The organism is Haloplanus ruber (genome assembly GCF_024494725.1).
In the GTDB taxonomy this organism is placed as follows: domain Archaea; phylum Halobacteriota; class Halobacteria; order Halobacteriales; family Haloferacaceae; genus Haloplanus; species Haloplanus ruber.
Genome location: NZ_JANHDK010000004.1, coordinates 228,514 through 286,184, shown reverse-complemented (window position 1 = coordinate 286,184; position 57,671 = coordinate 228,514). Strand labels below are relative to the sequence as shown.

Here is a 57,671-nt window from a genome sequence, read left to right as displayed (position 1 = left end):
CGTCGACATCGGGCCGGGGGCCGACACCGTGATGGCCCAGATCGCGGCCGAGGTGCTCGGCGTGCCCCCAGCGGACGTGCTCGTGCAACCGTCGGACACCGATATCTCGCCGTTCGACCACGGCGCGTACGCCTCCTCAACGACGTACATCACCGGGCAGGCGGTCAAGAAGGCCGCCGAAGACGCCCGCGGGATGCTCTTCGAGTTCGCCTCGCGGATGCTCGACGAACCGGAATCGGCGTTCACCGTCGAGGAGGAGGCGGTCGTCTCGGAGGTCACCGGCGAGTCGGTCTCGCTCGAAGAGATCGGCTACGAGTCGATGTACGGCGACGAGGTTCGCGCCCACGTCATGGGCGACGCGAGCCACTGTACGGAGGAGTCGCCGCCGCCGTTCGGCGCGCAGTTCGTCGACGTGACCGTCAACGAGGAGACCGGCGAGTTCGAGATTCACAACATGGTGTACGCCGTCGACTGTGGCGTCGCCCTCAACCCCGACCTTGTGGAGGGGCAAGTCGAGGGAGCGATGCACATGAGCTACGAGTTGGCGACCGGCGACGGCATCATCTTCGACGAGGAGGGCCAGCCGGAGACACTCGGCTTCCGGGACTACGACATGCCTACCACGGCTGACCAGCCCCCGATGAACTCGATCATCGTCGAAACCCACGAGCCGACCGGGCCCTTCGGCGCGAAATCGGTCGCCGAGATTCCGGTCAACGGAGTCCCGCCGGCGCTGAGCAACGCCGTTCGCCGCGCCGTCGGCGTCCGAATCGGCGACCTGCCGATCACCCCGGAGAAGATCAAGGCGGCGCTCGACGACGACTGAGACGGCTCGCGGGTGCCGTTTCCGCCGATCCGTCGCGTCGACTCGCCGACCGCGTCGGAGCGCGCCACCACCGAGTGACGGTCAGGACAGCACCACGTCGACGTGTTCGCCCGCTTCGACGTCGACCAGCCCTCTGTTCGTCAGGCGGTAGGTCGGGATGACCTCTAGCGCGAGGAAGGACAGTTCCATCAGGCCGGCCTCGACCAACCCGAGGTCGGTCGCGAGCGACTCGACGCGTTTGTACTCCTCGTACACCGTCTCAAGGGGTTCGTCGGACATGAGCCCCGCGACCGGCAGTGGGAGCACCGCCATCTCGGAGGAGTCCGGATCGACGGCGGCGATACCGCCACCGACGTCGCGGAGGTGGTTGGCCACGCGAGCCATGGCGTCGTGGCTCGCGCCGGCGACCACGCAGTTGTGGGCGTCGTGAGCGACGGTGGAGCCGACGGCACCACGGCGCAGGCCGAGACCGTGGGCGAACCCTCGACCGATGCCACCGTCCCGCCCGTGACGCTCGATGACGGCCAGCGAGACGATATCCTCGTCCACCGGCGGAGTCAGTACGCCTGCGTCAGCCGGAACGGTGGCCTCCATGGGATCGGTCTGGAGTCCCCCGACGGCGTCGACGACACGGACTCGGGCCGTGTGTCCGGCGTCTTCGGGGGCCTCGATGGCGAGGTCGGCGCCCGAAACCGGATCGAACTGGACGGTGTCGGTCGCCAGGTTCGTGGTCTCGGTCCGCGCATCCGCCGTGGGGTCCAGTTCGCCGTCGACCATCACGCCCGCAACCGTCCACGACTCCAGGTCGTCGAGCAACACGAGGTCGGCCGGGGCACCGGGTTTGAGCCGGCCGAACGGCAGGTCGTAGCTCTCGGCGGTGTTGAGCGTCGCCATCTGCACAGCGTCAACGGGATCGGCGCCCTCGTCGATGGCTTTCCGGACCGCGAAGTCGACGCCGCCGTGATCGACGAGGTCGACTACCTCCCGGTCGTCGGTACAGAGCGAGAGCCGGCGGGTGTCGACCGTGTCGACCAGCGGCAGGAGATCGGCGAGGTTCCGACTCGACGAGCCCTCGCGCAGGTAGACCCGGATACCGAGCGTCGCTCGCGCCCGCGCTTCGGCGAGCGTGATGCTCTCGTGGTCGGTGTCGAGATATCGGGCCGCCTCGTGGAGGGCCGCGCCGTCGACGCCGGGCATGTGGCCGTCGACGGTAAGGCCACGCTCCCGGGCGGCCGCAATCTTCGCGTGTACCTCGTCGTCGCCGGCGAGCAGTCCCGGGATGTCCATCACCTCGCCCAACGCGACGACGGGATCGAGGTCGAGCAGCGACGCCACGGTCGCCGCGTCGACCGTCGCCCCCGCGTCCTGCAGGGCGGACGCCGGAACGCTGGACGGAACGGTAAACCTGGCCTTCAGCGGCGTGTTCGTCGCGTCCGCGACGACGGCGCGAACGCCGGCCGCCCCCAACACGTTCGCGATTTCGTGTGGGTCGTGAACGACGCTCGTCACGCCACGGGGCAGGACGGCGTCGCCGTACTCCGGCAACGTCACCATACTCGACTCGACGTGCATGTGCGCGTCGATGAGACCAGGGGTGACGTAGCCGGCATCGAGGGTACGCTCGGCCGGGCGCTCCGCCAGTGCGACGATTTCGCCGTCGTCGATGGCGACGGCACCGTCCTCGAGCGTCCCAGTGTGGACGTTTACTAGTGTGCCGCGAACGAGTGTGTCGACGGGATCAGTCATGGATACGAGGGAGAGCCACGGAGACGTCGGTTCCACGGCTTGGCCGCGGTCGGTCAGGCGCGGGCACGGCCGACTCGGATCGTGTGTTCGAGTGCCACATGCACACTGCCAGTCGGCGGAGGGAGAAAGTAGTTTGCCCCGGCGCGAGTGCACCGATGGAGGGGTCACGCGGGGACACCGCCGGTCGGCACTCAAGACGCGTCGGAGTGCGAGGCTGATGCTCCGGTTCTGCACGCCAGATAGGCGAAGACAGTCAGCCCGCCGAGGACTGCGCCAGCGCCCCAGAACAGTAACAGAAACCGGTAGCCGGCGACGGTGCTGTCGAACGCGTTCTGGGCGACGCCGGTGAACACGACGGGGCCGACAGTCTGCCCTAACCAGAGCATGCTCGTCAGCACGCCGAGCATACTCGCTCGCAGTTGGCCGGAGACGAGTCCGGCCGTCGTGGTGTCGAGCGAGGGCATCACGACGCCGAAGCCGAGGCCGAAACAGACGAGCATCGCGCCGATGGCGACCGGTGTCGCGGCGGCCCAGACGCCGAGCAGACTGACACCGAACCCGACGAATCCGAGCGCGACGAGCTGTCTCGCGGGGAGATACCCCGCCACCCGGCTGTACTGTGACGCCATAGTCGCGTTCGCGAGCGAGACCATGCTGAACAGCAGCCCGATTTCGCCGGGCGTGAGCCCGTGTACGTCGCTCAACAGGAGCGAGAGCGCCGTGAGGACGCCACCGTAGAAGAGAAAGAAGGTGAAGAAGGCCGCAACCCAGAGCCCGAGTGCCTCGGGGACGAACGCCGCGGAGGCCAGTCGGTTCGCGTACGCGCGAAACGACGGCGGCTCGTCGATTGACGGCTCCGAGAGGGTGAACAGCGCGACGACGCCGACGACGAGGCTGACGCCGAAGAACGCGAAGGGGACGTTCCAGCTGACCGACGCGAGGGTGCCGCCGATCAGCGGGTACGTTGCCGCGCCGATGCCGATGGCGCTGCCGTTGACGCCGATGACCGCGTGGCGCTGGGCGCCGTCGTAGAAGTCACCGATGAGGGTGATTGCCAACACCATCAGGCCGCTCGCGCCGATTCCTTGCAGGAGGCGGAGGAGCAACACGAGTTCGAAGGCCGGAGCGAAGCCGATGGCCGCGCCAGCCAAGCCAAACAGAAAGAGGAGCGGTAAGACGACGGGTCGTCGGCCGAAGTGATCCGAGAGCAGGCCGATAACCGGCGTGAGGAACACACCCGGGAGCGTGTAGACCGTGATGATGAGCCCCGCTTGCGTGTCGGAGATGCCGAACACGGTCCGGAGCGCCGGCAGGATAGGACTGACGAGGGGGACGCCCATGATACCGACGAGCGAACAGGCGAGTATCGTCTGAAAGACGGTGGACGACCAGGGCACCTCGACACGCTGCTCTACGGACATGTGCGTTCTTCTCGTGCGTCCAGCCCCGTGGACAAAAAGCCTCGTATCGTGGGAACGAGGCGGGCTGCGGCGCGGTTACCCCCGATCCCACAGCGTAGCGAGACACGGAATCACCCCTGTCTCAGCCGCCCATCACGCCGCCGGCGGTGACGTAGAAGTAGAGCACGAACGACGCCGCAAGCACCCACTGAGCGACGTGGACGGACCGGTACTCACCCTGTGCGGCCCTGACGATGGGGTAGCTGATGATCCCAGCGGCGATGCCGTTGGCGATAGAGGCCGTGAGGGGCATCATGACGATGGTGAGGCCACCCGGGATGAGCCACTCGGCGTCGTCCCACTGGATGTCGGTGACACCTTGGAGCATGATGAGGCCGACGAGGACGAGGCCGAGGTAGGAGGCGTACGTCGGGATGGCCGCGACCACCGGGACGAGGACGAGCGAGGCCAAGAACAACAGCGCGACGACGAGCGCGGTCAGTCCCGTCCGGCCGCCCTCTTCGACGCCGGTCGAACTCTCAACGTAGGTGGTCACGGTGGTCGTGCCGACGATAGCGCCGAACGTCGTCGCGATGGCGTCGGCCATCAGCGGCTTCTCCATCTCGGGGAGGTTGCCGTCCTCGTCGAGGAAGTCACCGAACTGTGAGACGCCAATGAGCGTCCCGGCGGTGTCGAAGAAGTCGACGAAAAAGAAGGTGAGCACGACGATCAGGAACGACACCGGTTCGATGTTCTGGAAGCCGCTGACGAACGCCCCGACCAGCGGCGTGATATCGTAGTTGACCGGGGGGAGACCGCCGGGAGTGAGCACACCCCCGTCGACGACGCCGGCGAGGGTCAGCGCCCAGCCGGCGGCCGCCGTCGCGAGGATACCGGTGATGATGGAGCCGGTAACCCCCTTTGCGTAGAGGACGATGGTGAACGCGAGTCCGGCGAGCGCCAGCAGGGCAACCGGATCCGAGGCAACGCTGCCGAGCGAGACCAGCGTCGCCTCGTCCGCGACGGCGACGTTGATTTCGATGAGACCGAGCAACAGCAGGAACAGGCCGATGCCGGCGCCGACGGCGAACTTCACTGGCTCCGGGAAGAACTCGATGATGTACCGTCGCGCACCGACGCTGGACATGGCGATGAAGACGATTCCCTCGACGAACACCGCCGCGAGCGCGGTCTGCCACGGGATGCCGAGCGCGATGACGACGGTGAACGCGAAGTACGCGTTCAACCCCATGCCGGGAGCGAGGCCGAACGGTCGATTCGCGTACAGCGCCATCACCATCGATCCGACGGCGGCGGCCAGAATCGTCGTAATGGCGAGCATCTGGAACACCTGCCCATCGGAGTAGCCCTCGATGGAGATCGCCGCCGACAGGATGGCGGGGTTCACGACGATGATGTACGACATCGTGAGGAACGTCGTAATCCCCGCGACGACCTCCGTTTTCGCGTCCGTGTCGTGTTTGTCGAATTCGAAGAACGACGCTACGCGTGACTGGCTCCTGCTAGTGTCTGACATCCATGTCACCGTCTCGCACCAATATAAAAAAGTTTTTCATTCGTGTGGTCGGCGACGACCGACTGTCGGGAAAAGAGCACTCAGTCCGGCGAGCGGTGACTGCGCACCCGAGCGACGCCACAGAAGACTGCCGCTCGCGACGGCGTCAGGGCTTCCGTCGCTGTGCGGACCGCCGTTCCTCCGTCAGGTCCATGTCGAGGCCAACCGCCGACGCGTCCCGACGAACCGCCTCGGCGTCGATGGCAGTCACTTCGCCGTGCTCCTGCAGGACAGTGCCGTCCACCATCGTGAACCGCACGTCGTCGCCGTGGGCGGCAAACACCAAGTGCGAGAGCACGTCGTGAAGTGGGGTCGCACGCGTGAGATCCGTATCGAGGCCCACGATGTCGGCACGCCAGCCCTCTCGGATCGCGCCGAGTTCGTCGAAGCCAGCGGCGCGCGCACCGTTGATCGTCGCCATCTCGAAGATGTCGCTCGCTGGGGTCGCGGTTGGGTCCAACTGATCGACCTTCTGGAGGAGACTAGCCTGGCGCATCTCGGTGAACGCGTCGAGCGTGTTGTTACACGGCGGCCCGTCGTTGCCGAGGGCGACGTTGATACCGCGGTCGAGGTAGTCCCAGACTGGTGCGACCCCGCTCGCGAGTTTCATGTTCGAGGACGGGCAGTGCGTGACGTGCGTGCCCGTCTCGGCGAGCACCTCGCGCTCGCTCTCGTCGGTCCACACGCAGTGTGCCAGCACCACGTCCTCACCGGTGAGGCCGACTTCGTCGAGCCAGTGGATGTTGCGCATCCCGGTGTCCGCTTTCACCGTCTCGATTTCGCTCTGGTTCTCGCTTGCGTGCGTGTGGATCCGAACCCCGTCGTACGCATCGGCCAGTTCGCGGGCGCCGCGGAGACACTCCTCGGAACAGGAGACGGCGAACCGCGGCGTCACGGCGTACCGGATCCGGTCGTCGAACGACCCGTGGTACTGCCGAATGAGGCGTTCGGACTCGTCGAGGGCCGCCTGTGTGTCCTCGAGAAGGTCGTCGGGTGAGCGCTGATCCATCAGGACCTTGCCGAGGACGCCGCGAATGCCGATTTCACCGGCGGCCTCGAAGGCCTCGTCGGCGTGGGCGACCGAGAGGTGATCGATACACGTCGTCGTCCCGCTCTCGATCATCTCCAGATAGCCCAGCTTCGCCGCAATCTCCATCTCGCTCGCCGAGAGTGAGGCCTCCATGGGGAGAATGTAGTCGAACAGCCAGTCCAGCAGTTCGGTGTCGTCGGCGATGCCGCGCCCGAGGCTCTGGACGGAGTGGATGTGGCCGCCGACGAGTCCCGGCAACAGGACGTCGTAGGACTGGTGTTCGTGGTCAGAGAACTGTGGCTCGATCACGGACCGCTCGCCCACCGCCTCGATCCGCGAGCCGGAAACGACGACGGCCCCGTCGTCGATCACCGTCTCCGAGTCTGCAACGACTGTCCCGGTCAGTAACATACAGTATTCGAGGACAGTCGCGAGTAAAAACGTTCCCCCGTGAGAGTCGAGTCGGGGGCTGAGACGGCAGATCGGGAGCAGGCGGCCCAAGAAGGCCGAACGTAGGGGAGAGGGCCGTTCGGTGGGGCACGGCGCCGACCGAAACTCAGTCGTCGTCGATCGGTTCGGAGATTGGCGGGACAGCCTCTGACTTGTCGAACAGTGGGCTCGACTCGCCGGGGACGACCGTGTTCAACCCGAGCGCGATGAGGCCGGTGACGATGACCGGTTCGCCGAAGAACGTCTGTGCGCCGGCCGGCAGGCCGGAGAGCGCGTTCGGGACCGTCGCAACGCCGAGGCCGAGGCCGAGCGACGTAGCGATGATGACCATGTTTCGACGATTCATCTCGATGTTCAAGAATAGCAGCCGCATCCCGCTGGCGGCCACCATCCCGACCATGATCAGCACGGCGCCACCGAAGACAGCCGAGGGAATCGTCGTCACAATGGCGCCGATTTTCGGGACCAGTCCGAGGACGATCAGGATGCCGCCGCCGATGCCGACGATGTGGCGGCTCATCACGCCCGTGAAATTGATGATGCCGACGTTCTGGGAGAACGACGTCTGGGGGAACGAGCCGAAGACGGCGCCGAGGGCGCTGATGAACCCGTCGGCGAAGATACCGCCGCGGAACTCCTCTTCGGTCGGGTTGCGACCCTCGGCGGCAGTGATCCCGGACATGTCACCGATGGTTTCCATGCCCGAAACCAAAAACAGGAACGCGAAGGTCAACAGCGGGATTACCTCGAAGCTGAATCCGAAGCGGCCGGGAGTCGGCACCGCGATCCACGCCGCTTCGTAGAACGGAGTGAAGTCGACGACGCCGAACGCGATGGCGACGACGTAGCCCACACTGATGCCGATGATGACGCTCAACATCCGCCAGACCCCGCTCAAGAGCAGGTTGAACAGGACGGCGATGGACAGGACCAGTCCCGCGAGCCCGAGGTTCTGCAGCGAGCCGAAGTTCTCGGCGCCGACGCCGCCGGCGGCGTACTGGATGCCGACCGGGACGAGGTACAGCCCGATGATGACGACGATGAGTCCCGTGACGAGCGGCGGGAAAAAGGACTGGAGGCGCTTGAACTGCCAGCCGAGCAGGAACGGAACGAAGACCGCCGCGGCGACGATGGAGCCGAACACGACGTCAAGCCCCGAGCTTGCGCCAATCGAGGACATCGCGCCGACGAAGGCGAAACTCGTCCCCATCACGATTGGGAGTTTCGCGCCGACGGGGCCGACGGTGTAGGCCTGGACGACGGTCGCCACCCCCGCGAAGAGGATGACCATCTGGACCAGGAACGTCGTGTCCGCGGCGCTGACCCCCGCGGCCCCCGCGACGATGAACGCGACGGCCGTCGAGGGAACGATCATGACCGATACGTGTTGGAGTGCAAGCAGGAACGATTTCGTCAACGGTGGCTTCTCTTCCAAGCCGTATGCGAGATCGATTCCCTCGTCTGGGCTGTTAGGCATGTCTCGGCATACCAGTGTGGCTACTAGTAATTAAAATCTTCTATCGTTTAGTGCATCGTTCAACACGATGGGACAGAAATAGGCCTGGCGCGTCGGTGATCGTACAGGCGGGGACGACGGGCGTGGGTTGGGTGGTGGGCTCAGCTCCCCCGGTACGTGGTGTAGCTGCCAGGGGAGAGCAACAGGGGAACGTGGTAATGTTCGGTCGGATCGTCGATGACGAACCGCACGGGCACCTCGTCGAGGAACGTCGATTCGGCGGAGCGTTCGCGGTAGTAGTCTCCCACCTCGAAGACGAGTTCGAAGGTGCCGGCCTCGATGTCGTCGACACCGAGCAACGGCTCGTCGACCCGGCCGTCGGGGTTCGTCGTCGCCGCGGTGAGCCGTTCGCGGTCACCGTCTTCGAGTCGGAACAGCGTCACCTCGACGCCCTCCGCCGGCCCCTCGCGGCTCGTATCGAGCACGTGCGTGGTCAGGCCAGCGGTCACTCCGCTTCCCCCTCGAGGTCGCTGTGGTCCATCGAGAACCGCTGGAACCCCGTCGGGCGAGGTGGCTCGCGCAGCACCTTCGCGTCGCCCTCCAAGTCGTCTTTACGCACGCCCAGCCACGTCTGGTTCCGGGACTCGAAGTTCACCTCGGCTAGCTGCGGGAAGCGTTCGAGGACCCGGAGCCCGATCTGATAGACGAGGTCCTGAATCGAGTTGACGTCCTGCTCGTGGAAGACCACCTGCGCGATGTCCCGCACCTGTTCGGCCGGGACGTACTCCTCGGGGTCGTCACCGAGCGCCGTCTCGGGGTCGTCGTACGTCCAGAAGATGTCGAGACCGATGTACAGCGTCCGGTTCTCTCGTTCCGGCAGCGTGGTGTACTCGTCCTGAACGTAGCCCACGAAGGAGTTGTCCTTGACTTTCACGAGTTCGATGTCCGTGACCCCGCTTCGTTGGTCCTCGATGACGACGTCGCCATCCTCGCGTTTGAGGTAGTACTCCCCGAACGCCGACTCGTTGTCGGAGACGCGGAACACCACATCGCTCGGCTCGAAGCCGCCCTCGCCGTCAGGAACGGGCCGCTCGTCGAACTGAAGTTCGTCGGCGGACATGCGGACGGCCTCCATCTGGTCGTAGGTGTCGAGAAACTCCGAGCCGACGTAGTGGAGAAAGCCCTCGACGGTGGCGCCGTCGTAATCGCCGGCGTGATGCAAGATGAAGTTCTTCATCGAGTCGGTCGCGACGACATTGGAGTTGTCGCCGTCGCGGAACGAGGGGAGGAACTTCTCGCCCTCGACCTGAGTACGCACTTCCATCCCGAGGAGCGTGTTCGGCTTGCCGGTGAACTCCGATTCGGGAATCTCGCGAAGGCCCGTTAGCGGCGTTGCGTACGTCCGGTAGACATTGACGTGCTTCTTGCCGTAGTTCATCGTCCGTTCGTCCGTCTCTCGTGAGTTGTCGTCGGTCATGGATTGGTTGGTTTCGTCGATTATCCCTGCCACCGCGTGCAGTGATCGCTGTGCGCCGGGGCGCAGCATCTAGCTTGCCGTGCCTGTTACCGTCTACCAGTCCGGTCCGGACGCTGAGTTAAAATTCTTTTGTTACTGGTGCGACACGATTCGAGGGCGTCACGGATCCAACCGCTCGTCGAGTCGCAGGCGGGCGATGGTGTGTACTTCGTCGATGGCGGTCCGGAACTCCTCGGTCCGGGAGTGTTCGACCCGCTCTTCCATCGCCTCCCTAATCGCGTCGGGCGACTCGTCCCGAACCGCCATGATGAACGGGAACCCGAAGGCGTCGCGATACCGCTCGTTCAGTCGCTGGAACGCCTCGTACTGTTCCGGGGTCAACTGATCGAGACCGGCGGAGGCCTGTTCCTCGACGGAGGCATCCGTCATCTCGGTTTGCTCGCCGAGGTCCGGATGCGCTCGGAGGAGTTCGAGTCGTCGCTCCCGGTCGGCGTCCTCGACGACGCGTTTCATCGACGCGTGGAGGTCGTCGACGGACTCGAAGGGGCGGTCGTCCCACGCTCTCTCGGCTACCCACGGGGAGTGTTCGTACACGCCGCCGAGGTGCTCGACGAACTCCTCCCTGTCGGCCTGGTTCAACGTCGCTAGCGTACGGTCACTCATCGTCTCTCTGTCGTCGGTCCGCCCGTCACTTAAATGCACCTTCGGGCCAAGAGCCGAACCCACGCGGTCCGTGACCTCGCCATCGAGCACGGAGCAAGGGTTAAGAACGGTCCCCGAGTAGCCGAGCGTATGTTCAGCACGGAGACCGACGTGAAACGACGCGACGGCACGGTGGCCGTGGCCGAGAGGCGGGGCGGGTAATCGATGGCACAGATCGATACGGTCCTTACCGGTGGGACAGTCGTCACCGCCGACGCGACGTTCGAGGGTGCGGTCGCCATCGACGACGGCACCATCGTCGGCGTGGGCGACGAGCGTGCGTTTCCGGCTGCCGAGGAACGGATCGACGTGGACGGCAATCTCGTCCTCCCCGGCGTGGTCGACCCACACACACACCTCGCTGGCTACAACTCCATCGACACCTACGCGACCGGCACGGCCGCAGCCGCGGCCGGTGGCGTCACCAGTCTCCTGACGTTCGCCTGGCAGGGCTGGGACGATGGGGAGTGGGACGATGAGGGAACACTCGCCGGCGCGGTCGAGCGGCATCGACAGGGGGCCGAACCGGTCGTCGACTGCGGGGTTCATCCAGTCATCACACAGGAGACGCCCGCGGTGTTGGAGGAACTGCCGGCGCTCGTCGACGACGGAATCACGTCGTTCAAGATGTTCACGACCGACGATATCCGACTGTCAAACGGCTTCATCGGGGAGGTGTTCCGGCAACTCGCCGACCTCGGGGCCGTCGGGATGGTCCACACCGAGGACTACGCCGTCTGTGCGTCCCGGACGGACGCGGTGAAAGCGGCGCCCGACGGGGAGTCAGCGACGGCCTATCCCCGGTCACGGCCGGACTACGCCGAGGCGATGGCGGCCGGATCGGTCGCTCGCCTCGCCGCCGCGGCCGACGCGAAGTACTACGGCGTCCACACCACGTCGGAAGCGGCAGCAGAGGCCATCGCCGCCGTGCGAACCGACGGCTCGAACGTCCGGGCGGAGACGTGTACGCACTACACCGCGCTTACCGCCGACACCTACGAACGGCTCGGCAATCGAGCGATCATGTCCCCGCCGCTCCGGACGTCCCGGGACGTGGACGCGCTCTTCGACCGACTCCGTGACGGGACGCTCTCGGTCGTCTCGACGGATCACGTTCCCCTGCCCAGCGAGGAGAAGGAGGCCGGACCGTGGTGGGAGAGCGCCTTCGGGATCAACAGCCTCCAGACGAGCCTCCCCGTGTTTCACGACGTGGCCGTCAACGGGCGGGGCCTCTCGTATCCAGCGCTCGTCCGACTCATGTGCCGTAATCCGGCACAGACGTTCGGCCTGCCGCAAAAGGGACGGATCGAACCCGGCGCCGACGCCGATCTCGTCGTCTTCGATCCCGACGAGACATACCGCATCACGGCAGGGCGCAACCACTCGAACGCGGACTACTCGGTGTACGAGGATCGGACGGTGACGGGACGGGTGAAACGGACATTCGTACGCGGGACGCTCGTGGCCGCCGACGGCGACGTCGTCGCTGACCCGGGCCACGGCGAGTTCCTGCGTCGGCGCGTGCCCGACTGGCGCTGATACGGGCCGTGGCAACCGTGTGCCGGGGAGTCGCTAGACCGTCTCACCGACCCACGGATACTGACTCCCGACAACGCATACGGGTCGCGACGGAACTTTTATTCGACGCGCCGTCGTTGCGACGGTCGTGACGCAGTTAGAGTTCGACATCGACGGACAGGTGTTCGTAGCCGACCTGCTCGAGGACGAGGCGCCTCAGTCGGTCGAAGCGCTCCGGGACCTTCTCCCGCTCGAATCGGAGTTGATGCACGTTCGGTGGAGCGGACACGCAACGTGGGTCAACATCGACGAGGTCGACCTCCCGGAGATTCCACGCGAGAACCACACGGTCTACCCCTCGCGGGGCGACATCCTGCTCTATCCGGGCTACCGGAACGAACAGGAAATTCTCGTCCCCTGCGGCCCGACGTGCTTCAAGAGTCCCGCGGGCGAACTCGCCGGCAACCACGTGGCGCGCCTGGACGCGTCGCGGGAAGAGCTTCGCGAACTGGAGGAGGAGACGCTGCAAAGCGGCGCGAAGGACATCGTCATCCGAGAACGGTAGCGAACTCGCACCCGATTTTTCCGCACCGATTCGAGGAACCGCAGGTGTAGCCCGCGAATCGGCTGACACGCCGGTATATTAACATTGGGTCGGCTGCAAAGTGGGGTAGAGCATGAGCACCACGGAGTCCGTACAGCGATGTGTAAGCGAGGAGCGCCTCCGCGACGACATCACGACAAACGCGGAGTTCGGCGCTATTCCGACGGATCGCGGCCACGGCCGAACGGTCCTGCCCGGGACGGACGCGAATCGACGTGCGCGGGAGTATCTGGTCGACCGACTCGACGCCGCCGGCCTCGAGGTGCAAGTCGATGCCGTCGGCAACATCACCGGTCGGTGGGTGCCCGACGGCGCCGATCAGACTGCACGACCCGTGGCGTGTGGGAGCCACCTCGACTCGGTGCCCGAAGGCGGCATCTTCGACGGCGTCCTCGGCGTGTACAGCGGCCTGGAGGCGGTGCGGGCGCTCCAGGAAGCTGACGTCGACGTCGGTCGACCGATCGACGTCGTCTGTTTCACCGAAGAGGAGGGCTCGCGGTTCTCCAACGGCGTCCTCGGGTCGTCCGTGGCGAGTGGACAGCGGACCGTCGAGGATGCTCTGTCCCTCGAAGACGACGACGGCGTGACTCTCGACACGGCGCTCTCCGACATCGGGTTTCGGGGGACCGGCCGTCTCGACGCGAGCGCGTGGGATTCGTGGCTCGAACTCCACGTCGAACAGGGCAAGCGTCTGCGAGACGCGGGCGCGGCTGTCGGCATCGTCTCGGCTATCACGGGGACGATCCGCTGTGCGGTCGAAATTGACGGTGAAGCCGACCACTCGGGCGGTACGTCGATGGCGGATCGAACGGACGCGCTGGCCGCCGCGAGCGAACTCGTCCTCGAAGTCGAGGACGCGACGAACGACATCGTCGCCGAGAGCGGCGATACCGTCGTCGGGACGGTCGGACACCTCGACGTCGCACCGAACGCGATCAACGTCGTCCCGGGACGGGTCGAACTCGGCATCGACGTCCGCGACGTTCGCTACGAGTCGATGGAGCGAATCGTCGACCGTGTCCGGGACCGCCTCGTCAACCTCGAAGCCGAGCGTGGCGTCGAGACGGCGTTCGAACGCCCGTACGACATCGCTCCGAGCGAGATGAGCGATCGGTGTACGACCGCGCTCGAACGCGCCGTGTCGACCGTCGACACCACCTCACTGGAACTGCACTCCGGCGCCGGTCACGACACCATGCACGTTGCAAGCGTCACGGAGACGGGGATGCTGTTCGCGCCATCTCACGGTGGGTTCTCTCATAGTCCTCTCGAGTGGACGGATTGGGACAGTTGTGCGACAGCGACACGGGTGCTGACCGCAGGGCTGGTGAATCTGGCGCGTGACTGATGCGCTCCGCCGCAGTCAGTCTGTTTGATAATGACGAACGAGCGTAAGCGCCCCCCGAATCGGGGCCGACCAGACGGTCATCCGCGGTGGGTGGGGTCGGTATCGTGGGTCGCCATATTGATGTTGACCTCGATGACGTTCGCCGTGCGCTGGACCAGTTCCGGAAGCTCCTCGGAGAACCGTTCGCCTTTCATCCGACTCGTCGGCCCGGCGACGCTCAGCGAGCCGAGGACGTTGCCGTCGCGGTCGATGACCGGTGCGCCGACGGCACGGAGTCCTTCGACTTCCTCCCCGTCGTTGTAGGCGTAGCCCCGTTCTTGGACGGTCTCAAGTCGGTCGAAGAGCGTGTCACGGTCGGTGATGGTGCTGTCCGTGCGTCGAGGGAGGCCGTGCTGATCGAGGATCTTGTGGACGCGTTCGTCCGAGAGGAACGCTAAAATCGCCTTCCCGGTCGCCGTGCAGTGGAGGTCGTCGGGCTGTTGGAGTTTGTCCGTCTGGTAGCCGGTTCCAACGGCATCGCTACCGCGAGCCTTGTACAGGTTGATTCCTTTTCCGTGTTCTTCGGTAAACAGATTGGCGTACTCGCCCGTTTCGTCGGCGAGTTCCTCCACTTCCTCTCTGCCGTATCGGTACAACAGGTTGTGGTTCCTGACGTACTCGCCGACGAGCAACAACTGCAAGCCGAGTTCGTACTCGTCTCCGTTTTTGACGACAAACTCCTCCTGCCGGAGTGTGGCCAAGTAGTGATATACCGAGCTCTTGGACATGTCGAGGGAGTCGGCCAGTTCGGTGACGCCGCCGCCATCGAGCGTTTCGAGTGCGTTGATGATCTTGGCAGTGCGCTCCACCGTCTTCAGCGTCCGCGGCGATTCGTCCGGGAGCGGCTCGGTTGGCATACCGTCACGCACACACGCAAGCCACTTAGTCGTTTGCATATATTAAACGGAATTATGCTAGTGCCACTCAATCACCAAGCGAGACGAGACGAGGCGACACAGTCACCCACGAATCGGACCGGATATTTCAGGGGTCGCGTTCGCGACGCAGTCGAATGCGGGACTCTCACTCTGTTTTCGAAATAGGAACACACGATCAGTGGTGTCAGGGAATAGGACACATTCACAGTCGGAGGTTCTCGGTCAACAGTATTTTCGATAACATCCATATGATTGTTATTTAATCACGGCGAGCAGGCGTTCTCACAACAATGCTTTTGTTGCAACAGGGCGAGGCACAGCCATGATGGACCCAGAACTGCTCGGGGATTCCGCCAAACTGGAAGTGCGGAACGTCGGCGGCATCGACGAGACGACAGTCGAGTTTGCACCCGGGATCACGATTCTAGCTGGCCGCAACGCGACGAATCGAACCTCGTTGCTCCACTCGATCATGGCGGTAACAGGCAGCGACGACGCGTCTCTCAAAGCTGACGCCGACGAGGGCCGTGTCGAACTCACCGTCGGCGACGAACGCTACGTCCGAACGTTCACGCGGACGAACGGGACCGTGACGACTGGCGGCGAGCCATTTCTCGACGACCCCGAGTTCGCCGATCTCTTTGCGTTCTTGCTGGAGTCGAACGAGGCTCGGCGCACCGTTGCCAGAAGCGGCGACCTGCGCGAACTCATCATGCGACCGGTCGACACCGAGGCGATCCGAACGGAGATCCAACAGCTCGAACGGGAGCGGAGCCAAATCGACGACGAACTCGACGAACTCGACGAACTGAAGCCCAAGCTCCCAAAGCTTGAGCAGGAACGGACCCGCCTCGAAAGCGACATCGAAGAAAAGCGGGAAGAACTGGCGACGACGGAGGCGGACATCGAAGCACTGGACGCCGACGTCGACGAGACGCGTGAGGAGAAACGGGAACTCGAATCGCGTCTCGACGAACTTCGGGAAAAGCGCTCATCACTGGAACAGATCCGGTCGGATATCGATCTGCAGCAGGAGAGTCTCGAGTCGCTCACGGCCGAACAGCGAGAACTCGAAGCCGAGCGTGACGGCCTCCCCGATGCGCCCATGGGCGAACACCACGAACTCGACGACGAAATTTCCCGGCTTCGCGAACGAAAAGAGCAGTTCGAACGAGAGGTGAGCGACCTCCAAGCAGTCATCCAGTTCAACGAGGAGCAACTCGACGAATCTGGCTCGGTCGCGACACATCTGGACGACGACACCGGTTCGGTGACGGACACACTCGTCGACCAGACGGTGGTGTGCTGGACCTGTGGGTCCAGCGTGAAACAGGAACAGGTCACCGACACGCTCGACCAACTGCGAGCGATTCGCCAGGAGAAACTCGAAGCGATCCGGTCGGTCGAATCGGAGTTGAGTCAGTTGAAAGAGAAGCGAGAGACGTATCGGGAACACCAGAATCGTCGGGAGTCGATCGATCGGAAGCTATCCGACATCGCGGACGAAATCGAGGACCGTGAGACACAGATCGAGCGTCTGCGCAGCCAGCGCGAGGAACTGAGCGCGGAAATCGAGACGCTCGAAGCTGAGATCGAGACGCTGGAATCCGACGACTTCGGAGACATTCTCGACCTGCATAAGGAAGCGAACCAGCTAGAATTCGAACTGGGACGGCTGGAATCCGATCTCGACGACGTGGTAGACCAGATCAGTTCGATCGAGGAACAGTTGACCGAGGAGAGTCAGCTACACACCCAGCGCGAGGAACTCACCGAGGAACTGCGGAATCTCCGAACCCGCATCGATCAGATCGAAGCGACCGCCGTCGAGCAGTTCAACGAACACATGGCGACCGTCCTCGACATCCTCGGCTACGAGAACCTCGAACGTATCTGGATCGAGCGGGTCGAACGGACGGTTCGAGAGGGTCGACGGCACGTCGAGAGGACCCAGTTCGAACTCCACATCGTTCGGAGCACCGACACGGGAGCGACGTTCGAGGACACCATCGATCACCTCTCGGAGAGTGAACGCGAGGTGACCGGCCTCGTGTTCACCCTCGCGGGCTATCTCGTCCACGAGGTGTATGAGATGGTCCCGTTCATGCTTCTGGACTCATTGGAGGCCATCGACTCCGCCCGTATCGCTGATCTGATCGACTACATCGCCGACTACGCCGAATTCCTCGTCGTCGCCCTGTTGCCCGAGGACGCACAGGCCCTCGACGAGACGTACACCCGCGTGACGGACATCTAGTCGTCTGGCTCGCAGTCACAACCGCCACGTTCCAGCAAGTCGATGACGCCATACTGAGACCCACAGTCTTCGCAGAGGACACTGACGTCGACGAACAGACGAAAGTTGCCGAGCGTGATACGGCCGGTCGACCGGAGACGGTCTAAACTGCTCTCTGTGATCGTCCGCAGCCGTGCGCGGAGATTTTGGATGGTGTCCAGCACCGAGTCGGTCCGCTCACTCTCCGACGGGCCTTCGTACTCGGCGTCGCGATACTCGGTCAGGTACGAGCGGATAGCCTGGTAGGAGACGAAATCCCGCTCGAGTTGGACAACGTCGACGCCCTCGCGCTCGAGACGCGCCTGCGCTTCCGTCCGCATCCCACTGCTCACGTCGTCGTCAGTGAGGAGACGATAGAGGTTGTCGATCTCTCCGTCGACGGTCGACGTGCCGGTCGCCCGCAGGGCACTCCCTAGTAGCCGTTGGTTGAAGAGTTCCGCGAGATCGCGGAGACTCTTGCGGCGGTCGTCGTCGGCGGTCCACAGCCGTTCGAGTTCGTCACCAAACGAGTCACCGAGGTCGTACTCGTCGAGCAACTGCGCCACCTTACTCGACGTTCGTTGTGGGTTGGAGTCGTCGTTGGTCATTGCCTGTGAGTAGGACGGTTGTAGCACATAAATGCCGTGCCCGCGGGCCGTCGCGTGTGGGGACAGATGGGCTTGAGAGCCGTCTCTGCGTGGCAGAAATATCAGTTTCTAATATAGTGTCGTATTTTTATAAATAAGGAGCCAAATCGGTCAGTTCGTTGATCACGGGGGGTATAAACGACCGACTTACGGCCCGCGTCCGGTAGCTACCCAGAGCACGGGACGGTAGACGGAGCCGTGATCCAGTTCAACGGCGCCCGATATCGGCTGTACGCCGTCACCAGGCTCGCTCCGTTTTAATTGGCGGGTGGAAGGACGCTCTCGTCAATAATGCCGGTCCAGACACGAACCGTTCACTCCACGTGCTCATTCAGCGAGATTACGGGCGCTAATCCCAATACTTCCGTCTTGGCTCCGCGAGAACAGTTCGTCGAGCAGATACCGCGGACGCGGGCGGCGTGTTACCGTTTCGGACTTCGATATCGGTATGCCACACGGAGATTTACTCACGCCGGTAGACATATTATGCAAATATGAATTGCCGAACAAGACAATTTCCAAATACGTTTGACGCTCGGCACATAGGCCCACCGCTACCCTCAGTTACATTCGCGGCGAACACGCCGGTGACGGATCAATTTGAACTCGACGTCGCGGAGGGTCCTGACGGGACGGCAAACCCGTTGGCAATAGTACCCGCGTCGCGGACCCCGACCCAAACGCATAGGACACTCCAAGAGGCGACCGGACGGGTGGATACGTGCGGCGACTTTGTCGAACGCTACAACAGTTGGAAGGAATTACGTCCCATCGGGGGTATCGGAGTCGCCGCGCCGGGCGAGGACGATGCCAGCGACGAATGCCGCCACCCCGAGTCCGATGAGTACAATAGTAAGCACCCTGCCGGACAGGAACAGGCCTGCGCCGACCAGTACCGCGGCAGTCATGTGGAGTACCGCTGTCGGGTTCATATCCACCTACAGGGAATCGACGGACAAAAGCGAGTCGGACAGCGCTTCGAATTGGGATGATACGCACTCGGTGTAGCCCGCCCCGTTCGCTGCGACTTTGGCGGGTTGTGTCGGCTAGTGAGTCGTCCCAGAGCGCCCGACAGCGGCGTAGAACGGATCGGTGGCTCCATCTTCGGCGATTCGATCCGTTACCGTCAGCCCACCAGCCCGTAGATACGACGCGACCAAGTCCGACCGCTCGGCCATCGACGCGCTCCGCCACGCCCTGATTGCTTTTCTCGGAAACATTCGATTCGTGAAGCTCACGACGACCGCCCCATCGTCGTCGAGAACACGGTCGAACTCCGAACAGATCGCCTCGGGGTACTGCAGATACTGCACCGAAAGGGCACAGCAGACGATATCGACGGCCTCGTCACCGAGCGGCAGTGACTGGTCCTCGTTAAAATCTTGCACGAACCACTCGTCGTAGCGGTCGTTCGCGGCGAGTTCGTCTGCGTTGAGGCCGTGGCCGATCACGTAGTCGAGGTCCGCCGCCGGGAGATGAGAGACCCAACTGCCCATCGCGTCGAAAACGCGGTCGCCGGGGGCCATGAGTTCGTCGTAGAGCGTCGTCAACCGCTGGCAGAACGCATCGTCGGCGTGAGTGACGTACCGTGGCCGGTCGTAGAAGTCACCGTCGTCGCGATCGTCTCGTTTCTGACGCCCCGCTGCTGAGAGTACATCCATCGGCACAGAATACGCGCCGAGTCCACATTAAGACCGCGCGCGGACACGGTAGATGCAACTTCCGCCCACCCATCGACGTCCCTATCGCTCGATTGCGAAATCGAGTAGACGAGATGAAAGCATTCGGGGTCGGCGTAGAGCCTGTATCGAAGTGCCGCTTATATCGACAATCGCCGTTTTTCCTCGATACTGAGACGGATCCGGTATTCGAGGGGTTTCCAGTCGTCACCCGCAGAGTAGCGTGAGGCTCGTCGGTCGAAGTTTTGGACGACGTAGTACGTCCCCGAACCTGGGAGGTCGTCACCGCGAAGTTCGTATCGTCTGCTGACACGCTCACCGGGGGCGAGCAGCCGGGTTATCGGCGTCCCATCCAACGACAACGACGATCCACCACGGGATACTTCTACGCGGTCGGTCGTTTCGTACGACGGGGAGAACAGAGTCGGCTTCAGCGTGTCTTCGCCGGGCGTCGGCGAGGGGGCGAGTGCGAGCACGCCGAATGGCCAGACGCCGTAGCTACGGATTCGAAGCGGGTCGTCGACCGTGTTCTCCAGCGTGAGCGTGAGCGCGGCCGGGTGTTCGATCGTCGCGTCAGCGACCGGGAGGTCTACTGACAGCGATATCGGGGGCAGAGACGTCTCTGCAGCCGTGTTGGTGATTCGATATTCGGCATCACCGAGACAGCCGGAGAGACTCGCGACCGACAGCGCACTCGCCGTCAGGAACGTTCGGCGCTTCACCGGCGCTCACCACCGTCGTCGACACGGGCGTCAGTGAGTTCGACGAAGACGTCTTCCACCGTCGCGTCGTCGGGTGACGCGGTCCGGTCTCGGAGTTCGTCGAGCGTTCCCTCGGCGACTAACCGCCCCTCGTGAAGGACGCCGATCCGATCACAGACCAGTTCGACCTGGCCGAGCACGTGACTGGAGAAAAACACCGTCGCGCCACGCTGGGTCTCCTCGTGGACGATGTCCCGCACGCGCCGGACCCCGTGTGGGTCGAGACCGCTGAACGGTTCGTCGAGAATGAGCAGTTCGGGGTCGCCGACGAGTGCCATCGCGAGCGCCAAGCGTTGCTCCATCCCACTGGAGAAGTCACCCGCGTCGTCGTCGACGGCATCTCCGAGTCCAACGCGTTCGAGGAGTGATTCCGGAGCATCGTCGACGCGTTTCGCCTCCGCGACGAACGAGACGTGCTGACGTGCGGATCGGTCCTCGTAGAGGCCGAATCGATCCGGAAGCACCCCGACTCGGTCGTGAACCTCGACGACGTCGCGTCGTGGATCCTTCCCGAGGACGCGGACCGTCCCCGAAGTCGGTCGAAGATAGTCGAGTAACAGTCCGATCGTGGTCGATTTGCCGGCGCCGTTCGGACCGAGAAAGCCGTACGTTTCGCCGCGCTCAACCACGAGATCGAGGCTGTCGACGGCGCGAACGTCGCCGTACTCCTTTGTTACCGCGTCGGCTTCGATTGCGGGCGCTGACGAACTCATAGTGCGTCACCCTCGGTGAAGATACGGCGGGCGAGGGCCATCGGCACCCCCACCCAGACGAGGAGGACGACCACGCTCAGTGCGGGATGGAGATACCACGGGCCGCCGCCGTCGAACGCTGCCTCGACGACGAAGGCGTTCACGGAGACTCCCGGCGCGAGTTTGGTGGCGACGATGTGGAACAGCTCCGCCGAGTTGCCGACGTCGAGAAGCCAGTTCGTCAGGACGTTGTACGCGCCGTCGGGAGTCAGTCTGAGCGCGAGAAAGAGCGGCCCACTCGCCGGAGCTTCGTACGGGTCGACCGGAACGCCGGTGATCGCGGTGTAGACCGACGTGACGATCTGCGTCCAGAACAGCGTCACGAGGAGGTACGCGAAGACCCCCGTCGCGGCAGTCACCGTTCGTCGGGTGACCGTCGAGACGAGCACACCGACGGCGACCATCGCACTGGCGAGTAACAGTGTCGCGACGAGCGTCCCGAGGAAGGGAAGCAGACCGAACGGGCCGTGTTCGACGAGGCCGATGCCAGCGAGAGCGAGCGCTGCCGCGACGATGGCCGCCCCGACGCCCACGAAGCGCCCACTCGCCTTCCCGAGTAGGATCTGCGTCCGCGTCAGTGGCAACCCGAGGAGGAACTTGATACTGCCCGTGGTTCGTTCGCCGATGAGCGACTGGTACGACACGAGAAGGGCACCGATCGGGAGGAACAGATCGACGCCGATCTGGATGTACCCGACGGTGATATTTCGTCCGACCGCGTCCCATCCTGCATAGGTCGGTCGGAACCCCCAGAGGACGACGAGAGAAGCGAGTATCCACGCCCCCTTGGAGGTGAGGACTGTCCGGGATTCGCTGCGTGCAAGCGGGGACCACCGCATGGATGGAGGGACAGCAAGCCGTCAGAAAAGTCCTGCTCTTGGACGCGGAGTCGCTTTCGATCCGTCTTCGCATGCGACCTCTGTCCTCGTCAATCGCGACGAGACAGTAGGGATAGAGGGTCACTCATAATAACAAAACCGCGAAATTTCGCGTTCTGGATATATAGGTGTGAGAGTACTCCCGGTGTTGAGAAATGTTATGTACGAATTTTAACACTAACTCGCCTGTGGCCTGCAATACAACCATCCCCAACCCGCAGAAAACTCCTCCGCAGTACCGCTCTCGCTAGCCCCGTAGCGGTAGCTGGTTGTGTGAGTTCTGTCGGTGGTCCCCGCGAGTACCGTTGCAGCCGCGCTGAACGCTCTTGCGAGCACAGAACGGGAAAGTGGTCCGTGTGTACTGATCTGTGGTAACTCCCGCTAATTGTATAAATAGTATATCACTGTGGCCGACGAGTCGCTAATCGAGCAACAGCTAGCGGAAACCCAGTGATCTTTTAATACAATCTCATGGAAAATATCGGTGCATGGTAGACGCAGAGGTACGCGTCATCGACCGCGGTGGGCTGTACTGCGACATGAACTACATGATGGAGGCGAATACGATTGGCTCACACGAGGAGCCGAATCCGGACACGGAATATGAGGAAATCCCAGTCTGGAATCTCGTCATCGATCACCCCGAAGCGACGATTCTGTGGGACACCGGCTCCCACCACGATGCAGCCGACGGCTACTGGCCCGAAGGGCTCGTTCAGGCGTTCTATCCGCACGATGCCAGCGAGCACAGACTTGACGACGACTTGGAGGCAGCAGGGTATTCGATCAGCGACATCGATGCGGTGTTCCAGAGTCACCTCCACCTCGACCATGCTGGAGGGCTGGAGTTCTTTGCTGGCACCGACACGCCGGTATACGTCCACGAGGAGGAATTGAAGTTCGCATACTACAGCGCAAAAACCGAGGAGGGCAGCAGCGCGTACGTCCTCGAAGACTTCGATCACGACCTCAACTGGCAGGTACTGCACCGCGACCGCGAGGAACACTTCACCGACTTGGAATTCGTTCGGTTCCCGGGCCACACGCCGGGACTGACCGGCTCTGTGATCCATCTCGGCGACGACGGGACGGTCGTATTCACCGGTGATCAGGCGTATATGGCCGAAAACTACGAGAACGGGACGCCTCTCGGAGGTCCCCTCACCTGGGGGAAAACGGAGTGGGCTGAAAGCATGAATCGAATTCACGACATCGAGAGACGCCACGACGCGGAGGTCGTTCTCGGGCATGATCCGGAGCAGTTCGAGGAGATTCAACCGGGGTGGGGGCTGTGAGCTACGAGCGCTCCGTGTCAGCGGATCCCCACGAATTCTCGCCGGAAACCGTCTGGGAGGTGCAGATGCCCGCAATCCGCGTCGGTGCCGGCGCAGCCGGCGAGCTCGGCTATCAGCTTGACCAACTCGGAACGACCGGCGACCAACGAGGGTTGATCGTCACCGACGAGAACCTCGTTTCGCTGGGTCACGTCGAGCGAATCGTCGACGAACTCGACGCCGACGGATTCGACGTCGATGTGTTCGCTAATACCGAACGGGAACCCAGCATTAGCGCTGTTGAAGCGTGCATCGAGTTCGTCCGTGAGGAGATGGGTGACGCCGGCTACGACTTCTACCTCGGACTCGGTGGGGGCAGTTGCATGGACACGGCGAAGGCGACACGAGCCGTCGTCGCGAACGAGGGCGAACTACTCGACTACGTGGCCGCGCCGACCGGTGCCGGTGAGGCTCTCACCCAGTCGGGAGCGCCGCTGATTCTCCTGCCGACAACCGCGGGGACTGGGTCTGAGATTTCCCCCGTCGCCATCCTCTCCGTCCCGGAGAAGAACATCAAGGAGGGGATTTCAAGCCCCCACGTCCGCGCCGATGCCGCGGTGCTCGACCCAACACTCACGACGACACTCCCGCCGGATCTCACGGCGAAGACGGCGATGGACGCCCTCGGTCACGCGATTGAGGGATACACGACGCATCGCTACGATGACCTGCTTCGTGCCGAGGACCCAGCCGAACGCCCCGTCTACGCCGGGCGAACAGGGTTCACGGAGATGTTAAGCGAAAAGGCGATCGAACTGCTCTCCTCGAACGTTCGCCGCGTCGTCAACAACGGCGACGACATCGAGGCACGAGGTGCGATGCTGAAGGGGGCGCTCTTCGGGGCAATCGCCGGACTCACCGCGGGTGCGAGCCTCGCACACGCGATGGCCTATCCGGTCGGAAACAACTATCACACCTATCACGGCGAGACGATTGCCGCGCTCACTCCCGCGAGCACACTCGGCTACAACGTCGCTAGCGATCCACCGCGATTCGAAAAGGTGGCGAAGATGCTCGGTGCCGACACCACAGGGATGAGCACGCGCGAGGCTGCCGACGAGGCCCGCAAGGAGTTCGTCAGCCTCCAGCGTGACCTCAACGTTCTGCCGAGTGGCCTCAACGAACTCGCGGGAATCACTGCCGATGATGTTGGGGGGCTTGCAGAAAGCACCGTTGAGAGTCAACAGCGCCTCCTCCGGTGTAACCCACGACCCGTGACGAAAGAGGACGTCGAAGAGATATTCAGCGACGCGCTTCACAACTGGGAGTAGGGGCGTCAGCTCTGTGCTGACGTCTCGGAGCGAGCGTTTTTCGTTGCCGACCTGAGGCAGAGATCCATGCTGATATTCGTCTCGTTGCCTGTTCGCGCTAAACGAGCCACGGGAGACGACCGAAGTCGACCTCGAGCGGACGGTACAGGGGGTCCAGCCGTCGCCGAAGTGCGGTGAAGGGCCGACGTACTACGGCGGCTGTTTCTGTCGCTCCGGGTTCTCCGGTGGTTTACATATCGATAACGGGGGGTGGCCGTCGCCGGCTACAAAAATTACCCCACAGATTGATGTAATGCGCGGTTTGTGGGGTAACTATGGCTGGGGACGATCGAGGGAAACCGCCCGCGCCGCAGTTGCCGAAGTACCTTCGAGAGCCACTCGAGAGCCAATCCCCGGAACGGCTGGAAGCAGTCGCGGCGTACGCGGCTGATCTGGCGGAGTGGAAACGTCGACAGCGGCAGGAAAAACTCGAACGCCGACGGGCCGAGGAAGAGGTCGATGGGGAAGAACTCGAGGAGCTGGCCGAGCGTGAGATCTCGACGGATCCGGAGGATTACGAAGACGTCCCGACGAGCGGCGCGTACATCACGGTGAAAACGACGAAGGAAACCGGTGATAAATCGTACCGGTACTTCTACTGGCAGTGGCGAGAGGGCGATTCCTGGAAAAACGAGTATATTGCGCCGGTCAATCCACGAGAGTGATCGCAGTGTAGCCTTGCGAGGCACACCGGATGCAGTCGGTGAGGCGGGAGCTGCTTCGTTGCATTCGACATGCGTTCGCGAGTCTTCGGAAATCGTGTGAACCACGAGCCGACGTTGAGGAATTCGTCCGGAATGGCATTGTTGAAATCCTCAGCAATGATACTGTCAGCATCGGGGAGCTGCTTATTTCGGTCAGTGACTCCAAGCTGGTCGCTCAGGCCTACGAGTCAAGTTTCAATTCTGATTTTGTCGCACCATTTTTTTACGACAGTCACAAACGTAGGTAGTATGCAACTCAGCTCTCAAGGCGAGGTTCGGGTCCTCCATGTCGACGACGAGCCCTCGGTTACGGATCTGACCGGGGCCTTTCTTGAGCGCGAGGATGACCGACTCGCTGTCGAGACAGCAACGAGTGCCGACGAGGGGTTGGAGAAGATTCGTGATAGCCCGCCTGACTGTGTGGTCTCGGATTACAATATGCCCGGTATGGACGGGCTCGAATTCTTGCGAGCGGTCCGAGAGGAGTACCCCAGTCTTCCGTTTATTCTCTTTACCGGTAGGGGCAGTGAGGCCGTCGCTAGCGAGGCTATCGCTCTAGACGCAACAGACTATCTTCAGAAGGGCTCAGGGTCAGAAAAGTACGAACTCCTGGCCAACCGGATTCTGAATGCCATTCAGGCCCGGCGCGAGGCCAAGCGGGCTGACAGACAGGAACAACTGATGCGACTAACGGAGTTTGCCGGCAATACCGGCGGCTTCGAACTAGATACTGATACTGGGGAAGTCCTCCTGACAGATGGAGCCTGCCAGATACTGAATGCTCCCGAACAGGCGAACCTCAGCATCAAGGAGAGCTTGCAACATTTTCATCCAGACGACCAGAAGAACATTAAGCAAACGATCCAGCAAACCATCGAGACGGGCGAGGAGACACGCAGAACGTACCGCTATAAACATCCAAATGCGAGAGAAAAGTTGTTGGATGTAACCTATAGGCCGGTGACAACCAACGGAGACACGACGACGATTCGTGGAGCCATCAACGACGTCACAGACAGGGAGGACCGCCAGCGGGAACTTCGCCTCCTCCAGCAAGCTATCGACGACGCGAACATCCCAATTACCCTAGCCGATCCCTCACAGCCAGACGAACCGCTGACCTATGTCAACGACGCATTCGAAGAGATGACCGGCTATTCACGCGAAGAGTCACTCGGACGCAACTGCCGATTCCTCCAGAGCGAGAACACAGACTCCGAAAAGATTGCAACCCTCCGTGAGGCCGTTGATAACGAAGAATCAGTCTGTGTCGAACTACGCAACGACAGAAAGGACGGAACAGAGTTCTGGAACCGTCTGACAATCACTCCGATTTACGACGACGACGGCCAGATCGTCAGGTATCTCGGAAATCAAGAAGACATCACCGAGCGCAAAGAACGCAAGCAGGAGCTTGAACAGCAACGCCAGCGACTGACAGTCGCACTTGAAGGGTCGAACGCCGGAGTCTGGGAATGGGAGCCAGAGACCGACGAAGTGGTGTGGCACGAATCCACCGAGCGGCTGTTCGACCTCGAACCCGGCACGTTTGAGGGTACCTACGAGGCCTTTACCAAGCGCGTTTATGAAGGTGATCTCCAAGTGCTCGAAGCTGCTATCGAAGACGCACTTCCGTCGCGTGATCCCTTCGAAGCCGAGTACCGTATTCGAACGGCCGACGACAGACTGTTGTGGGTTCGCGCACGAGCCGAATTCACCGATATCAATGGGCTTTCGCCCCGCTATATTGGGGTTGTCACAGATATTACCGAGCGTAAGGAACGCGAACAGGATCTCGAACAGACCACCGAGCGGTACCGGACACTTCTCGATACAGCCCCCGATGCGATCTTCATCGCTAATGCCGAAACGGGCGAGATACAGAAGACAAACCAGATGGCGACACGGTTACTCGACCGGCCCCGCGAGGAGATTGTCGGCATGCACCAGACGGATCTTCATCCCCCCGAGAAGGTGGAGGAGTACGCACGAATTTTTGAAGAGCACGTGACGTCCGAAGGCAATCGTGCCGAAGCGCTGCGCGAACAGGTGGATGTGTATGTTCTCAACGCGGACGGCGAGGAAATTCCCGTGGAAATCAACGCCCAAACCGTCGAAATCGACGGCGAGTATCTGAACCAGGGCTACTTCCGCGACATCACGGACCGCAAACAACGCGAGCGCAAGCTCAAGCGCCAGAACGAGCGCCTCGACGAGTTCGTCTCGGTCGTCAGCCACGATATTCAGAACCCACTACATACGCTGTCCGGGTCGCTCGAGTTGATCGACACAGACGATGAAGACCACCTAGAGCGGTGCTGGCGGTCGGTCGAGCGCATGGAGCAACTTCTCGACGACCTGCTGACGCTCGCACGCCAGGGGGAGACAGGGTCGGAGCCCGCGTCAGTAAGCCTCGACGACCTCGCCGGCGAGTGTGCACTGACGGCCGTCCCGCCGGACGTTTCGGTTTCGGTCAAGACAGACGCGACGGTTGTCGCCGAAAAAGCCCGACTCAAGCAGCTGTTGGAGAATCTCTTTTCGAACGCGGTTGACCACAACGACGAGGAGGTATCGATCACCGTTGGCGATATTGACGGCGGATTCTACATTGAGGATGATGGGGTGGGCATTCCTGTGGAGGAACGCGAGAACTGCTTCGAAATAGGCTATTCCACGAGCCACGACGGCACCGGCTTCGGGCTAAATATCGTCAAACGGGTCGTCGCGGCTCACGCCTGGGACATCACTGTGACCAGCAGTGACGCAGGTGGCGCACGCTTCGAGATTACCGGTGTCGACTTTGCAGAGTGCTGAGCATGCGCGATGAGCGTGCCGTAGAAAGGAGGGATGCTGCGCTCTAAAACACACTCAGCGGCGACTCGCCAACCCCAGCACGTGGCACACTACGCCGAGAAGCTGGCAGAACACAAAGCTCGCGAGGCCCGTCTCGAAGAGAGGTCGGACGGGGACGATATCGACGAGCGACCGGAGGACATCCCGGACGACGTGCCGTCGAAGGCCACGACGCAATTTTCGCGAATACACATCGATAGAGGGGTGCGTGGAAGCAGAGCGCGCGACCAACACATCGATAGCGGTGCGTGTGCTGCGAAGCAGACGAACGATGATCAAGTTCGAAGCGCATCGAAACGGGCGCTGCTCTGCCGTCAGTCAGCGGATCGATCCGCAAAAGTGGTCGATTCAAGACCACCGATTTCTGCCGCGAGAGTCGATACTATGCTCGAATACACATCGATAGAGGTGTGTGACGCGCGTCTGACGCAGCAGGCCTCACGAGCGCAACACACGGAACAGGTACAGTATGAGACGCGGTAACATCCGGCCGATACACATCGATAGAGGGGTGCCGCCCGTACGATACGGGACGTGGAGCGGTCCGCGCTCAGGTCTCGTTTCGGATCTGCGCGTTCACAACCGATTCGACTTCCTCCTGTGAGACCATATCGATCCGGGAGTCCTCGCGAAGCGTCTCAAGAATTGTCTCGGGACGTTCGCCGAACTGGAACTCAAGGAACATCCCGGAACTGGGACCGTGGCTGCGGCGCTCGAAGTCGACCAGCGAGTACGTCGTTAATTCCTTCATTTTGTTGACGTACGTCTCCTGGTGATACTGATCGGCGTCGATGGAGTCGGTGAGAAACTGATACACGCGATAGCCGGTCGTACTGCGAGCCGTGCCGTTATTCGTCTCCGCGGCAACGGCGCCAGTCGCGTAGAGACAGAGTTTCTTCTGTGTACTGATACCACGAACCACTTCGAGAACGCGATTTTTCTCGACTTTGTCTTGCGCTGCACGCACGTGCTCTTCGCGAACGCGTTCATCACCTTCGCGTTCGGCGAGTTCGCCGGCGACACGCATCAGGTCGATCGCTTTTCGTGCATCGCCGTGCGTTTGCGCGGCAAACGCCGCTGCGAGCGGAATCACGTCGCCGTCCAAGACGTCGTCGTGGAACGCATCCCGCCGTCGGCGAAGAATCGACTGGAGTTGGTTCGCATCGTAGTCGTCGAAGTGGACATCCTCGGGAGTGAACGAACTCAACGCGCGACTTCCGACGGACTCCATCATACGAGCGTCGTTCGAGATGGCAACGACAGAGATGTAGGCGGTCAGTTCGTCGTTGGCTCCCGCTCGGGAGAGTTGGTAGAGCAGTCGCGAAAACGCCGGGTCCTGTTTATCACGACGTCCCACCAGCATATCGAGTTCGTCGAGGACGAACACGACGGAATCGAAGTTCTCGTTGACGATTCGATAGAGTTCGTCCCACTTTTCCTTGGTCGCGACGCCGTGTTTTGGAACGTCAATGTCGACACCTGCTTCGTCAGCGGCCTGGCTCGCCAGTTCGTAGACAGCAACGCCCAGTGTGTCGAGATCTTGGCAGTTGACCTCGATCGTCCCAAACTGAATGTCCCGTGTCTCACAGATCCGGCTGATGTTGTGGCAAACGGCCTTCGTAATAAGGGACTTGCCCGTTCCGGATGGCCCGTAGAGAAAGAGGTTCGGCGGGCGGTTATCGCCGAGCGCCACCCGCAGCATCTTCGTCACTTCCTGGAGTTGTTCGTCGCGGCCGACGATCCGGTCCTCTTCGACTACGTAGTTCGGGTCGAGGAGGGACCGGTCGCGGATCAGTCCCTCTTGCTCGTCGAACTCGAGTAACATGTCCTCGATGGACTGGGACGTCTCCTCGTCGGATTCCGTGGTTGACGAGGTGGTAGAATCCGGTTCTGAATCTGAGGAACCCGACGCGAGATCGACCTGCGTCGTCTCGTCATCCGTGGACGAGTCGTCTCCCCCCACCTCAGGATCAAATGAAGAGTTCTCGGAATCCTCGGCACCCATGCCGGGAACCATACAGTCCGACGACAAAAATCTTCCCCACCCCTATCGAAGTGTGATCCGTGGAATCAGTCGATTCTTCCGGGAAATATCGCGGCTTCGACTGGAAGTCGACGATGACAGCGGAAACGACTGACGAAGTGTTCCACAAGGTTAACGCGAACCACCGAACAGACACACCCCTCTATCGATGTGTTCACGCCCTCGAGAGGGTGGGGGGTGAGAAGACTTCGTTGACGCAAGCACGAGACCAAATACGCACGATTCCCCAGAAATCGCGCAGGAGGGAGCCACAAACGCCGTCACCGAGAACCCGGCTTCGCCTTCTTCTTCTAGCTTTCTAGACTAGCCACTCACACACCCCTCTATCGATGTGTTCGATGTGTTCAGTCGAGCCGTGATCCTGTCCGTCTCTCTCGTCAGAATTCGGGGTGTGTGAGCGGCACCGTATTCTGTCGTTCCCTCGTCCTACGAGCCTTGTGGCGGTGGTTTTCCAGCTGATAGTTGTCTGGTCGTCCTCGGTGACCTCTATCTCTCCCTGTCAGCATATGCGCCGAACACATCGATAGAGGGGTGTGTCTGTCTTCTCGATGACCGGCGGAAAGGGCTCGCGTGTGTCACTCATCCCACTGTCCCCGACGAAACACGTCTCAGCGTTCCAATCTCTGTCGAGTTGACTACGTAGAGTACGGAATGTTACCGACTCCACGTTGACACTCCCGCCCGCTTGAGGTGGCAGGTCCCGCCACCCGATCAGTTGAACACGGGGTGGCTTCACGAACGACGTCGAGGAGGCGGGCTTTCTGAGTGCTCACGCTCAGAGTGGCGGTCAGACCGAACACATCGATAGAGGGGTGTGTTTGGGTTGGCTGTGAAGATTACCCCACAAAACGAAATATTCTGCTCTGTGGGGTAACTCGGGTTAGAGTCCATCAAAAGATCCGTCGAGCGCCGAAAGCGTCGTCAACTGTGTTTCCGTGGGTTCCCGACGAATCTCCGACTCGTCCCAGCCCATCGGCGACAGCACACTTTCGACAGCTCTGACGACCCCCGTCTCGTAGTACGACGGATCGTACGACCTGATCTCCCCGTGAGCCAACGCAACCCGTTCTCGTGAACGCTTCTCGTCGTTGACGATCACGTACTCCTTTGGATCGTAAGTATCCCGCCAGTTCGGGACCTTGTCGGTGTTGAACTCTCGGACCGCGTGGAGTAACCCTTGATCACCCCATTCGATGGCCCTCATTGAAATCCTCAGTAAGTGATACACTTCCGCAGTCGTGCTGAATACAGAGATTCTATCCAACAGCTACTCGGCTCAAAGGCCGCAACAATTATACTACAAATATGCACACTAGCGTCTAAGAACTGTTGTAGGGATTACTTAACACGCAACCAAAGAGTAGAATACCTGTCAATTAACCAGGTCCATATTCGATATGTCCACTAGACTGGCTGTAATGTATAACACATGTTTGTAGAACACTTTGTCTGGATCACACCGTTGGCTGGAGGTTCTGGGCCTGAGTGGGGATTTTGGCCGACACTGTTTGGTGGGATTATGGCGGCTCTGGCAGCACGAGAAGGCATAATTATCGGGGTCAAAAATATGAAAGACTTCTGGGAAATAGTAACCACCGATACACTGGCAATCGATGAGGCTACTGCAGCCGGAGAACTGGTTCAGATTCGAGGACGTGTTCGGCCAACACAGCCCGATAATACGTTCACATCACCAATACTAAATGAAGAGTGTGTAGCCTACGAGTATAATATCGAAAAGTACGGAGTTAACATTAAGAAAGTACTCCCGAGTAACGATAGCGAACCCGTTGAATCTGGCAGTAAATACAGTTCATTCATTATCTCTGATGGGAGCGGCGAAGTTTTTGTTGATCCTGGCAAGGACAATCTATCACTAAATACGACGACTGAGACACTCTCCACTAAAAAAGAACAGACTGCTGATAAAAGGATTGAGGTGGAACCGACATCGTATAAATTGGCGTTAGGCGATTCCACGAAACCTGTCGATCTAACTGAAGGGACGGTCAGTGTTGGCGAGGAAATCACAGTTATTGGGAAGACTGCTCCGGTACCGGAGGAAACGATCACAGATGCGGATGCGGTTATGACTCCTGAAGAAGGTAATTTGAGGCTGATGGATGGCGACCCCCAGAACATCGCGAAGACGAAAGCCCGTCAGGGAACGTTTGCGTTGATATTAGCGTCAGGTTTCAGCTTTTTTGCAATATTTATTTTTCGAGATGCTATTCTCACCATAGTGTAATGGGGGCAAATAGGGGGTTGACAATTAGTTTTTATGAATCCGACAAGATCGACCCTGCTGACGTAGAAGTGCCAATAACTTCATCAGGTGATGCAATGTCGTTCGACGTGTGTATCTCTATTCCCTAGATGAGACCGACCGAAAGCGGACTCTCGGCGACGGCAAGGCAAGCGTCTGTTGAAGTGCCTGTTGTCTGTCGCAAATAATCGACCCGTCGGTTGGTTCACCGGCTCGGATGGTCTCAGTATCGGAATTAGCGACGAAATACACGAGAGTGACCCCCGGCTGCATAGACTGTTCCGTCACTCACTGCCGGCGCTGTTAAGTATTGACCGCGAACAGGAGACCCGGGTTGAGGATCACAAGAAACGGCTTGAGCAACTTGAGGCCGTAGTGAAAAAAGCGAAGACGAATAAAAATGGCTGTCAAGCCGGCCACGACTGGAAACGCTCAGATTGGCTGTCAAGCCGGCCACGACTGAAAACGCTCAGATTGCCTAGTATAGCGGATCTATTCAGCAATGAAGTTGACGACGCCGACCTCGAACCGCACCCCGCCCTCAGGGCTCTCCATGAGCTCGATATTCCATCTATGTGACATGACGATTTGGCTGATGCTCGCCAAGCCGATTCCGTCTCCACTGCTTTTTGTTGAATACCCTAGGCTGAATACTTGATCCCGCTCGTTCTCAGGGATCCCAGGCCCGTCATCTTCAATAAACAATCCGTCGTCGGTTCCGCCGACTCGAACCGTGACAGCGTCGCCTCCGTGTTCAAGAGAGTTTGAGAACAGGTTTTCGAGCAGTCGTTGGAGTGCATTGTGGTCGGCGTCGACAGTGAGGTCATCACACACGTGAAGAGAGGCATCGTCCGTTGCCGAGACTGTATTCCAAGCGTCCTCCGCGACCGATTCGATATCGACTGGTTCCGTCTCGTCGATAACCTCTCCAGTCCGGAGCACCTCAGCTAGGTTCTCGCGGAGTTCGTCGGCCCGCTTAATAGCGTCTAACGCTCGCTTCATCTGTTCAGTATGGCCGGTTTCGATCGCGAGTTCGGCTTGACCACGAGCCGTTGCTAGCGGTGTCTGTAGGTCGTGAGAGATTGCACTCGCCAGTTCATCGAATCGTTCGTTTTGTCGCTGTAAACGACGCTCTCGTTCCTTCTGTTCGGTGATATCGTTGGCGACACCGAACATGGCTACGGGATCGTCCGGATCGGTCTTGTTTCCGATATCGTAGACGGGGGTCTTCGAGGAGAGAAAAATACGTTCTTCACCGCCGACGACGATTCGCTCTTCCTTTAGGACGGGGTCACCAGTCTCGATGACCTTCTGGTCGTTGCGACGCACTTCCGCCGCCATCTCCGTGGGAAACAGATCGGCGTCCGTTTGACCTCGTACTTCTGTATCCTTCAGCCCGAACAGCTCTCTCCAACCGTGGTTCACTAGCAGGTACTCTCCATCCCGGTTTTTCATAAACAGTGGTGTCGTCGTGTTCTCGAGGATCGCTTCCAGTCGCCTTTCATGGACAACTTGTTCAGTGACGTCTGTGATGGCAAAGACGACCTTCTTGACGTTGCCGTCGTCGTCAAAAACTGGTGCCCCATTTACTAGGACTATTTTTTTGCTTCCGTCTGGCCATTCGATGGTGTGACGGACGTCATAGAGAGGTTCGCCGGTATCAACGACCCGTCGGAACGGTAATTCATTGTCCGGCATTCGACTACCGTCCAGATCTCTGATGTTCCATTCTGGATCGTTGTATTTCCGGTCGGTCACGTTGTCGGGGTCTAGTCCGAGCACCTCCTCTGCGCGCTCGTTGGCGAAAACAAACTCGCCGGACAGGTTAAGCTGGACGATACACGCAGGTGCCGTCTTGAACACCTGCTCAAGCCGATGACGACGTCGCTCGCTCCTGCGTTCCTCCTCTTTGCGTTCAGTAATATCCTGAAACTGAGAGAAGATCGCGACGACTTCACCGGCGTCGTCGGTCACGACACGGTTGTGCCATTCGCAGATGATGTGCTCGCCGTTCTCACGGACGTTCTCGTTGATACTGTAATATCCCCCTTGATCCCGGAGGAGTGACGAGACGACCTCGTCAACGTCTTCGAGATCGCTCTTCGGTACAATCCTTTCCCACGAGTGCCCGGTCAGGTCCTCTGCGTCGTACCCGAGTATGCTCTCTGCCGCATTGTTCACTCGTGAAATATTGAAGTTGTCGTCCCACTTGATTACTCCAAGAGGAGATTGATCAAAAAATAGACTGAGACGTTTTTCGCTGTCGGCTAGTTTGGTCTGGGCGCGGTACTTTTCGACGGCGTTCTTGATCCGGTTTGCCAACACGTCGTACTGACTAGTCCCGCTTTGCTTCTGGAGATACCCCGTGACGCCCACAGAGATTGCCTCGCTAGCGATCTCTTCGCTTCCCTTTCCAGTGTATAAGATAAACGGGAGATCCGGGTACTCCTTGCGGACCGTGTTGAGGAATTCGATCCCATTCTGCCCGGGCATATCGTAGTCGGAGACGATACAATCGTAGTCGGTGCTGGCCAGTCGATCTAGGCCATCGCTAGCGCTCGTCGCCGTCTCGACGGAGAATCTGCCGTCTTTGCGCTTAAGCATATCGGCGGTTAACTCCCCAAAGTCCTCCTCATCATCGACATGGAGAACAGGGATTTCTCCCAAATCACTCATATGCATCGTATTGTCCAATTCAATATAAACCATCGTCCAGAAACCCGAGATGGTTGCGCGGCGACCGGGCTTTCGACGGGACGAGGAGACCATTCTGGCGGTCGATTTGGGCGACATCGACCGCGTCACCCTTGCCCGGCAGGTGTGCCAGCTGTCGAACTATCCAGTCGGGGATCTCCCCTGCTTCAACGTCGACTTCTCGCGAGAGTTCCGGTACTGTCTGGAGACCGGCATCAATCCGACGCCGGCGAGTGAGCTGTCGACGCTCCGGCTCAGCGTCCCAGTGATCGAGACGAGCAACGATACCGATGGTGAGCTGTCCATCGCCGGCGACACCGTCACCGGCTCGCCAACGGATATCCTGACTGCCGTCTAGGGAGTAATCGACCCGCATGATCCGGACGTCGTTGTCTGTTCAACGAGCGAAATCATCCCAACTCTCCACGAGATGGCGATGGATGCCGGCGTCGACGACGTCTCGCTGAGTCGGCGGCCGGACGTGGACTACCAGCAGCTTGCGAGCCGGTCGACGTACTCGAGTTACGGTCGCGTTGGTCACTCTCCGGCGCGTACGACGGCACGACCGCGCCGGAGCCCGACCCGTTAAGCCGACGCGCGGTCATAGATCAAACGAGTCTTAATGCTCGGCTACCCCTGTATGAACCACACTCTTCGGGAGCGCGACCCGCCGCTGCGGTGTAACCGGGACATGCGGAAGGCGACGTTCGCGGAGCGAGGCTTGCCGTACGCCTCGGAATTAGCGCTCCAGAACGTCGAAGACCTCCACGAGATTCTCGCGTGGAACGCCGACCACGGGATCCGATTCTATCGGTGTACCTCGACGCTCGTCCCGTGGAACTCGCAGTTCGACCTCACGGACCTCCCGGACTACGAGGCCATCCGCGCGGTCGCCGAGCGGTGTGGCGAGTTGATCGAACGCGAGGGAATGCGCCTGACATTCCACCCGGACTACTGGTGTCGGCTCGCGAGCGACAGCGCCGATACCCGCGCGAACTCGGTCGAGGCGGTTGAGTACCACGCCGACTGGCTCGACTTGATAGGGCTCGACCGCTCTCCATACTACGGGATCAACGTCCACATCGGCGCGACCTACGGGGACAAGGCCGCCACAGCCGAGCGGTTCCGCGACGCCGTCGATACACTCTCACCCGGCGCACGCGCCCGGCTAACTGTTGAGAACGACGACAAGGAGAGCCTCTGGAGCGTCCCCGAACTCGTTGACGCTCTCAGCGGAACCGGCGTACCTGTGCTCTTCGACTATCACCATCACGCGTTCACCGATCGGGGGCTGACCTACCGCGAGGCATTCGACCTCGCCACTGAGACGTGGGGCGACGTCCGCCCAGCGACGCACTACTCCGAGTCGGCGCGTCTCCACGGCGCTGACGCGCGCCCGCAGGCCCACGCCGAGTTCCCGGGGCGCGTGCCGACGTGGCTCCGCGAGCGCTCCGATGTGATGATCGAGGCCGACGGCAAGGAACAGGCGGTGTTCGGCGTGCGGGACAACTACTAAACAGCAGAGTGGCACATGGGCAGAATGGGTTGAGTTCTCGTCGCACCTACAACAACAGTTCTGTCCACCCGGCGACGCCGTCGAGGGCTGCCGGGACTGCGATTTCGATGGTATGAGGGGTCCGTAAGTCGCGTTGATACATGAACAACTGCATACCTTCTTTGGGGATGTAACTACGAGTAACAGTTGAACCCACTCTGTTTGGTCGACTCACTGTGGGGAAAATCGCAACGCCCCGTCACTCAGTCGGAGTCCACGTCGGACGCCGAAAACGATGCCAACGACGCCTGTTCGTTGACATCTGTCCTGGAGGACTGCTCGCGTTTCTCTAGGGGTTGTGACCGCGAGGACAGCGACGCCCGGCGAGCGATCTCTGGGTTCTCTAGCGCGGCGAGCGCATCCGGTTTGAGCCGCTCGTATTTCGCCATGGCGCGCTCGCGGGCGGCCTCGTACTCGACGACCGGGTACGGGTAGTCTTCGCCGATGACGACGCCGGACTCCTCTTGGATGTGGATCGGCGTCTTCTCGGGCCGGTCGAGGTGCTCGATGGGTAGCGGGCGGAGCTCGGGGACGTACCGTTTGATATACTCCCCTTCGTGGCCGTTGTCCCGGACCTGCTTGATCGGGTTGTAGACCCGCATCAGATTCGTCCCGACAGTGCCCGCCTGTGACTGCCACTGCGTGTAGTTGATCGCCGGGTCCGAGTCGATGAGATGGTAGTGGTAGAAGTCCGCACCGATGCGCCAGGGTTGCTGGAAGAGGTCGGCGAAGACGCTCGCACACATCGCGCGCATCCGGAAATTGAGCCACCCGGTCTCGGTGAGACACCGCATTGAGGCGTCCACCATCGGGAAGCCCGTCTCTCCGCGTTTCCACGCTGTGACCAGTTCGGGGTCGTGACTCTGTTCGCGGGTCCCCTGCATCACCGGGTTGACCGCCTCAGTCATCCACCCGCTCCAGTCCTCGAGTTTCTGGTGGTAATGTTTGTTCCAGAACAGCCGCGAGACGAACATCTCTTTACCGGCACCGTCGGGCGCGTTTTCCTGAACGTACTGATACACCTCTCGGACCGAGAGCGACCCGAACCGCAGGAACGGCGAGAGCTGGCTCGTTCCGGTCCGGGCGTCGGTCGGCGCGGAAATGTTTCCGGGATAGGCGCCAATTTTCTCGACGAACTCCCGGAGCTTCCGAACGCCGGGGCCCCGCCCGCCGTCGGGGACGTTCGACTTTGTCGGCTCGATATCGTACCCGTCCTCAATCGCCTCGATCGTAACCTGCTCCTCGAGCGACCGAAAGGCGACTGTCTCGGGGTCCCATGTCGGCGGCTCGGCCTCGAACCACGTCTCGACGTGGTCACTCCAGTCCTCGCGGGTCCACGTCTGATTCCTGACGAGTCCGTCGCCGTCGACGAACACCGTATCACACCGCGCTGCGGCACGGTCGTCGCGTTCCGCGCCGTAGGACGCTGTGGGGTCGGCGGTCGCGACGACGTCCCACCCGGAATCGTGGAGCCCGGCGAGGACCTCAACCGCGTCGCCGTGGGCGAAGCTGAGAGTCCCCCCGATCGCCTCGTAGAGACGCCGGAGGCTTTCGAGAGACTCGTGTAGAACCTGGATTCGGGCGTCACACGCAAGCCCATTGGGACCGTAGAAAGCGGGGTCGAAGATGAACACCGGCAACACCGTGTCGTACTCTCGGGCGGCGTAGGCGAGCGCGGGGTGGTCGGTCACCCTCAGGTTGCGGCGGTGCCAGAGCACACACCCCGTTCCGCCGGGCGGGGCGGTAGCGGCCGCGGACGCTGGAACGGTCGGTATCGCCGGTGTGGACACGATAGTTCGTAGTGCCGCTATCGCAAAAACGGTTCCCGTCCGGTGGGGTTTTCCACTCCGGTGACAGACGAGATTCCTTCATTCGGAATCACACGCGCCCCGCCGGGGCCGTCGGCGAGGCGCGGCTCTCGACTGGTCTCAGCTTGGTCACCGTCACCGGGGGCCGTCGCCGGTTCTGCCATGTCGGTCGTGCGTCCCGCACTCGATTATTGGGGCCACTCCCCCGTTGATGCGCCTCGTCGAACACAGCCTCGTCGCGCACCGCGACCGGTTCTAGGCGACTCCCGACGACATCGATGCCTCCGATGGCGACGGTGGTCGACACCGCGACCGACATCGAACCCTGAGCCTATTTGGGGGTCGACGACTGTCGTGGATTGCCGCTCGAAACGACGGGCTTCAGCGTTGCGATTGCGTGGTGGGCCGTGATATCACACCTGTTGTGCGAGGGGACACGCAATCGCCGTCCGCTTATATTCCTAGTCGGAGTAAAAGCACACGATGGCTGACGATCCACTCTTCGATACATTCGAACTGAAGGGTCACACCCTCGACAATCGCATCGGCCTCGCACCGATGACGCGCACGAGTGCGACCGATGAAGGCCGTGCGACCGACCGGATGGCCCGCTATTACGCCTCCTTTGCCCGCGGAGGCTTCTCGTTTCTGGTCACCGAGGGCATCCACCCGGACGCAACCCACAGCCAGGGCTACCTAAACCAACCCGGCCTCGCTACTGACGAGCAGGCGGCGGCCTGGGAACGCGTCGTCGACGCTGTCCACGAGGAGGGGAGCCCGATCTTCGCGCAACTCATGCACGCCGGCGCGCAAGCGCAGGGCAATCGCTACGGCTACGATCCGGTCGCCCCCTCGGCCTACCGCCCGCCGGGCGAGATGTCCGAGTTGTACGGCGGGTCCGGCGCATTCCCGGAGGCCGACGCGCTCGATGCTGACGGTCTCGCAGACGTGAAAGAGGACTTCGTGGCTGCCGCTGAACGCGCGGCTGACGCCAGCTTCGATGGCATCGAGGTCCACGCGGCCAACGGCTATCTCCTCCACGAGTTCGTCGACCCGCTGGTCAACGACCGTGACGACGAGTACGGCGGCTCGCCGGCGAACCGGGCGCGATTCCCCGCCGAGGTGACGGCGGCTATCGACGAGGCGACGCCGGATTCGTTCGTCGTCGGCGTGCGCACCTCGCAGGCGGCCGTCACCGACGAGGAGCGGGTCTGGCCGGACGGTGAGGCGACCGCCGCCGCACTCTTCAGCGCGCTCTCAAACGCCGGGGCCGACTACGTCCACGTCACCGGCGGCGATGCAACCGCCGCGGAGGTCCCAGACACCGATCACACTCTGGCGGAACTTGCGACCGAGCACGTCGACGACGATGTCGCCGTAATCGCCAACGGAAGTCTCGGCGACCCAGAGAACGCGCGGGCGGCACTCGCGGACGGCTCCGACCTGATAACGCTCGGGACCGGGGCGCTCGCCAATCACGACTGGCCCAACCGTGTTCGGGCGGGTGAACCGCTCGACGATCTGGACCCGAGTATCGTCTTCGAGCCCGACGCCTCGCTTAGCGACGCCGAGATCCCTGGCGACGATTGACTGCCTCGAGGTGAGGGCGGCCGACACGTATCAGCCCTGACTCCCGCAGGCGTCGTCGCCACCGCTTCGACTAGCCGCCCCGAGGTTCGGTCACCGATCCCGTACACCGAACTCGCTGAGCCGAGTGCTACGCCACGAACGCCGCGCAAAAATATCTTGACCGCTCGGCGGAGGGTGACCCTCACGAAGCCCACCGTTAGCGAAACGTCCAATATCGAGAGTGCAGAAGCGTAGGATGTGTCTGTAGACAGAACGTTTGTCGGCACTGTTCTGTTTGGGGTTCTCATACTGAGCGTCTACAGCGTTCTGCCGGGGGTGGCCGGGGGGCTCTTCGCAACGGTGATAGGGGCGACCGCGACGATCCGCGGGGCTAGAGATATGAGCGACTGGTGGAGATTGTCGACTATCGACTCAGTATCACTCGGTGAATCTGTCGCGACCGACGGGTTAGTTCGGGTCGACGGAACCGTTCGCCCGCCTCGGTCGGGGGACACCCTCGTCTCACCGATCCGGGGAGAGGAGTGTGTGGCATACGAGTATAATATCTACCACCAGATCCAGGGGACCGGGGACCCTTCTATCGATGCTGGCATCCGATACAGTCCGTTCATCGTCGCCGATGGGACGACGGAGATATACGTCGACCCCACCGAGGAGAGTCTCTCACTAGACCACGAGACGGATACAGTCACGGGCGATGACCTACTGGAGCGGGTGGACGAAGCGAGACTCGATCTGGAGTCGTCAGATCATACGGACTCCGGATTGCTCACGAGTCGCATCGAGCTGGTAGAGGGAACACTCGGTGTCGGGGAACAGGTACACGTCGTCGGGGAAGCGAGCACAGCGCCACAGCGCGCAGCCGGAGGTGCAGATGCGGTCATGACATCGGAGGGGAGACACCTGATCGTGGCGAACGATGAGCCGCGAAGTGCCGCGTTGCGAACGGGCGCTCGAGGACTCTTCCTGTTGGTTCTTGGCATCGGACTCAGTATTATGGGCCTGGGCGCTCTCGTGGCCAATATCGGCAGTGTAGTGGAGATATTACACTTCGTCGGGAGGACGTGATCGACCGAAAAGCGTCCCCTCGCGAGAAGCGTGCCCCCGCCTCCGTACGTTCTACCCGACCGACCACCTGCCGGTTCCCGGTGACATCGTCGACGTGATGGCCTCCACTCGGAGCCTGGCGGGTTTGGATTGGGTGCGCAGCTGCGTGCGGCTCCTACGATCTCGGAAGGAAGTTTGGCCGAGCGCTTCGGGTCGCCATCGTGAAGCGACGCTCGGACCCGTCGTCTGTGGCCCCATCGCTCAGGAGCTGTCGTCGCTGTGTTCTATCCCCAATTCGATCGTGTTTCGTGCCTTTGAGAGGAGATACGGATAATCCTCGGTAAATGTCGATCCCTGGAGCCGATTGGCTGGTCCGGCTATGTTCAATGCTCCGAGGACGTTTCCATCGGTGTTGAGAATCGGCACAGCGACGCCATTTATGCCTTCGATATGCTCTTCGCGGTTGAACGCTACTCCCTCCGCGCGAACCTGCTCCAGTTCCTCGTCTAGTTGTTCTCTGGTCGTTATCGTCCGGTCTGTCGTCTCCGGAAGGCCATGGCGTTCGATTATTTCGTCGACTCGTTTCTCAGGCAAGTACGCTAGCATCGCCTTTCCGAGGGCTCGATTGTGGAGTGTGGCGGTGCGACCAATCGGTGCGTCGATATCGAGTGCACTCCCATTACTTGACTTATGAAGGTAGACGCCGAGCCCTCGTTCCTCGATGGACAGTATCACCAATTCGTTCGTCTTGCTACCCAGTTTACCGATCTCTTCTTTCGCGGCTCTAAAAAGGGGAATACGTCGACGGGCCTGGATGCCGATCCCCAGCAGTTTCGTGTCAAGTTTGTACTTCAAGCCTTCTTTTATCACGAAATCGTTTCGCAACAGCGTGTTCAGGTGGTAATGTGCCGTACTCTTCGCGATATCGAGGTGATCGGCGACCTCGGTGACACCGACGGTACCGTGTTTATCGAGCAATGAGATGATCTCCAGAAGAGTAGAATCCGAACCGCGTTGGTCGGCAACGTCACTCATTTGTGTATTGAGTGAGGTCGAAGATGGGGATACAGAGACCAGACGCGAACTGTTTCGTGATGTCCACGGCCTGTTCGCGACGGCGACGCATCTCTACGCTGCCGCCGGCCTTGACCTCCAGATCACTATGCGGCTTCCGGACGTCGATCAGCTTCGGCGTGACTCGATCCGACTCCGCGACTTCACGCAGTTCTTCCGGCATACGATCCCGAAATCGGACGGGTACGGTACTCACAACGCCTATCGAAACCTGATCGAAGATCGCGAACCCAAACTCAAGCGTCGGATGAGCGTGGAGTTCGATCCCACCGAACCGCTTGCCGATCTGGTCGCCGACTGGATAATCGTCGGCCCTGACGCGTCGACGCTCCAGCCCGATCTTCACGGTGCGCTCGAGGCTGCAGACGACGACGTCCGCGAATCGGTTGCCCAGGGGAACGAGGAAACGTTCGGACTTTCGGTCCCAGTCCATGTGTCGAACACCTACGCCGGCATTCGGGCCGTTCTTGAGGCCCATTTTGAACGGGCTTCCAGGCGAGTTCGGAGTTCCGAGAGCTCACCCACGTGCTCCAGTCCGTACTGGCGACCGACGATCGAGGGGCGAGCCCCTACGATGTCGCGACTGTCTGTCTCCACCTCGCGGCAGCCACTCACGACGGCGATACCGTTGCGGTTGCGGACCTAGAACACGGCCTCGCACAACTGCCAGCGGACCGTCTCATCCCGACGCTCCCGCCATCAGCTCGTCGTCTCCTCCAGACGATTCTCGCGGCGAGCGACCCGCTTTCCACGAGCCAACTCGTCGACGAAGCCGGCGTATCCCAGCGCTCCTACGACCGGCATCGTGAACTCCTCACCGCGATTGGCTTCCTTGATCAAGACGACGAGGGGCTCTGGATATCTCAACTGATCCCGTGGTGGTCTCCCTTTTCGACGCCCGTTCCGACGCCAGGAACCCCTGATACTACTGAGGAGGCTCTGGTTTCGATCCGAGAGGATCTTGACGATGATCCGGCTAACGCAGCACCGACAGCTCAGTCCCAGGCATCGACAAGACGGGATGACCGAATGGCCCCAATTGTCCGCGCACATTTTGATGCTGTAGAAGCAACGGAATCGTCCAGACCAGCGAGCGTTCAGATCGGACCACTTCCCCCCGGAGCTGACGAAACCCAATCAACGCTGAGGGCGCGAATTCTATTTCATCCCCCTTCTTTCGAGATGTGAACTCACTCCAAATGGGTGGAAGGGGGTATCCCCCATTGAGATTTGAGCCGCTCGATCGATTTCACCCTACTCCAGTCATGCGATGAACCAATGAAATCGAATTATCTCTGGCAGGCCCGATTCTCAATATGTGTCCGTGAGAATAGCTGTATGGCCCTGTAAGGAGTCAGACTATCCAGTCACTCTTTGAGCGGCGGCCGGAGATCACGCCACCGAAAGTCAGCTGTAGTCCCGTCCTCGAACCCGACACGATAGATGTGATTATCACGCTCGTCGCCTGTCGCCGCCGCAGCGCGGTCTTCGATAACGTCAGTGATGGTCCCATGGCGACCGTCATACTGCTCTTGATTGGGGTCGGTTTCGTCGGGAATATCGACGCGGATGCGGTCGCCGGTGGTGAATTCCTGCATCATTCGTTGGGTTGGCGGTCCCGTTCGGGCGGATACAATAGAACGGTGACGGTACGGAAAGCATTGTACCACGAGACGGGCGCAATGTCGACCTCAAGGCCCCAGTGTTCGGCCCAGTTGACGATATCGAACCAGCCGTTGCGCTGGTGCTGATCGGGATCGGCAGTCGTCGATGGGCTGTAGTTGAGTACGTTGCCGGGATAGAGGTGCGTTGAGTAGACGGCTGGCTCACCGTCTCCATCGAGCCAGAGGGTGGCATGATCGGAATGCGGCGGCTGGTGTGGTGGGTCGTTTCGAGCACCGATCTGCTCTCGCTCACGGTCGACCCACGAGCGTGTGTCTGCACAGGGGCAGTCTTCCTCGCCGGTAATGAGTCGGCGAATACACGCTGTGTCAGCGGGCTGCTCGACACCGCCACGGTTCTGGAAGCGGTCTCGCAGCTCCGATGCAAGAAGGCCCCCTAGGACGCGCCAGTACTGGTGACTGCTAGATGGTCGTCAACGTTGAAATCGACGTCGAGAACGTTTCGGTTCTCGACTTCCGATACGGCTACCTCAGGCTCTTTCTGAAAGTTGATAGATTCTCAGTCGTCGGACTTATTCGACGGCTGAAGTCGTGGGCCTTTTCATTGACTTTTTGTCATTAAGATGACACTATTTTGTATTTTCTCTGAATTGTCACAAATACTAGTACTGATTACACCACGTACTGGTCATATCCAAATTACGGGTGCAAAGTAGAGTTCAGACTCCGGTTTTACTTCCACTTTGGCCCTCATATTTACATATTACTGGTAGGTCTAGCACTCCATGGGCGAGCGCCGGACGAGTCTCTCTGATGTTATCACGTTGAAACGATACCGGGACCTTCTCAAAACAGCCGCCAAGATCGAGAATCGTGAGGAAAGTCTCACGATATTTTTTCTTCTCCTGATGCTCGGTCGCGTCGGGCTGCGTGTGGGGGAGGTTATCCACATGACCGAAGACTGGTATCACGCTGATCGTTCCGTGATAATCATACCTGAGCATCTGGATTGCGAATGCGGTCTGTGTCGGCACTACGCCGATAAGTTAGCTGAGAACAACGAGGATATGACCTCCGAGGAGGCGCTTGACGAATATTGGAGGCCGAAAGGCGGCCACCGGCATGTACCAATCCAGACAGAGCGGGCTCGGCAGATAATAGAACTGTACTTTAGAATAGTACCCTACACGACCATTTCGTACTCAACGGTGTTGAGGCGATTAAAAAAGGTGGCAGAGTTGACCGACGGAGTTGATGCTTCGTCGACGTACCCACACATGCTGAGGGCGACAGCAGCCACGCACTATGCTTGGGCAGGCGTACGCGGGCCAGCACTTGATACCATATTCGGGTGGTTGGACGAGAAAACGAAAGAGCACTACGTAAAAAAAACAGCATGCCGCGCCTCAAGAGAGCTGGCAAGGGTTCGTGGTACCGCCCCAAAAGACGAGTTTGAACTTCGAGAGAATCCACCGGGCTACACCGGGCTGCGCCCAGATGCTCAGTCGGCATTGATCACTGTTGATACGTGGACACCACAGACGCGGGTCAACAAACACCCCCGATACCGAGATGACGAGGAATGGCTCCAGGAGAAAATCACCCGTTATTGTGATGACGACGCGACTCGGCACAAAGCAACTCTGAACGTCGTCAAACCGTTGTGGATTGCCTGGTCAACGGCTGTTGACGGGATTGTGGAGAGACTCTCAACACCAATCGCAAAATGGTGGGATAGCAGGATTGGAATCTATCCTTCAGATGTGCTGAAACGCTCAAAACCTGTCGCAGCATTCTCTTTCTTCGTCTTCGGAACACTGCTCCTAGCTTGGTTTGGCCTTGCATTGCGGTCAAACGGTTTCGTCATCGACCCGTGGTCAAGTACGTATCAGGTGAGCAGACAATCGTTGGTAGCACTAATGATCGCCACGTACTGGCTCGCCATTGAAATGTCTCTGTCAGCATCCCGTACAACCACAGGAAGTCAGCTACCCACTGCTGAAGCGGTGGGCTTGTCGGTGGACTCCCGTTCTGCCGACCAGTGACAACACGAAAAAGAAACAAACAGTGAAGCGTCGTCGAAGAAACTCAGAGAGGACTGAGTGCTCTCTGATTAGGAGTCGGTGTCGTTCTCTTCTGCCGCTCTACGGATAACATCGCGATGATGTCGAGCGACTGGATCTACTCCGTCGAGAGAAGTCGTGTCGCCGGACGAACTCTCCTCAAGAAGTTCTTCCATTCGTTCGAGAATTCGGGACTCGGCATACGCAAGGCTTGGAAGTGATAGAGTATGGATCCTGGGGAACAACGGGTAATCGTTGAGAAGACAGAGTCCGAACTGAACGACTCGAACTCCCGGAAAATCGGTGTGTGGATTCGTCTGTTGGGGTTGGAACTCTGTTGAACTTCGGCCCCGATGAGACAGCCTCTGGGTATAACCTATCACATTTTCCGAGAGGAAAAAGCGGTGATTTTTGCTAGACTGTGGAAGCAGACTCACAGATTAGTATTGGGCCCGACAGTGTCTGCTGATTTCTGTTCTGAATTAGTGGGTACAGATTCGATGATTAGTAGGCTTATTTTCGAATCTGGACCCAAAATCGAATCCGTGGTCTAACGCTCTGATTCGCTGCGCAACCCCGAAATACTCCTTTTCGGCCCTGTCTCCGTGGTCTCTCTGTGGGGGCCACGCCCACGAAACCACCCTGCAGACGGCAGTCGATAGCGACAGCCACGACGGGGATGAATTACATATCGATATACAAATTTGGAGCGGCGGTCTCACCTAGACTGCGGGAATTCAATCCCGTCGGCCAAGCTCGAGCTGGGTTGCAGCTCGAACACGCGTGTCGGTCGCGTCGCGGCAGGCAAACTCAGTATTCCAACTTCTGATTAAGATTGACAATGGTAGGAGACAAACCTCGTAAGATGGCTGAAGGGTTCCATTATACAGGTGCATCCATCATCAATGGGACTAGCGCCAGTACAGGACGAGCAACCGGATACGCCCACTGTGTCGAGGTAGATCTACCGGAAGGTGACCGACTACGTTTCGAGCATATTCACGGAGTTGAGAATATCCAAGAGGGAGATATCGTCGTGATGCCAGATCTACTGCCTGCTATGTGTGAATGGGTAGACGATGCTGATGGATTCGTGGTCTATGGCGAGGAACGTCTTACAGGCCGTGGTTCTACCTATGCCCGGCAGCTAGAGATTCCTGCTGTGATTGATTGCCCGGATATCCAATCAAAGGTCAGCACCGGAGATGTGCTTACTGTTGATTGTAATGCCCAATGGGTTCTAATACATGATCAAGAAACCAGCTAAATCATAACTGCACGTCGGGAGTGGCTAGATCATGGAGATTGAACTGTGGATACCTTATGAAAGAGAGGGAGATCCATTTTTTGACTTGGATGAGTTCCTCGACGAATTGGACGATAATATCAGAAGCGTGGATCTATTAGATCAAGCCGCTAAAATCCGATTATCAGAAGCTGCTGCGGTGACAAAGAGCGACCTCGGGGTTGGGCTTAGTATGAAAACACAGGACGGATACACCGTTCCAGACGCTAAGATAACACGGGCAGTTGCTAAAGAACGGGCAGAAACATCTCCCGATCCAGAAAACGATTTAGATATCACGCGATATACACGGCACATGGTCCAAATGAAGAGAGGATCAAAGCATCTGCACGAGCCTTCTTGAGTTCTGATTTGTCTTTTCGTGACGTCGGCTATCGGATACTGAGCGAGCAAATTGAGGATGAAGAGGAACCCTGTGTTGAATTCGAAGTGGCCATTCCAACTAGTGAGACAGATAATTTGAGTGCTCCACACCGAATTTTCGCCACTGCAGAGAAAGTCTGGCCCGCCGAAAAAGAATAGCCGTGCTCGTCTACTACAGAGCCGCAGTTTGAGGTAACGGATTCCATATTGCACTCCTCGGTGTGTGCGAAGATCGGGACGCCGTTGTTCTGGGTACGCTCTAGTGCCACCCGCTTCCGGGCCTCGGAGATAGGCACGTCGCTGAGGATGTCATCGGCACCCATTTCTTGGACCTGCTCCAATCCGAGTGAGAGGACAAGCGCACGGTAGTGCCGATTTCTCTCCATCGGTTCCTTACCGCCCGCTTCGGCTCTGGGTTCGAATTATCGCAGTCTCTTTGTTTTTGCTCTTAGTCGAATCGCCGATCATGAATCTGGATATTGTATACAGATACTAGATACAGATACTGGATCCAGATACGTCATCTAGATATGAGATACGGAAATAGTAGACAGCTAAAACTGCGTTTCTTGCCGCTCAGTATATGTTTCATAGCCTGACTCGCCGGCCTCAATAAGATCCGGACGGACTTCTGCTAAGCCAGCACGAACGAGCAGCCCAAGCAGTGAACCGCGGCTTTCTGAGTCGGCCTCATCTCGGTCGAGATGGTCTCGAATATCAGCGCCAACTGGATCGAGTTGGCCTGCCTCGTCAAGGCCGCGAATTAGCGCTGCGAGATTCTGGTCCCGCATTGTGAGGTTCGTCGGTACCTCGCCGGCTTCGAGTTCCTCATAGACCTCTGCGATGTACTCCTCTAATGGTGGCTCATCGTCATCAGTCACTTGTTCTTGCGCCTCGCTCAGGTGGCGTTTCTGTTCTTTCGACTGCTCAAGCAGTGCTTCAGGGTCGCGCTCTTCTGTATTGTCGGTCATCGATCTGTGAGTTGCGTGAGTAGCTGTTCGGTGTTTGCGCTGTACGCCTCGCGTGCCCGCTTCCCGGTCGCGTAGAGTTCGTCGTCAGGGACTGCATAGAGTGTCCGTCCAGCATTCTGGTTTTGGCCGATATCTGCAGTCTTCGTTACGGGCTCACCGACGATCTCTGGATACTCGCTGTTCACGTGATCGACAAACGACTCCGAAAGTGTCTCACGGCTACTGATGATCGTCGGAATGACTAGCGTCAGGCCGAGGTCGATATTGAGGTCGGCACTAATCTCCGCCAGCGTCGCATCAAGCTTCTGTAGTTGGTCGCGCTCGAAGGCCCCTGGTTTCAACGGTGCCACGACACTCCGGGCGGCGAAGAGACCGTTGAGTGCGATGTTGTCCTCCTTACCGGGCAGGTCGAATATCACGAGATCGTATGCGTCTGCGACCAAGTCCTCAACGAACCCATCGAGTTTCTGATAGCGCTCCTCAAGTGGAACATTCGCGAGATTGTTGTCGGCTCCACCAAGACCTGGATCCGCTGGAATAAGATCTGGCCCCTCGTCGGTGGAGAACGTCATCCGATCCAACAAGTCGTCAATGTTGTCCCGGAGGAAGGCCCAATCATCACCGAAGACAGCTGAGATGGGGGCATCGATAGAGACGCCGTTTGTCTCTCCATCTTCACTGATCGTGATACCGAAGTGTGTCGCAAGGTCGTTCTGTGTGCCAGCGAGGTCGATCAGCAAGACCTCGTGACCCATGTTGTGGGCGGCTACGGCGATATGGGCGGCACTGGTGGTCTTCCCGACCCCGCCCTTCTCGACGTAGGTTGCTCCCCGTTTCACTGATGCCATATACAGATATTGTATACATATCGGTGATACATGTATCTCAGTCAGACGGACGTCTGTCGTCGGCCTATTGATTTCAGTCCAACTTGTCCTCGTTGGTTAACCCACAGATCGAACTATAGTCTGAATACGTGGGGTAACTGCGGATATTGCCGCTGTCGCTGTGAGTCGTTACTGAGGACTCACGACTTCGTCACAGATCGGGCACTCTGCCCAGATTCCAGTCGTCCCGTCGTCTTTCTCGTATTCGACCAAGACGTGTCCGCCAGAGAGCCCCTCACCACATTTCGGACAGCTTCCGAGTGGTGGATCGCCGGTCATTAGGGAGGGAAGGGAGCGTGTGACGTATCCCTTCCAATCGAACGTAAAATAATGATTGGGTGTAAGCCTTGTGTGGAATCGTATTGACGATGCACCGCTGTCGGTGGATTCGCTCAGTCGCCACAACTAATTCACTTGCGGCTGACTTTCAGACGATGAGTCTCCGAAGAGTACTCACTCGAGTACTTTTTGGATCCGACTCAACAGTCATCGTTGAGTGCCGTCACTGTGGGCTGACCGTCTCTCCGGACATCGACTCGTGTCCAGCGTGCGGGGCGACAGACTTCTGTTGCTACGAGATTCCAGAATAGGGAGGGCCTCTCGAAATTCTTGGCAACTGAGACGACGTTTCTGCTGAATAGAAAGGATACGTCGTTCACGCCGAACTCTTGTTTAGAGCGAGTATCCGCTGGATTCCAAAGTAGAAGACGAGACTCAGTATACCAGTTAGAACAATTCCCACGACAGCTGGGAAAACACCTGTTGGGTCGGGGGTAATGACAAAAGAAACGGTGAATCCGAGAAAGAGTGCCACCAAGATGGAGAGGAACATTAGTACGGTGGAGTTCATATCCACTTCTCCGATTGTGGATTCAATAAGAGTAGTGTGTCTCGCCTACATTTGAACGGGTTGTGACCGATGCGCGCCGTGTATCAAGACGCGCCCCGAAATCTGTTCGATACTCGGCACCGAGACAACGATTCCACTGATATTTGTCCCTTAGGCGTTCCGGTCGATCCACTCGCAGAACGCATCAAAATCGTCTGCTCCGGCACTCTCGGCGATGTCGCGAAGCGTCCCAGTCCGGAGTTCGTCATGTAGTGGGATAGTCACCTGTCGGCGATCGGTCTCATTCGTTGGGTGTTCGTAGTACAGCTGAGCGTGGTCGCCGGTTGTTCGACGCCACTCGAACCCGCCCGTGTTCACCAGCACCTTCACCACCTCCATCCCAGAGAACGTTCGCCGGTCCATCGATTAGTCGAGGACGTCCGGCGGTTCCCGCTCACCCGTAGTGTTGTCGGCAGGATCAATTCCCGCCGCGCGGAGTTCCTCGTCGGTCGGTGAACGGCCATGCTGACCGTCGTCCAGCGCCACTGCGTCGTCGAGGTTCTCTAGCGCTGCCGCCCTGGACTCGCCCTGTGTCGTGACGCCCGTTTCCACGTCCTTTGCGATCCACCAGTCGCCCTCCTGCCAGAGACGGATCTCGCCGTCGTGACCGTTGCCGTCTTGAGTCGAACTGGCCATCGTACTCAGTATTGTGCGACTGGTCGTATAAGCGTTCGGCGGAGATGGCATCGACGACGGTCCCAGTCGCAGCTACGAAGCACGGTGGCAACACGAATCGACAGACTAACCGACCGTTTCGTACTGTTCAGAGAGCTGAACGTGCGATTGGCGCTGGAGAAGTAACCCGATATCGACCCGGTCTGATATAAAAATCCGGCGACGGCCTGCACGTCCCCGCGGTCGAAGGGTGGTTTATACCACGGTCGGCATCGAGAGTCGAACTGCAGCATGCCCCCGCAACGACATCGGTCCTCCACTAATCGAACGCGCCGCCGGATACTCTCCATGGGTGGTGCGGCACTCGTAACGTCCCTGTCGGCCGGCTGTTTGTCCAGTCTTCCGCCGCTCGGCAACAATCAGCGCTACGGGCGTCTCGGAGTTCCGGCCGGCGACGACCCCGCGTACCGCCGGTGGCTCCCCGCCCCGACGAGCATCGAGGGGTCAGTCGAGCCGTACGCCTTCGTCGCCTTGCAGCCGATCAGTCCCCAACCCGGTGCCCCCGAGGAGTTCATCGCGCGGCGAGCGTACAGCAAGGCCGACGTCGACTACTTTGGCATCGGCTTCGAGAACTACGACCGACTTCTCGACTCCAGCCTCGGGGCCGTCATCGAGGCGTCGTTCGACCGCCAGAGCGTTACACGGGCCCTCGTCGACAGCGGCTACGAACCCCGTGGTGAGTATCGCGGCTACACCGTTCTTTCTCGGTCCGACGTTCCGCGACGCGTCGCTGTCGGCGACTCCGCTATCGTGTGGACGAGCGTGAACAGACACGAGAGCCCGCATTTGGAAGCGCTCGTCGACGCCGGTGAGGGCGACCGACCCCGATATCACGAGGAAAGTCCCAGATTCGACCGGCTGACCACGGCGGCCGGTGGGAACGCACATCTCATCGTGAACACGGACATCCACGATCCGACAGGCCGACCGGCCATGCTCGCCGATGCGTTCAGATTCGACGACGACACGGCGTATCAGGTGCTTTACTACCACTATGATGACGGCTCCGCGCCGACGGAATCGGCACTGAAGACCGGGATCCAAGAACACAGCTATCGGTTCACGGCGGAGGCTGACACGTTCGACGTTCAAATAGACGGGTCGCTCGCGACGGCCGAAACCCGCGTCCCACTCGGGTCGGGTGGCGATATTCCGCCCGAGTACGACCTGCCGCAAGTGACGTGGGGCGGCGTCCACGACGCGGACGCGGCGACTCTCACGTTCCGCCACGAAGCGGGCGAGTCGGTCCGTGCGAGTCAGCTCTACTACGACGTCGACAGCCCCGACGACGCGGGCGAAGTCGAGAAACTGCCGCTCTGGACGGACGCGGACACCGTTTCGCCGGGGTCGGAAACCGTCGTCGACCTCACTGAGCATCCAAACGCGGAGGGCTTGACGCTCGTTTACTCTATTGGTGGCTCTCACTTTTGGACGCTCTTCGATTTCGACTTGGAGGGAGAGCGATGACTGACCTCGCGACGCGGTCGCTCGGGGGCCGGCGGTGGCTCTCGCAGGGTATTGCGCATGAAATCCAGAATGTTTGTACGACTCGGATGACGTCTGAGGGAAAGATGGCCGACGTGGACCTCGCGACCGTCGTCGAACTGCTCGACGACGAGCACGTGCGAGCGATTCTGGCCGCGACCAGTGACACGCCGCTGTCGGCCAACGAACTCAGCGAGCGCTGTGGCGTCTCTACGTCGCCGATATACCGGCGACTCGACCGGCTGACCGATGCCGACCTCGTCGGCGAGCGGATGCGACCGCGGTCAGACGGCCACCACGAGACGGTGTACGTCTCCCGGCTCGACCGATTCGAACTCACGGTCCGCGACGGCGAGCTACACTGGACGCTCGACCGCGATAGCGACGACGTCGCCGACCAACTGACGCGCCTGTGGGGGAAGTTCTGATGTCGGTCGTCGGACTTGGGTCCCCCGTTGGCCTGCTTGCGGGGATTGCGGCGACGGCCTCGGCAATACTCGGGCTGTACATCGGCTATCATGCGTATCGCGGACTTCGACGCAACGACGAGCGGTCGATGCGCTGGCTCTCGGTCGGCATGATACTGCTGTTCGGACTCACGTACACGCTCGCGATCGGCGGACAGGGACTACTCGCCTTTCGCGTCATCCCAATCCACCTCCAGAACGTCGTTCGCCTCCTCGTCAGGCTGACCCAACTCGCCGGGCTAGTGTGTATCGCCTACTCCTTGCAGATTGCGACGAATCGGTAGTTCGGCGTCTGCGGAGAACTGAGACCGCCACTGCTTTTGATGAGAGATATCTCACTCGCATCCGTGCCAGACCTAGCAATCAGTTCGCAGTTCTCATCGATCGGCTGTTTCAGGTACATATCTGTCTGAAGAATAGGATTTCAACAGAGTCACATATCTGATTTTGTATACCGATATACGATTTATCGGTGCTATCCAGTGGATCGATGTTTTCGCAAGGTCAGACCTAGGAAATGATCGTAGACCCGCTCCGTCGTCTGGATGCTCCGGTGCCGTAGGCGGTTCCGGACATCGTAGAGGGTGCTTTCTCATCGGTGGTACATATCTCAGTCAGATGGACGTCTATCGTCGGCCTATTGATTTCAGTCCAACTTGCCCTCGTTGGTTAACCCACAAATCGAACTATAGTCTGGATACGTGGGGTAACTACGGACATTATCGCTGTCACTGTGAGTCGTTACTGAGGATTCACGACCTTGTCACAAATCGGGTACTCTGCCCAGAGAACAGTCGCCCCGTCTTTCACGTATTCGACCAAGACGTGTGCGGCAGCGAGTCCCTCACCACACTTCGGACAGCTTCCAAGCGTTGGATCATCGGTCATCAGGGGAGGGAAGAGAGCATGTGACAAGTCCCTTCCAATCGGACGTAGGATAATGATCCGGTGTAAGCCTTGTGTGGAACCGTATTGACGACGCACTACTATCGGTGGATTCCGCTTAGCCGCTAAAAGTAATTCACTTGGGGCTAAGTTTCAGATGATGGGTCTCTGGACGGTAACTTGAGTACTCTTTGAGACCGAGTCAACAGTCATCGTTGAGTGTCGCTACTGTGGACTGACTGTCTCTCTGGATATTGACTCGTACCCAGCGTGGAGTGCAACAGACTTCTGTTACTACGAGATTCCTGAGTAGGGAGTCTTGTCGAAATTCTCGGCAACTGAGACGACGCCCTTGCTGAATATAGAGGATCAGCATTGTTTAGACGCTCTTGAAGACGCCGGTCGGTAGTACTATTGGGAGAATACAATCCGTCACTGAGTGCTTCTTACCTCGAACCTGTCCTTGAGGCAATGGGCATAGCGGATGGTCTACACCGCGTCTAAACAAGGCCTAGAGGAACTATTCAGCACGCAGGATCGCTGTTTGCCACAATAAGCCAATTAGATTGGACTTTAGGCAAATTACGCGCACATTACGACTTTTTTTGCAGCACTCGCTTCGTTAAACGAGCGACGCGCAAGTCGTCCGTTCGGCCCACGAGGCTGGGCGCATCCCGCGCTGCTCGCTTAAAAAGTCGATCAAACGGCCTCCTCTAGCAGGTGTTCAACCACATAGAGAAGGCATTACCTTGTCCAAAGTTTTAAACAAAAAGATGTTATATTTTTATTGCGTAATTATCGGATCAAACAAGTCAGTGGTCACAATGGCTGAAATCCCACAACCCGTCGTCGGTGCCGCAGCGCTCGCCCTCGTTGTCATCGGTGCGTACATCACCTACAAAGCGCTGGGGAAGCTACAGAGAGGGTGGATCATCTGGCAGAGCGACCCGATCAATGCAGGTGACGTCGAGTACGAGAACGGTATTGTTGAGGTTCAGGGGGAAGTCGAACAACTCGAAGACGAGTTGCTCACCACAAAATACACCGACACGCCGGCGGTGGTCCACGAGTACAAACTCCAGGTGCATGAGGAAAACCGGACCGGCGACCAAGGAACCGAATGGGAGACCGTCGATAGCGGCACAGAAGCGCAACCGTTCTACGTGACTGACGAGACTGGGAGTGTGGCCGTCGATCCGGACGGGGCGACCGTCTCGCTGGACGTGGAGAAGGTCTCGGGAGGCTCCGAGATAGATATCGGACCAGTGGATGCCTCGACGAGCAAGCGGTACGAAGGACTACTGCCGCCCGGAGAACACGTACACGTCTTCGGCCAGAAGCGTGACGCCCAGGGAGACGGTCTTGGCAGTGAACGGTGCTACATCGGTGACGGTGGTGAGACGGACACGTTTTCGATCTCCGATACGACAGAGACCCGGACGATCGTGCGGTACATTGGCGGTGGCCTCTCGTCTTTGATACTCGGTCTGGCCGCACTCGCGGTGGGTGGTATCTTGGCGCTCGTATTGCTCGGGCAACTAGAATTTTCTGACATCGGCTTACAGATGATACCCCTCTGATATAGCTAGGTCTGTAACGAGTAGTCGACAAGCGTGTTCTCTATATTCATTTATCGAACAATTCTCTCCGCCCGCCATGTGAGCAGGCCATCGTGCAGGACTTTCGCCCTCTATTCATCACCCACCACTGTGTCGGGTTTTAGATATGAGATTCGAACGACTGCAAGATGTATAGGTTCAATCCATTAACTCAAATACCTTATGAAAAACAAATTAGGATTAAGAAGATATGTAATCATTCAATTTAGATCACGAAGTATTATTTCTCCCTCAGAGGTTCTTTGTGGGTCAACTGAAATAATATACGTACCCGTGATGGGAACTTCAAATGTATCGTCGGGATCATCGCTACTGGTCTTGGCAATCTCCTCTCCGTTATCACGACGATGGACAAAGCCATGGATTCGCCCCGACTGATCATTCGTTTTCTCTACCTCAAGCCGCATTTGATTACCTTCTTGTAATTCCACTTCCCACTCTTTAGTTGGAGAAGTGGTAGAGAGCCGTTTTTTATGCAATACCGCTTCTCCTTGTGTACAACCGGCGAGTGTTGAAACTACTGACACTCCTGCTATTGAACAAATATATGTTCGCCTATGCATACTATCAGTTGTAATTCCCAATCAGATAAATTTTCCTGTAAGTTAGATTGTTTGACATAAGGTGCTTGCTCTGATAGATAGTATTACGCGCAAGACTTGCGCTGTGTATTCAGCACGACGACTGAAACCTCTCACCGAACAAGAACTCCGACGAAGTATCCCAATAGTTGAGACCGACTCTTCCAATCCATGCATTATAGATTCGGCGAGAACTCGCGGAGACGCGGGTGCCGGAGTTGAGGGCGTTCGCGAGCATTAAATATTATTAACCAACACAGGGGTCGGTTGAGGTAGATATGTTGGTTAACTTCGGCTCATATGATGGCGAATTCCCCCACATCCCGTGTGATGTAAAATCGGAGAGATGGCCGAAGAGAGAGAATACTTGGGGAAAGTACAAAACACCTGGAGGTGCCGGTTTCACGAAGGAGAACTCGCATTCTGAAGCGGAGGACGTGGAATGACGGATACTGAGGGCGAGGATGAATCACACCCGATCTTTCAGCCGGGAGATGTCGTCTACTAGTGTGTGGCTTTTTCAGGGGAGTTTGGGATTCATTCTATAGACTCCAAAACTCAAGTGCCCACAACCCGTTATCGTATATAAAGAGGCTCCAGCAACATGGCACAAAACGAGAATTCCCAAATTCAAGCGAGCGTCTGGCTCAAGCCCGATCAGGTCGAGGCGCTCCGAACCGCGGTGTATCAAACCCGCCCCGATTATCTCCAAGAACGCGACGACGCGATAATCGCGCTCATGTACGACACCGGCGTCCGCGTCGGCGAGCTCGTCGCGATCGATGTCGACCACCTCCGGGAGGAGAACACGACGCTGTATCTCCCCGGTCATATCCAGAAGGATTACCCGACAGACAACTCCCCAGGCGCCGCCCGGATCGGGCTCGCGAGCGATACGACGCGAACGCTCACCTCCTACCTCGCGCGACGGTGGAAGGAGACGCCCGCCCTATTCCCCTCGCGGTCGAGCGACCGGATTACGACCGAGGGCGTTCGACAAATGTTCCGCCGTGTCGCCGAGACAGCCGGCGTCGAGCCGTTCCGTCACGACGGCTCCAGGGGCGACCCCAGCGACGTGACGCCCCACGCGCTCCGCCACTCGGTCGCCTATCGGATGATGAACGTCGAGGAGGGGAATACGCTATACGACGTCCGCTCGCGGCTCCGCCACCGCTCGATTCAAACCACCGAACGGGTGTACGACCACCTTATCGAGGTGTGACCGCTTGGGCGAGAGGGAGGCGGCTCTAAGTAGCACCCCCGCGTCCGCCTCGGGTATGGTCGAGAACCCGTTTTCGTGTGAATCCTGTTCCGATAACGACGCCGTGTTTTGGGTGTACGAGCGATACGAGGCGGCCGACGGCGTCGGCGCTGTCGAGGAGGAGGCCCCGCTTTGCCGGGAGTGTATCGAAGGCGTCGGGCCGAACCACCTCGAAAAGGCATACGCCAATTACGAATTCCGAATCGACCCCGTCGCCGAGGCGTTCGGTATGTCGACGGTACGGCGGAGTGATGAAGATAGCCGTGAGGAGTGAGC

At 59.7% G+C, this 57,671-nt stretch carries 51 protein-coding genes and 2 pseudogenes (1 of these 53 running past the window's edge); 23 read left to right on the top strand and 30 right to left on the bottom strand.

The window, feature by feature from the left end:
• Nucleotides 1-826, top strand: the 3' portion of a protein-coding gene (locus NO878_RS14330; RefSeq protein WP_256406650.1) for a xanthine dehydrogenase family protein molybdopterin-binding subunit. 1,628 nt of this gene lie to the left of the window's left edge; the window shows 826 of its 2,454 coding nt (coding positions 1,629-2,454); its start codon lies beyond the left edge, outside the window; the stop codon is at nt 824-826.
• 81 nt (nt 827-907) lie between these two features.
• On the opposite strand, the gene NO878_RS14325 is transcribed toward NO878_RS14330, so the two are convergent.
• The 8 genes from NO878_RS14325 to uraD form a co-directional block, all read right to left on the bottom strand.
• Nucleotides 908-2,572 (bottom strand): adenine deaminase, encoded by a 1,665-nt coding sequence (locus tag NO878_RS14325; RefSeq protein WP_256406649.1) that lies wholly within the window; start codon nt 2,570-2,572, stop codon nt 908-910.
• Nucleotides 2,573-2,763: 191 nt separating this feature from the next.
• Nucleotides 2,764-3,993, bottom strand: coding sequence for an MFS transporter (locus tag NO878_RS14320; RefSeq protein ID WP_256406648.1), 1,230 nt, complete (start codon nt 3,991-3,993; stop codon nt 2,764-2,766).
• A 121-nt stretch (nt 3,994-4,114) separates the two neighbouring features.
• The gene (locus NO878_RS14315) at nt 4,115-5,509 is read right to left on the bottom strand and encodes an NCS2 family permease (protein WP_256406647.1); all 1,395 of its coding nucleotides are present in this window, start codon (nt 5,507-5,509) and stop codon (nt 4,115-4,117) included.
• Nucleotides 5,510-5,654: 145 nt separating this feature from the next.
• A complete protein-coding gene (locus NO878_RS14310) occupies nt 5,655-6,989 on the bottom strand; it encodes a 5'-deoxyadenosine deaminase (RefSeq protein ID WP_256406646.1) in 1,335 nt (444 codons plus the stop codon).
• A 145-nt stretch (nt 6,990-7,134) separates the two neighbouring features.
• Nucleotides 7,135-8,505 (bottom strand): uracil-xanthine permease family protein, encoded by a 1,371-nt coding sequence (locus tag NO878_RS14305; protein ID WP_256406645.1) that lies wholly within the window; start codon nt 8,503-8,505, stop codon nt 7,135-7,137.
• A gap of 140 nt (nt 8,506-8,645) precedes the next feature.
• Nucleotides 8,646-8,993: a hydroxyisourate hydrolase gene (uraH, locus tag NO878_RS14300; RefSeq protein WP_256406644.1), complete on the bottom strand. Its 348-nt coding sequence runs from the start codon at nt 8,991-8,993 to the stop codon at nt 8,646-8,648.
• The gene (pucL, locus tag NO878_RS14295) at nt 8,990-9,961 is read right to left on the bottom strand and encodes a factor-independent urate hydroxylase (protein ID WP_256406643.1); all 972 of its coding nucleotides are present in this window, start codon (nt 9,959-9,961) and stop codon (nt 8,990-8,992) included. Before pucL ends, uraH begins: the two co-directional genes overlap by 4 nt.
• A 159-nt stretch (nt 9,962-10,120) precedes the next feature.
• On the bottom strand, nt 10,121-10,624 hold the full coding sequence (gene uraD, locus NO878_RS14290; RefSeq protein WP_256406642.1) for a 2-oxo-4-hydroxy-4-carboxy-5-ureidoimidazoline decarboxylase: 504 nt from the start codon (nt 10,622-10,624) through the stop codon (nt 10,121-10,123).
• A gap of 204 nt (nt 10,625-10,828) precedes the next feature.
• On the opposite strand from uraD, the gene NO878_RS14285 reads away from it, so the two are divergent.
• The 3 genes from NO878_RS14285 (at nt 10,829) to NO878_RS14275 (ending at nt 14,133) form a co-directional block, all read left to right on the top strand.
• Nucleotides 10,829-12,202 carry a dihydroorotase gene (locus NO878_RS14285; protein WP_256406641.1) on the top strand — a complete coding sequence of 458 codons (1,374 nt, stop codon included), beginning with the start codon at nt 10,829-10,831 and terminating at the stop codon, nt 12,200-12,202.
• Between the two features lie 127 nt (nt 12,203-12,329).
• Nucleotides 12,330-12,746, top strand: coding sequence for a DUF3830 family protein (locus NO878_RS14280; protein WP_256406640.1), 417 nt, complete (start codon nt 12,330-12,332; stop codon nt 12,744-12,746).
• 112 nt (nt 12,747-12,858) lie between these two features.
• The gene (locus NO878_RS14275; protein ID WP_256406639.1) at nt 12,859-14,133 is read left to right on the top strand and encodes a Zn-dependent hydrolase; all 1,275 of its coding nucleotides are present in this window, start codon (nt 12,859-12,861) and stop codon (nt 14,131-14,133) included.
• A 77-nt stretch (nt 14,134-14,210) separates the two neighbouring features.
• Here the strand turns inward: NO878_RS14275 and NO878_RS14270 are convergent, their stop codons facing one another.
• Nucleotides 14,211-15,029: an IclR family transcriptional regulator gene (locus NO878_RS14270; protein ID WP_256406638.1), complete on the bottom strand. Its 819-nt coding sequence runs from the start codon at nt 15,027-15,029 to the stop codon at nt 14,211-14,213.
• 343 nt (nt 15,030-15,372) lie between these two features.
• Between NO878_RS14270 and NO878_RS14265 the strand changes: the two genes are divergently transcribed.
• Entirely contained in the window at nt 15,373-17,307 is a 1,935-nt protein-coding gene (locus NO878_RS14265) for an archaea-specific SMC-related protein (protein ID WP_256406637.1), read from the top strand.
• On the opposite strand, the gene rdfA is transcribed toward NO878_RS14265, so the two are convergent.
• The 6 genes from rdfA to NO878_RS14235 all read right to left on the bottom strand — a co-directional run bounded on the left by rdfA (nt 17,304) and on the right by NO878_RS14235 (nt 22,003).
• Entirely contained in the window at nt 17,304-17,933 is a 630-nt protein-coding gene (rdfA, locus tag NO878_RS14260) for a rod-determining factor RdfA (protein WP_256406636.1), read from the bottom strand. The two genes, NO878_RS14265 and rdfA, sit on opposite strands and share 4 nt — an antisense overlap.
• A gap of 800 nt (nt 17,934-18,733) precedes the next feature.
• A complete protein-coding gene (locus NO878_RS14255; protein ID WP_256406635.1) occupies nt 18,734-18,904 on the bottom strand; it encodes a hypothetical protein in 171 nt (56 codons plus the stop codon).
• A 114-nt stretch (nt 18,905-19,018) separates the two neighbouring features.
• The gene (locus NO878_RS14250; RefSeq protein WP_256406634.1) at nt 19,019-19,633 is read right to left on the bottom strand and encodes a class I SAM-dependent methyltransferase; all 615 of its coding nucleotides are present in this window, start codon (nt 19,631-19,633) and stop codon (nt 19,019-19,021) included.
• Nucleotides 19,634-19,791: 158 nt separating this feature from the next.
• Complete coding sequence (locus NO878_RS14245) at nt 19,792-20,373, bottom strand: DUF8130 domain-containing protein (RefSeq protein WP_256406633.1); 582 nt, start codon at nt 20,371-20,373, stop codon at nt 19,792-19,794.
• On the bottom strand, nt 20,370-21,125 hold the full coding sequence (locus NO878_RS14240) for an ABC transporter ATP-binding protein (protein WP_256406632.1): 756 nt from the start codon (nt 21,123-21,125) through the stop codon (nt 20,370-20,372). Before NO878_RS14240 ends, NO878_RS14245 begins: the two co-directional genes overlap by 4 nt.
• Nucleotides 21,122-22,003: an ABC transporter permease subunit gene (locus tag NO878_RS14235; protein ID WP_256406631.1), complete on the bottom strand. Its 882-nt coding sequence runs from the start codon at nt 22,001-22,003 to the stop codon at nt 21,122-21,124. Before NO878_RS14235 ends, NO878_RS14240 begins: the two co-directional genes overlap by 4 nt.
• 527 nt (nt 22,004-22,530) lie before the next feature.
• On the opposite strand from NO878_RS14235, the gene NO878_RS14230 reads away from it, so the two are divergent.
• The 4 genes from NO878_RS14230 to NO878_RS14215 all read left to right on the top strand — a co-directional run bounded on the left by NO878_RS14230 (nt 22,531) and on the right by NO878_RS14215 (nt 28,204).
• Nucleotides 22,531-23,337: an N-acyl homoserine lactonase family protein gene (locus tag NO878_RS14230; RefSeq protein WP_256406630.1), complete on the top strand. Its 807-nt coding sequence runs from the start codon at nt 22,531-22,533 to the stop codon at nt 23,335-23,337.
• A complete protein-coding gene (locus tag NO878_RS14225; RefSeq protein WP_343218067.1) occupies nt 23,334-24,647 on the top strand; it encodes a hydroxyacid-oxoacid transhydrogenase in 1,314 nt (437 codons plus the stop codon). Before NO878_RS14230 ends, NO878_RS14225 begins: the two co-directional genes overlap by 4 nt.
• A gap of 314 nt (nt 24,648-24,961) precedes the next feature.
• Nucleotides 24,962-25,351 (top strand): hypothetical protein, encoded by a 390-nt coding sequence (locus tag NO878_RS14220; RefSeq protein WP_256406628.1) that lies wholly within the window; start codon nt 24,962-24,964, stop codon nt 25,349-25,351.
• A gap of 288 nt (nt 25,352-25,639) precedes the next feature.
• Nucleotides 25,640-28,204, top strand: a complete 2,565-nt coding sequence (locus NO878_RS14215) for a PAS domain S-box protein (RefSeq protein WP_256406627.1) — start codon at nt 25,640-25,642, stop codon at nt 28,202-28,204.
• Between the two features lie 589 nt (nt 28,205-28,793).
• On the opposite strand, the gene NO878_RS14210 is transcribed toward NO878_RS14215, so the two are convergent.
• Nucleotides 28,794-30,248 (bottom strand): orc1/cdc6 family replication initiation protein, encoded by a 1,455-nt coding sequence (locus tag NO878_RS14210; protein ID WP_379823273.1) that lies wholly within the window; start codon nt 30,246-30,248, stop codon nt 28,794-28,796.
• Nucleotides 30,249-31,167: 919 nt separating this feature from the next.
• Nucleotides 31,168-31,392, bottom strand: a pseudogene (locus tag NO878_RS14205) (type B DNA-directed DNA polymerase); the annotation flags it as partial.
• Between the two features lie 324 nt (nt 31,393-31,716).
• On the opposite strand from NO878_RS14205, the gene NO878_RS14200 reads away from it, so the two are divergent.
• Complete coding sequence (locus NO878_RS14200; RefSeq protein WP_256406625.1) at nt 31,717-32,535, top strand: GIDE domain-containing protein; 819 nt, start codon at nt 31,717-31,719, stop codon at nt 32,533-32,535.
• A 510-nt stretch (nt 32,536-33,045) separates the two neighbouring features.
• On the opposite strand, the gene NO878_RS14195 is transcribed toward NO878_RS14200, so the two are convergent.
• Nucleotides 33,046-35,229: a hybrid sensor histidine kinase/response regulator gene (locus NO878_RS14195; RefSeq protein ID WP_256406624.1), complete on the bottom strand. Its 2,184-nt coding sequence runs from the start codon at nt 35,227-35,229 to the stop codon at nt 33,046-33,048.
• Nucleotides 35,230-35,278: 49 nt separating this feature from the next.
• On the opposite strand from NO878_RS14195, the pseudogene NO878_RS14190 reads away from it, so the two are divergent.
• Nucleotides 35,279-35,800, top strand: a pseudogene (locus NO878_RS14190) (type B DNA-directed DNA polymerase); the annotation flags it as partial.
• A 69-nt stretch (nt 35,801-35,869) separates the two neighbouring features.
• Nucleotides 35,870-36,763: a UV DNA damage repair endonuclease UvsE gene (gene uvsE / locus NO878_RS14185; RefSeq protein WP_256406623.1), complete on the top strand. Its 894-nt coding sequence runs from the start codon at nt 35,870-35,872 to the stop codon at nt 36,761-36,763.
• Nucleotides 36,764-37,005: 242 nt separating this feature from the next.
• Here uvsE and NO878_RS17205 read toward each other — a convergent pair whose 3' ends face one another.
• Complete coding sequence (locus NO878_RS17205; RefSeq protein ID WP_256406622.1) at nt 37,006-38,592, bottom strand: FAD-binding domain-containing protein; 1,587 nt, start codon at nt 38,590-38,592, stop codon at nt 37,006-37,008.
• Between the two features lie 501 nt (nt 38,593-39,093).
• Between NO878_RS17205 and NO878_RS14175 the strand changes: the two genes are divergently transcribed.
• Complete coding sequence (locus tag NO878_RS14175; protein ID WP_256406621.1) at nt 39,094-40,200, top strand: NADH:flavin oxidoreductase; 1,107 nt, start codon at nt 39,094-39,096, stop codon at nt 40,198-40,200.
• Nucleotides 40,201-40,437: 237 nt separating this feature from the next.
• Nucleotides 40,438-41,268, top strand: a complete 831-nt coding sequence (locus tag NO878_RS14170) for a hypothetical protein (protein ID WP_256406620.1) — start codon at nt 40,438-40,440, stop codon at nt 41,266-41,268.
• A gap of 240 nt (nt 41,269-41,508) precedes the next feature.
• Here the strand turns inward: NO878_RS14170 and NO878_RS14165 are convergent, their stop codons facing one another.
• The 3 genes from NO878_RS14165 to NO878_RS14155 form a co-directional block, all read right to left on the bottom strand.
• On the bottom strand, nt 41,509-42,282 hold the full coding sequence (locus NO878_RS14165; protein ID WP_256406619.1) for an IclR family transcriptional regulator: 774 nt from the start codon (nt 42,280-42,282) through the stop codon (nt 41,509-41,511).
• On the bottom strand, nt 42,275-42,754 hold the full coding sequence (locus tag NO878_RS14160; RefSeq protein ID WP_256406618.1) for a hypothetical protein: 480 nt from the start codon (nt 42,752-42,754) through the stop codon (nt 42,275-42,277). The genes NO878_RS14165 and NO878_RS14160 overlap by 8 nt, the downstream gene beginning before the upstream one ends.
• 934 nt (nt 42,755-43,688) lie before the next feature.
• On the bottom strand, nt 43,689-43,919 hold the full coding sequence (locus NO878_RS14155; protein ID WP_256406617.1) for a DUF8139 family protein: 231 nt from the start codon (nt 43,917-43,919) through the stop codon (nt 43,689-43,691).
• Nucleotides 43,920-44,728: 809 nt separating this feature from the next.
• Here NO878_RS14155 and NO878_RS14150 point away from each other — a divergent pair.
• From NO878_RS14150 to NO878_RS14140, 3 genes are all read left to right on the top strand, one after another.
• A complete protein-coding gene (locus tag NO878_RS14150) occupies nt 44,729-45,988 on the top strand; it encodes a tyrosine-type recombinase/integrase (RefSeq protein WP_256406616.1) in 1,260 nt (419 codons plus the stop codon).
• 883 nt (nt 45,989-46,871) lie between these two features.
• Complete coding sequence (locus tag NO878_RS14145; protein WP_256406615.1) at nt 46,872-47,273, top strand: PEP-utilizing enzyme; 402 nt, start codon at nt 46,872-46,874, stop codon at nt 47,271-47,273.
• 31 nt (nt 47,274-47,304) lie between these two features.
• Nucleotides 47,305-47,655, top strand: coding sequence for a hypothetical protein (locus NO878_RS14140; RefSeq protein WP_256406614.1), 351 nt, complete (start codon nt 47,305-47,307; stop codon nt 47,653-47,655).
• Nucleotides 47,656-48,229: 574 nt separating this feature from the next.
• On the opposite strand, the gene NO878_RS14135 is transcribed toward NO878_RS14140, so the two are convergent.
• The 6 genes from NO878_RS14135 to NO878_RS14115 all read right to left on the bottom strand — a co-directional run bounded on the left by NO878_RS14135 (nt 48,230) and on the right by NO878_RS14115 (nt 51,058).
• The gene (locus tag NO878_RS14135; protein ID WP_256406613.1) at nt 48,230-48,646 is read right to left on the bottom strand and encodes a DUF8115 family protein; all 417 of its coding nucleotides are present in this window, start codon (nt 48,644-48,646) and stop codon (nt 48,230-48,232) included.
• On the bottom strand, nt 48,643-49,494 hold the full coding sequence (locus NO878_RS14130) for a ParA family protein (RefSeq protein WP_256406612.1): 852 nt from the start codon (nt 49,492-49,494) through the stop codon (nt 48,643-48,645). The genes NO878_RS14135 and NO878_RS14130 overlap by 4 nt, the downstream gene beginning before the upstream one ends.
• Nucleotides 49,495-49,662: 168 nt before the next feature.
• Nucleotides 49,663-49,812 carry a DUF7837 family putative zinc-binding protein gene (locus tag NO878_RS17400; RefSeq protein ID WP_465262098.1) on the bottom strand — a complete coding sequence of 50 codons (150 nt, stop codon included), beginning with the start codon at nt 49,810-49,812 and terminating at the stop codon, nt 49,663-49,665.
• Nucleotides 49,813-50,188: 376 nt separating this feature from the next.
• Complete coding sequence (locus NO878_RS14125; RefSeq protein ID WP_256406611.1) at nt 50,189-50,383, bottom strand: hypothetical protein; 195 nt, start codon at nt 50,381-50,383, stop codon at nt 50,189-50,191.
• Between the two features lie 150 nt (nt 50,384-50,533).
• Entirely contained in the window at nt 50,534-50,785 is a 252-nt protein-coding gene (locus tag NO878_RS14120; RefSeq protein WP_256406610.1) for a type II toxin-antitoxin system HicA family toxin, read from the bottom strand.
• A 3-nt stretch (nt 50,786-50,788) separates the two neighbouring features.
• Complete coding sequence (locus NO878_RS14115) at nt 50,789-51,058, bottom strand: type II toxin-antitoxin system HicB family antitoxin (protein WP_256406609.1); 270 nt, start codon at nt 51,056-51,058, stop codon at nt 50,789-50,791.
• Between the two features lie 369 nt (nt 51,059-51,427).
• On the opposite strand from NO878_RS14115, the gene NO878_RS14110 reads away from it, so the two are divergent.
• The 3 genes from NO878_RS14110 to NO878_RS14100 all read left to right on the top strand — a co-directional run bounded on the left by NO878_RS14110 (nt 51,428) and on the right by NO878_RS14100 (nt 53,333).
• Nucleotides 51,428-52,564 (top strand): hypothetical protein, encoded by a 1,137-nt coding sequence (locus NO878_RS14110; RefSeq protein ID WP_256406608.1) that lies wholly within the window; start codon nt 51,428-51,430, stop codon nt 52,562-52,564.
• 104 nt (nt 52,565-52,668) lie between these two features.
• Nucleotides 52,669-53,010, top strand: a complete 342-nt coding sequence (locus tag NO878_RS14105) for an ArsR/SmtB family transcription factor (RefSeq protein ID WP_256406607.1) — start codon at nt 52,669-52,671, stop codon at nt 53,008-53,010.
• Nucleotides 53,010-53,333 carry a DUF7521 family protein gene (locus NO878_RS14100; RefSeq protein ID WP_256406606.1) on the top strand — a complete coding sequence of 108 codons (324 nt, stop codon included), beginning with the start codon at nt 53,010-53,012 and terminating at the stop codon, nt 53,331-53,333. The genes NO878_RS14105 and NO878_RS14100 overlap by 1 nt, the downstream gene beginning before the upstream one ends.
• A 457-nt stretch (nt 53,334-53,790) precedes the next feature.
• On the opposite strand, the gene NO878_RS14095 is transcribed toward NO878_RS14100, so the two are convergent.
• Complete coding sequence (locus NO878_RS14095) at nt 53,791-53,937, bottom strand: DUF7837 family putative zinc-binding protein (RefSeq protein WP_256406605.1); 147 nt, start codon at nt 53,935-53,937, stop codon at nt 53,791-53,793.
• 821 nt (nt 53,938-54,758) lie between these two features.
• On the opposite strand from NO878_RS14095, the gene NO878_RS14090 reads away from it, so the two are divergent.
• Nucleotides 54,759-55,514, top strand: a complete 756-nt coding sequence (locus NO878_RS14090; RefSeq protein WP_256406604.1) for an E3 ubiquitin ligase family protein — start codon at nt 54,759-54,761, stop codon at nt 55,512-55,514.
• Nucleotides 55,515-55,753: 239 nt separating this feature from the next.
• On the opposite strand, the gene NO878_RS14085 is transcribed toward NO878_RS14090, so the two are convergent.
• Nucleotides 55,754-56,116 carry a hypothetical protein gene (locus NO878_RS14085; RefSeq protein ID WP_256406603.1) on the bottom strand — a complete coding sequence of 121 codons (363 nt, stop codon included), beginning with the start codon at nt 56,114-56,116 and terminating at the stop codon, nt 55,754-55,756.
• A 622-nt stretch (nt 56,117-56,738) separates the two neighbouring features.
• Between NO878_RS14085 and NO878_RS14080 the strand changes: the two genes are divergently transcribed.
• Both NO878_RS14080 and NO878_RS14075 read left to right on the top strand, forming a co-directional pair.
• Nucleotides 56,739-57,356 (top strand): tyrosine-type recombinase/integrase, encoded by a 618-nt coding sequence (locus NO878_RS14080; protein ID WP_256406602.1) that lies wholly within the window; start codon nt 56,739-56,741, stop codon nt 57,354-57,356.
• 55 nt (nt 57,357-57,411) lie between these two features.
• Nucleotides 57,412-57,669 (top strand): hypothetical protein, encoded by a 258-nt coding sequence (locus NO878_RS14075; RefSeq protein ID WP_256406601.1) that lies wholly within the window; start codon nt 57,412-57,414, stop codon nt 57,667-57,669.
• Nucleotides 57,670-57,671 lie beyond the last annotated feature (2 nt).

Coding starts and splice junctions, on each gene's coding strand:
- NO878_RS14105 (WP_256406607.1), top strand. CDS start 52,669: ATGGCCGACGTGGACCTCGCGACCGTCGTCGAACTGCTCGACGACGAG.
- NO878_RS14285 (WP_256406641.1), top strand. CDS start 10,829: ATGGCACAGATCGATACGGTCCTTACCGGTGGGACAGTCGTCACCGCC.
- NO878_RS14255 (WP_256406635.1), bottom strand. CDS start 18,904: ATGAACCCGACAGCGGTACTCCACATGACTGCCGCGGTACTGGTCGGC.
- NO878_RS14240 (WP_256406632.1), bottom strand. CDS start 21,125: ATGAGTTCGTCAGCGCCCGCAATCGAAGCCGACGCGGTAACAAAGGAG.
- NO878_RS14325 (WP_256406649.1), bottom strand. CDS start 2,572: ATGACTGATCCCGTCGACACACTCGTTCGCGGCACACTAGTAAACGTC.
- NO878_RS14075 (WP_256406601.1), top strand. CDS start 57,412: ATGGTCGAGAACCCGTTTTCGTGTGAATCCTGTTCCGATAACGACGCC.
- NO878_RS14155 (WP_256406617.1), bottom strand. CDS start 43,919: ATGCAGGAATTCACCACCGGCGACCGCATCCGCGTCGATATTCCCGAC.
- NO878_RS14235 (WP_256406631.1), bottom strand. CDS start 22,003: ATGCGGTGGTCCCCGCTTGCACGCAGCGAATCCCGGACAGTCCTCACC.
- NO878_RS14220 (WP_256406628.1), top strand. CDS start 24,962: ATGGCTGGGGACGATCGAGGGAAACCGCCCGCGCCGCAGTTGCCGAAG.
- rdfA (WP_256406636.1), bottom strand. CDS start 17,933: ATGACCAACGACGACTCCAACCCACAACGAACGTCGAGTAAGGTGGCG.
- NO878_RS14140 (WP_256406614.1), top strand. CDS start 47,305: ATGGAGATTGAACTGTGGATACCTTATGAAAGAGAGGGAGATCCATTT.
- NO878_RS14080 (WP_256406602.1), top strand. CDS start 56,739: ATGGCACAAAACGAGAATTCCCAAATTCAAGCGAGCGTCTGGCTCAAG.
- NO878_RS14200 (WP_256406625.1), top strand. CDS start 31,717: ATGTTTGTAGAACACTTTGTCTGGATCACACCGTTGGCTGGAGGTTCT.
- NO878_RS14095 (WP_256406605.1), bottom strand. CDS start 53,937: ATGACCGATGATCCAACGCTTGGAAGCTGTCCGAAGTGTGGTGAGGGA.
- NO878_RS14310 (WP_256406646.1), bottom strand. CDS start 6,989: ATGTTACTGACCGGGACAGTCGTTGCAGACTCGGAGACGGTGATCGAC.
- NO878_RS14165 (WP_256406619.1), bottom strand. CDS start 42,282: ATGAGTGACGTTGCCGACCAACGCGGTTCGGATTCTACTCTTCTGGAG.
- NO878_RS14265 (WP_256406637.1), top strand. CDS start 15,373: ATGATGGACCCAGAACTGCTCGGGGATTCCGCCAAACTGGAAGTGCGG.
- NO878_RS14275 (WP_256406639.1), top strand. CDS start 12,859: ATGAGCACCACGGAGTCCGTACAGCGATGTGTAAGCGAGGAGCGCCTC.
- NO878_RS14230 (WP_256406630.1), top strand. CDS start 22,531: ATGGTAGACGCAGAGGTACGCGTCATCGACCGCGGTGGGCTGTACTGC.
- pucL (WP_256406643.1), bottom strand. CDS start 9,961: ATGACCGACGACAACTCACGAGAGACGGACGAACGGACGATGAACTAC.
- NO878_RS14160 (WP_256406618.1), bottom strand. CDS start 42,754: ATGGACTGGGACCGAAAGTCCGAACGTTTCCTCGTTCCCCTGGGCAAC.
- NO878_RS14115 (WP_256406609.1), bottom strand. CDS start 51,058: ATGGCCAGTTCGACTCAAGACGGCAACGGTCACGACGGCGAGATCCGT.
- NO878_RS14215 (WP_256406627.1), top strand. CDS start 25,640: ATGCAACTCAGCTCTCAAGGCGAGGTTCGGGTCCTCCATGTCGACGAC.
- NO878_RS14120 (WP_256406610.1), bottom strand. CDS start 50,785: ATGGACCGGCGAACGTTCTCTGGGATGGAGGTGGTGAAGGTGCTGGTG.
- NO878_RS14175 (WP_256406621.1), top strand. CDS start 39,094: ATGGCTGACGATCCACTCTTCGATACATTCGAACTGAAGGGTCACACC.
- NO878_RS14085 (WP_256406603.1), bottom strand. CDS start 56,116: ATGCATAGGCGAACATATATTTGTTCAATAGCAGGAGTGTCAGTAGTT.
- NO878_RS14315 (WP_256406647.1), bottom strand. CDS start 5,509: ATGTCAGACACTAGCAGGAGCCAGTCACGCGTAGCGTCGTTCTTCGAA.
- NO878_RS14305 (WP_256406645.1), bottom strand. CDS start 8,505: ATGCCTAACAGCCCAGACGAGGGAATCGATCTCGCATACGGCTTGGAA.
- NO878_RS14130 (WP_256406612.1), bottom strand. CDS start 49,494: ATGGCATCAGTGAAACGGGGAGCAACCTACGTCGAGAAGGGCGGGGTC.
- NO878_RS17400 (WP_465262098.1), bottom strand. CDS start 49,812: ATGACCGGCGATCCACCACTCGGAAGCTGTCCGAAATGTGGTGAGGGG.
- NO878_RS14195 (WP_256406624.1), bottom strand. CDS start 35,229: ATGAGTGATTTGGGAGAAATCCCTGTTCTCCATGTCGATGATGAGGAG.
- NO878_RS14150 (WP_256406616.1), top strand. CDS start 44,729: ATGGGCGAGCGCCGGACGAGTCTCTCTGATGTTATCACGTTGAAACGA.
- NO878_RS14250 (WP_256406634.1), bottom strand. CDS start 19,633: ATGGATGTACTCTCAGCAGCGGGGCGTCAGAAACGAGACGATCGCGAC.
- uvsE (WP_256406623.1), top strand. CDS start 35,870: ATGCTCGGCTACCCCTGTATGAACCACACTCTTCGGGAGCGCGACCCG.
- NO878_RS14100 (WP_256406606.1), top strand. CDS start 53,010: ATGTCGGTCGTCGGACTTGGGTCCCCCGTTGGCCTGCTTGCGGGGATT.
- NO878_RS14145 (WP_256406615.1), top strand. CDS start 46,872: ATGGCTGAAGGGTTCCATTATACAGGTGCATCCATCATCAATGGGACT.
- uraD (WP_256406642.1), bottom strand. CDS start 10,624: ATGAGTGACCGTACGCTAGCGACGTTGAACCAGGCCGACAGGGAGGAG.
- NO878_RS14135 (WP_256406613.1), bottom strand. CDS start 48,646: ATGACCGACAATACAGAAGAGCGCGACCCTGAAGCACTGCTTGAGCAG.
- NO878_RS14125 (WP_256406611.1), bottom strand. CDS start 50,383: ATGAACTCCACCGTACTAATGTTCCTCTCCATCTTGGTGGCACTCTTT.
- NO878_RS14210 (WP_379823273.1), bottom strand. CDS start 30,248: ATGGGTGCCGAGGATTCCGAGAACTCTTCATTTGATCCTGAGGTGGGG.
- NO878_RS14320 (WP_256406648.1), bottom strand. CDS start 3,993: ATGTCCGTAGAGCAGCGTGTCGAGGTGCCCTGGTCGTCCACCGTCTTT.
- NO878_RS14270 (WP_256406638.1), bottom strand. CDS start 15,029: ATGCCAACCGAGCCGCTCCCGGACGAATCGCCGCGGACGCTGAAGACG.
- NO878_RS14090 (WP_256406604.1), top strand. CDS start 54,759: ATGGCTGAAATCCCACAACCCGTCGTCGGTGCCGCAGCGCTCGCCCTC.